21 protein-coding genes (2 of these 21 cut by a window edge) are annotated in these 57,671 nt (G+C 69.3%); 12 read left to right on the top strand and 9 right to left on the bottom strand.

The window, feature by feature from the left end; all coding sequences use genetic code 11:
* Positions 1–12,931: the final stretch of a non-ribosomal peptide synthetase gene (locus tag G4H71_RS21535; RefSeq protein WP_246442712.1), read on the top strand. It extends 16,508 nt beyond the left edge of the window; the window shows 12,931 of its 29,439 coding nt (coding positions 16,509–29,439); its start codon lies off the left edge, out of view; its stop codon occupies positions 12,929–12,931.
* 368 nt (positions 12,932–13,299) lie between these two features.
* Here the strand turns inward: G4H71_RS21535 and G4H71_RS21530 are convergent, their stop codons facing one another.
* Entirely contained in the window at positions 13,300–13,638 is a 339-nt protein-coding gene (locus G4H71_RS21530; protein ID WP_072740049.1) for an RNA polymerase-binding protein RbpA, read from the bottom strand.
* A 244-nt stretch (positions 13,639–13,882) separates the two neighbouring features.
* On the opposite strand from G4H71_RS21530, the gene G4H71_RS21525 reads away from it, so the two are divergent.
* Positions 13,883–14,215 carry a hypothetical protein gene (locus G4H71_RS21525; protein ID WP_072740050.1) on the top strand — a complete coding sequence of 111 codons (333 nt, stop codon included), beginning with the start codon at positions 13,883–13,885 and terminating at the stop codon, positions 14,213–14,215.
* 240 nt (positions 14,216–14,455) lie between these two features.
* Complete coding sequence (locus G4H71_RS21520; RefSeq protein WP_072740051.1) at positions 14,456–41,368, top strand: non-ribosomal peptide synthase/polyketide synthase; 26,913 nt, start codon at positions 14,456–14,458, stop codon at positions 41,366–41,368.
* 30 nt (positions 41,369–41,398) lie between these two features.
* Here G4H71_RS21520 and G4H71_RS21515 read toward each other — a convergent pair whose 3' ends face one another.
* Positions 41,399–45,088, bottom strand: a complete 3,690-nt coding sequence (locus tag G4H71_RS21515; RefSeq protein WP_246442715.1) for an nSTAND1 domain-containing NTPase — start codon at positions 45,086–45,088, stop codon at positions 41,399–41,401.
* A gap of 609 nt (positions 45,089–45,697) precedes the next feature.
* On the opposite strand from G4H71_RS21515, the gene G4H71_RS21510 reads away from it, so the two are divergent.
* From G4H71_RS21510 to G4H71_RS21500, 3 genes are read left to right on the top strand one after another with little or no spacing between them, the layout of a single operon-like run.
* Positions 45,698–46,354, top strand: coding sequence for a UDP binding domain-containing protein (locus G4H71_RS21510; RefSeq protein ID WP_072740053.1), 657 nt, complete (start codon positions 45,698–45,700; stop codon positions 46,352–46,354).
* Positions 46,351–46,797, top strand: coding sequence for a hypothetical protein (locus G4H71_RS21505; RefSeq protein WP_072740054.1), 447 nt, complete (start codon positions 46,351–46,353; stop codon positions 46,795–46,797). Before G4H71_RS21510 ends, G4H71_RS21505 begins: the two co-directional genes overlap by 4 nt.
* Positions 46,797–48,230: a condensation domain-containing protein gene (locus G4H71_RS21500; protein WP_072740055.1), complete on the top strand. Its 1,434-nt coding sequence runs from the start codon at positions 46,797–46,799 to the stop codon at positions 48,228–48,230. Before G4H71_RS21505 ends, G4H71_RS21500 begins: the two co-directional genes overlap by 1 nt.
* A gap of 33 nt (positions 48,231–48,263) precedes the next feature.
* On the opposite strand, the gene G4H71_RS21495 is transcribed toward G4H71_RS21500, so the two are convergent.
* From G4H71_RS21495 to G4H71_RS21480, 4 genes are all read right to left on the bottom strand, one after another.
* Positions 48,264–49,112 (bottom strand): alpha/beta fold hydrolase, encoded by an 849-nt coding sequence (locus tag G4H71_RS21495; protein WP_072740056.1) that lies wholly within the window; start codon positions 49,110–49,112, stop codon positions 48,264–48,266.
* 512 nt (positions 49,113–49,624) lie between these two features.
* Positions 49,625–49,954 carry a type II toxin-antitoxin system PemK/MazF family toxin gene (locus tag G4H71_RS21490; protein WP_072740057.1) on the bottom strand — a complete coding sequence of 110 codons (330 nt, stop codon included), beginning with the start codon at positions 49,952–49,954 and terminating at the stop codon, positions 49,625–49,627.
* Positions 49,951–50,160 (bottom strand): antitoxin MazE-like protein, encoded by a 210-nt coding sequence (locus G4H71_RS21485; RefSeq protein WP_072740058.1) that lies wholly within the window; start codon positions 50,158–50,160, stop codon positions 49,951–49,953. Before G4H71_RS21485 ends, G4H71_RS21490 begins: the two co-directional genes overlap by 4 nt.
* Before the next feature lie 245 nt (positions 50,161–50,405).
* A complete protein-coding gene (locus G4H71_RS21480) occupies positions 50,406–51,422 on the bottom strand; it encodes a quinone oxidoreductase family protein (protein WP_083343102.1) in 1,017 nt (338 codons plus the stop codon).
* A 77-nt stretch (positions 51,423–51,499) separates the two neighbouring features.
* On the opposite strand from G4H71_RS21480, the gene G4H71_RS21475 reads away from it, so the two are divergent.
* Positions 51,500–51,934 carry a MarR family winged helix-turn-helix transcriptional regulator gene (locus G4H71_RS21475; protein ID WP_072740059.1) on the top strand — a complete coding sequence of 145 codons (435 nt, stop codon included), beginning with the start codon at positions 51,500–51,502 and terminating at the stop codon, positions 51,932–51,934.
* Between the two features lie 48 nt (positions 51,935–51,982).
* Here the strand turns inward: G4H71_RS21475 and G4H71_RS21470 are convergent, their stop codons facing one another.
* Genes G4H71_RS21470 through G4H71_RS21460 form a run of 3 tightly spaced genes read right to left on the bottom strand, consistent with a single transcriptional unit; the run spans position 51,983 to position 54,047 of the window.
* On the bottom strand, positions 51,983–52,693 hold the full coding sequence (locus G4H71_RS21470; RefSeq protein ID WP_072740060.1) for an Imm52 family immunity protein: 711 nt from the start codon (positions 52,691–52,693) through the stop codon (positions 51,983–51,985).
* Between the two features lie 35 nt (positions 52,694–52,728).
* Positions 52,729–53,538, bottom strand: a complete 810-nt coding sequence (locus tag G4H71_RS21465) for an aminoglycoside adenylyltransferase family protein (protein ID WP_217631323.1) — start codon at positions 53,536–53,538, stop codon at positions 52,729–52,731.
* A gap of 53 nt (positions 53,539–53,591) precedes the next feature.
* The gene (locus G4H71_RS21460; protein ID WP_139183266.1) at positions 53,592–54,047 is read right to left on the bottom strand and encodes a DUF2628 domain-containing protein; all 456 of its coding nucleotides are present in this window, start codon (positions 54,045–54,047) and stop codon (positions 53,592–53,594) included.
* Between the two features lie 152 nt (positions 54,048–54,199).
* Between G4H71_RS21460 and G4H71_RS21455 the strand changes: the two genes are divergently transcribed.
* From G4H71_RS21455 to G4H71_RS21440, 5 genes are all read left to right on the top strand, one after another.
* On the top strand, positions 54,200–54,778 hold the full coding sequence (locus G4H71_RS21455; RefSeq protein WP_083343121.1) for a nitroreductase/quinone reductase family protein: 579 nt from the start codon (positions 54,200–54,202) through the stop codon (positions 54,776–54,778).
* Between the two features lie 96 nt (positions 54,779–54,874).
* Positions 54,875–55,972 (top strand): NAD(P)H-dependent amine dehydrogenase family protein, encoded by a 1,098-nt coding sequence (locus tag G4H71_RS21450; RefSeq protein ID WP_072740062.1) that lies wholly within the window; start codon positions 54,875–54,877, stop codon positions 55,970–55,972.
* A complete protein-coding gene (locus G4H71_RS21445) occupies positions 55,969–56,442 on the top strand; it encodes a carboxymuconolactone decarboxylase family protein (protein ID WP_072740063.1) in 474 nt (157 codons plus the stop codon). The genes G4H71_RS21450 and G4H71_RS21445 overlap by 4 nt, the downstream gene beginning before the upstream one ends.
* 150 nt (positions 56,443–56,592) lie before the next feature.
* Positions 56,593–56,937: a YciI family protein gene (locus tag G4H71_RS22440; RefSeq protein WP_072740064.1), complete on the top strand. Its 345-nt coding sequence runs from the start codon at positions 56,593–56,595 to the stop codon at positions 56,935–56,937.
* Positions 56,934–57,671: the 5' portion of an RNA polymerase sigma factor gene (locus G4H71_RS21440; protein WP_072740065.1), read on the top strand. The gene runs 543 nt beyond the window's last position; only the first 738 of its 1,281 coding nucleotides appear in the window; it begins with the start codon at positions 56,934–56,936; its stop codon lies beyond the right edge, outside the window. Before G4H71_RS22440 ends, G4H71_RS21440 begins: the two co-directional genes overlap by 4 nt.

Genomic DNA, 57,671 nt, shown 5'->3' with positions numbered 1-57,671 from the left:
GGAGTTGGAGTTGCCGGTGGATCGTCCGCGTCCGGTGACGCAGTCTTTCCGTGGTGGTCGGGTCGATGTGGAGATCGGCGCGGATGTGCATGTGGCGATGGGGGAGTTGGCGCGGTCGTCGGGTGCGTCGGTGTTCATGGTGGCTCATGCGGCGTTGTCGGTGTTGTTGGCGCGGTTGTCGGGGTCGTCGGATATTGCGGTCGGTACGCCGGTGGCGGGTCGTGGTGAGCGTGAGTTGGATGATCTGATCGGTATGTTCGTCAACACGCTGGTACTCCGCACGCAGGTTGACGGTGGCGCCTCGTTCGCGGACCTGTTGGCGCAGGTGCGTGAGACGGATCTGAACGCGTTCGAGCATGCGGATGTGCCGTTCGAGCGGTTGGTGGAGGTCTTGGACCCGCCGCGTTCGACCGGGCGGCACCCGCTGTTCCAGGTCATGATGGGGGTCGACAGCTTCGAACCAACTGGATTCGCGCTGGGCAATCTCGATATCGTCCCGGTGGAGAACCCGCTCCCGATAGCCAAGTTCGATCTGCAACTCGGACTGATCGAACGCTTCGACGACGCCGGAACGCCCGATGGCGTGACCATGCAATGGATCTACGCGGCAGACTTGTTCGACGAGGCCACGGTGGCCGGGTTCGCGACCCGGTTCTGCCGGTTGCTGGAGCAGATGCTCGCCGATACCAGTATCCCGGTCGGAGACGTGGAATGGCTGGACTCATCCGAGTGGGAATCGTTCGCCGATTCGCCTGAGGTGCCGGAGTCGGACGCGACGCTGGTCTCCTTGTTCCGGGATGCCTCCTCGAGATTCTTCCGGGACAACGCTGTCGTGTTCGAGGGCGAAGCTCTCACATACGGCGAGTTGAGCACTCGCGTGAACCAGCTCGCTCACCACTTGGTCGACTCGGGTGTCCAGCCCGGTGCGCTGGTAGCAGTATCAGTTCGTCGATCGGTCGACTTCGTCGTGGCAGTTCATGCCGTGCTCGAGGTCGGCGCCGGCTATGTTCCGGTCGATCCGGACCATCCCGCGGATCGCGTCGCCCATATCTTCGCGGTGACAGAGCCGATGGCAGTAGTGGGCCGATCGGGAGACTTCACGGATGTCGGTGCGCCGTCCGTCGTGATCGATGTCGACACGGTCGATCTGACCGCCTGCCCGTCCACACCGGTGGGGGTCGAGATCTCACCGGCCGACGTCGCCTATGTCATCTTCACTTCGGGGTCGACAGGCCGCCCCAAGGGTGTCGCTGTCACTCACGGGGCAGTAGTCAGCCGCATGCTGTCCGTGCAGGGGTCGTTCCCGATCGGCGTCGACGACACGACTCTGCTGAAAGCGCCGAGCACCTTCGATGTATCCGTATCCGAAGTGTTCTGGCCGCTACAGCACGGCGCCACTGTCGTGATCACCGAACCCGAAGGTCACCGGGACCCGGTCTATCTCGCGCGTTTGATCGACGAGCAGGGCGTCACCGTCGTCGGCTTCGTTCCTTCCATGCTGCCCCTGTTCCTCGCCGCGGCGGCAAACCACCAACTGTCCACGCTGCGGTACATCATCTGCGGTGGTGAAGCGCTCACGCCCGAAAACGTCCGGCATGTACACGAGGAGACGTCGGCAACGCTGGTCAATATGTACGGCCCGACCGAGGCCGCCATCGATGTCACTTCTGCCGAGATCCTCGCCCTGGATTCCCGCGCCGTGACCATCGGAAGACCCCACGAGGGCACGCGAGTCCATGTTCTCGATTCCCGGTTGCGTCCGGTTCCGGTGGGTGTGGTGGGTGAGCTGTATCTTGCGGGTGCCCAGTTGGCGCAGGGGTATGTCTCTCGCCCGGATTTGACGGCGGATCGGTTCGTGGCGAACCCGTATGCCTCGGGGGCACGGATGTATCGGACGGGTGATCTGGTGCGTCGCCGTACTGATGGTGCTCTCGAGTATCTGGGTCGCTCGGATTTCCAGGTGAAGTTGCGGGGTCAGCGGATCGAGCTCGGTGAGATCGAAGCCGCCCTCCTCACCCACGACAACGTGCAGCAGGCTGCGGTCACGGTGCACACCGATGGTCGGGGGGAGCAGTCGCTGGTCGGGTATCTGGTTGGTGATGTCGATACCTCGACGCTGGCTTCTCATCTGGGTCATCGTGTTCCGTCGTACATGATCCCGACCCACTTCGTGGTGCTGGACGGGTTCCCGGTCAACGCGAGCGGCAAACTCGACCGCAAGGCCCTGCCCGAACCCGAGATCGGTTCCAGCACCACCGAATACATCGCACCTCGCACCACGGCGGAGCAGTCGGTGGCGGCCGTGTTCGCCGAGGTCCTCGGTGTCGACCAGGTCGGTGCCGGCGACAGTTTCTTCGATCTGGGCGGTAACTCACTGTCCGCGACCAAGGTGATCGCACGTCTGTCTACCGCGCTCGACACCGATGTCGCGCTGCGGGATCTGTTCGAGTATCCCACCGTCGAAGCCCTCGCCGGACGCCTCCGCGCCGGAGACGGGGCCGGTGCCCGGATACCACTGAGGAAGCAGGAACGCCCGGAGCGGATCCCGTTGTCACCCGCGCAGCAGCGGATGTGGTTCCTCAACCAGTACGACACCACGAGCCCGGCCTACAACCTGCCCGCAGTGGTGGAGTTGACCGGACCACTCGACGTCCTCGCCCTGGAGACAGCGCTGGGTGACGTCCTCGAACGGCACGAGAGTCTGCGCACCGTCTTCCCCGACGACGGCTCCGGCCCACACCAGGTGATCCTCGATACCGAGAGCGCACGGCCGGGCCTTCCGGTCGTCTCCGTCGACGCCGCGGACCTGACCGCGCGCCTGGAGGAGTTCGTGCTCGGCGGCTTCGACGTGTCCGAGACCGTTCCGGTCCGGGCCGCCCTCTACGCGACCGGGGCGGAGAGTTACGTCTTCGCGCTCGTCCTGCACCACATCAGCGGTGACGGCGCGTCCGTTCAGCCGCTGGTGCGAGACATCCTCGCGGCATACGCGGCTCGGGCGCAGGGCACCACGCCGGAGCTCCCCGAACTCGAGATCCAGTATGCCGACTACGCGCTGTGGCAGCGCGAGATGCTCGGCGACGAAGCGAATCCCGAGAGCGCCGCGGCCCGGCAGATCGCGTACTGGACGGACCGGCTCGCCGACGCCCCCGGACAGCTCGAGCTGCCGACCGACCGGCTCCGGCCCGCGACCCCCTCACACCGGGGTGGCTCGGTGCACTTCGCGGTCGGCGCGCCCACCCGCACTCTGCTCGACGAACTCGGCCGCGCGCAGGGTGCCAGCTCGTTCATGACGGTGCACGCGGCGTTGGCGGTGCTCCTCGGCCGGCTGGCGAACAACACCGACGTCACCATCGGCACTGCCATCGCCGGTCGCGGCGACCGAGCCCTCGACGACCTGGTCGGCATGTTCGTCAACACGCTCGCTCTGCGGACGGAGGTAGCGCCGTCGACGACTTTCGCAGACTTGCTCACGCGCACCAGGGACAGCGACCTCGATGCGTTCGCCCACGCGGACATTCCTTTCGAACGCCTCGTCGAGATCCTCGATCCCACCCGGTCGACATCGCACCACCCGATGTTCCAGGTGGCGCTCGGGTTCGGGGCTCCGGCATCGGTCGAGCAGATCCAGCTCGGGGACGTCCGAGCGACGCCGCACGCGGCCGACACCGCGACCGCGAAGTTCGACCTGCATTTCACCCTCACCGAGTCGGCGGAGGGCGGCCTCGACGGCGAACTCGTCTACGCCACGGACCTGTTCGACGCGGACACGGCCCGTTCGCTCGCCGAACGGTTCGTCCGAGTTCTCGACGCCGTCGCCAGCCACCCGGAACGTCCCGTCGGCGACGTCGACCTTCTCGACGCCGACGAGCGGGCCGACCTGACCACCCGGCGCGGAGCGGCCGCCGCGCCCACTCGGATGCTCGCAGACCTCCTCGTCGACGGCGCGAGCGTCGACCCCGACGCCGTCGCGATCCGGTGCGGCGCGGAGAGCATGTCCTACCGCGCGCTCGACCAGCGATCGAACCAGCTCGCACGAATGCTCGTGGACCGTGGTGTCGGCCCGGAATCGCGTGTCGCCCTCGCTCTGCCACGTTCGATCGAATCCGTTCTCGCGCTGTGGTCGGTGGCCAAGACCGGTGCCGCGTTCGTCCCCGTCGATCCCGGTTACCCCGCCGAACGGATCGCGCACATGGTCACCGATTCCCGGGCCGTGGTCGGTATCGCGATGTCCGAGCACGTCGCGTCCCTGCCCGGCGTGATCCGGTGGATCGCGCTGGACGACGCCTCGGTGCGGCAGCACTGGGCGTCCGAGTCCGCCCTCCCGCTCACCGACAGCGACCGGATGGGTCCGACCCATCCCCGGCAGATCGCCTATGTGATCTACACGTCCGGATCCACGGGCGTGCCGAAGGGCGTCGCGGTCACTCACGCCGGTGTGGCGAGCCTCGTCACCGACGAACGCGAAGTGCTCGGAGTGCTCCCCACCTCGCGGACGCTGCACTTCGCGTCCCCGAGTTTCGACGCTTCCGTGTTCGAGATCCTCATGGCCGTCAGTGCCGGGGCGACGATCGTCATCGCACCGCCGACGGTGTACGGCGGCGACGAACTCGCCGAACTCCTGCACAGTGAAGGTGTCACCCACGCGTTCTCGACCCCTGCCGCGCTCGCGTCCGTCGACCACCGCGACCTCGAACAGGTCGCCACGGTCGTCGTTGCCGGCGACGTCTGCCCACCGGAACTGGTGGCCCGGTGGGCTCCCGGACGACGGATGTTCAATGCGTACGGCCCGAGCGAGGCGACGATCATGTCGTCCATCACCGCACCCTTGGTGCCGGGTCTTCCCGTGAGCATCGGCCGCCCCAGCCGTGGCGTGACCGCGCTGGTGCTCGATGCCCGGCTGCACCCCGTCCCGGTCGGCGTTCCCGGCGAGTTGTACGTCGCGGGCGCGGGACTGGCGCGCGGCTACCTCGGCCGCCCGACGCTCACGGCGGGACGGTTCGTCGCCAACCCGTACGGTCCCGGCGGGGAACCGATGTACCGCACCGGCGATCTGGTCCGCTGGCGGACCGACGGCTCCCTCGACTTCGTCGGCCGTACCGATCACCAGGTGAAGATCCGCGGCTTCCGCATCGAGCTCGGTGAGATCGACACCGCGCTCACCGAACACCCCGACGTCGACTTCGCCCTCACGCTCGGACACGACGGCGCCGCCGGGCACACCCAACTCGTGTCCTACGTGCTGCCGCGGCCCGGCACCGAACTCGATCCGACGGACGTCACCGGCTTCCTCGGCCGCCGACTGCCCGGCTACATGGTTCCGGCGTCGGTGACCGTGCTCGACGCCCTCCCGCTGACCCCTGCGGGCAAACTCGACCGCCGGGCACTCCCGGAGCCGCGGTTCACCACTCGCGATTCCGTTCCGCCACGAGATGGAACCGAGCAGGCGATCGCGGACATCTTCGTCGAACTGCTCTCGGTCCCCGAGGTCGGCGTGCACGACAGCTTCTTCGAACTCGGCGGCAACTCCCTCGTCGCCACCCAGGTGGTCTCACGCATCGACGGAGCACTCCACGTGCGGCTCGGCGTCCGCGAGGTGTTCGAGCACCCGACGGTCGCCGAACTCGCCACTCTCGTGTCCACCCGAGGCTCCTCGGCGCGCCGGATCCCGGCACTCGAGCCGCAGCCGCGACCGGACCGGATCCCACTCTCCCTCGCGCAGCAGCGGATGTGGTTCCTCAACCAGTTCGACACGGACTCTCCCGCCTACAACCTGCCGGTGGCGATGCGGATGACCGGGACGGTCGACGTCGATGCGCTGACCGCCGCCGTCGCCGACGTCGTCGACCGTCACGAGTCGCTGCGCACCCTGTTCCCCGACTCGGAGGCGGGGCCCCACCAGGTGATCGTCGACGCCGGTGACGCGGTACCGGATCTGGGCCCGATCGAGGTCGCCGAGGCAGATCTCCTGAGCACCGTCGCGGAGTTCGTGACCGCCGGCTTCGACGTCACCGCCGAGATCCCACTGCGGGTGCGCCTCTTCGCGGTCACCGAGTCCGATGTCACCGAGAGCAGCTACGTGTTCGTCCTGGTGGCCCACCACATCTCGGGCGACGGATGGTCCTTGGCACCGCTCGCCCGCGACGTGATGCTGGCCTATGCGGCGCGGCGCGAAGGGACGGCACCTGCGTGGGAGCCGTTGCCGGTCCAGTACGCCGACTACAGCCTCTGGCAACGCTCGGCGCTCGGCGAGGAAGACGACCCGGAGTCGCTGGTCGCCGCGCAGATCGAGCACTGGACCAGGACACTCGCCGGGCTCCCCGAGCAGTTGTCACTCCCGGCCGATCGCCCCCGGCCGCCCGTCACCAGCGGACGCGGTGGGCACGTCGACTTCACGATCGACGCGCGCACACACCGCCGACTGCTCGAGATCTCCCGGGAGCACCAGGCCTCGCTGTTCATGGTCATGCACTCGGCGTTCGCCGTGCTTCTCGCTCGTCTCAGCGGCGAACGGGACATCGCGATCGGTGCGCCCATCGCCGGCCGCGGTGAGCGGCAACTCGACGACCTCGTCGGCATGTTCGTCAACACCCTCGCGCTACGCACCGACGTCGACGCAGCGGCATCGTTCACCGAGCTTCTCGCGCAGGCCCGCTCGGTATCCCTCGACGCCTTCGCCCATGCGGAACTTCCGTTCGAACGGCTCGTGGAGATTCTCAACCCCACCCGGTCCAGCGCCTACCATCCGCTCTTCCAGGTCGCCCTGTCGTTCCAGAACCTGGGCGAGACACGGTTCGAGCTCCCCGACCTCGCGGTCGAGGGACTGGACCTCGACGCGGATGTGTCGAACTTCGACCTGCACCTGACGCTCACGGAGCGGACCACGGACAGTGGCGAGCCGGACGTCATCGCCGCGCAGCTGACGTACGCGCGAGATCTCTTCGACGAGCGCACGGTGCGCGAGTTCGTCGCGCGGTTCGAGCGGATCCTGGCGTCGGTGGTCACCGATCCCGCGGTCACGATCGGTGAGATCGAGCTGCTGTCCCCGAACGAACACCGCGCCCTGCTCACCGAGGTCAACGAGACCGCGCATCCGCTACCCGACGCCACCCTCTCCGATCTGGTCCGAGAGGCCGCCGCCCGGTACCCCGACGCTGTCGCCCTCTCCTTCGAAGGCATCGAACTGACCTATGCGCAGTTCGACCGGTCCGTCGAGGACCTCGCGGCACGACTGCGCGGAATCGGAGTGGGACCCGAGGTACTGGTGGCCCTCGCGATGCACCGGTCGCTCGACCTGATGATCTCGATGCATGCCGTCCTGCGCGCCGGAGGCGGGTATCTGCCGATCGACCTCGATCACCCGGCGGAGCGCACCGACTACGTGCTGGACGCCGCTCGTCCGCTCTGTGTCCTCACCACCACCCGGGACGAGTTCGTCCACCCGTCCCTGCCGGTGCTCCACGTCGACGATGCCGGCACGCTCCCCGAACCGGCACCGAAACACACGACCGCTGCGGCACCGGACAATGTCGCCTACGTCATCTTCACGTCCGGATCGACCGGCCGCCCCAAGGGCGTCGCCGTCTCGCACGCGGCCGTCGCCAACCAGATGCGGTGGAAGCAGCACCGGTACCCGCTGGCCCCGGGCGACGCCCTGGTGCAGAAGACTCCGATCACCTTCGACCTGTCGGTGTGGGAACTCTTCTGGCCGTTGATCTCCGGCGCCCGCCTGGTGATCGCCCGCCCCGACGGACATCGCGACCCGGGATACCTCGGTCAGCTCATGCGTGACGAGCACGTCACGACCGCGCACTTCGTGCCGTCGCTGCTCGATACCTTCCTGGCGACCCCGGCCGCCGCCGAACAGCCGTCGCTTCGGCGGGTCCTGTGCATCGGCGAGAATCTGCCGTCCGACACCGTGCAACGGTTCCACCGCGCGATGGGCGACACCGGAGTGGAACTGCACAACCTGTACGGACCGACCGAGGCTGCCGTGTCCGTCACGTACTGGGAGACCAGTGCAGCGGACGTGGGGCCCGTTCCCATCGGCGTGCCGGAGTGGAACACCCGGACGTTCGTGCTCGACAGCAGGCTGCGCCCGGTCCCGGTCGGCGTCGCCGGGGAGCTCTATCTGGGTGGCGACCAACTCGCCCGCGGATACCTCGCGCGCACGGACCTCACCGCCGAGCGTTTCGTCGCGGACCCGTACGGCCCCGCGGGTGGCCGCCTCTACCGCACCGGAGACCTGGTGCGGTGGCGGTACACGGCCACCGGCACCCTCGTCCTCGAATATCTCGAGCGCGCGGACTTCCAGGTCAAGGTGCGTGGCTTCCGGATCGAACTCGGCGAGATCGAGGCGGCGCTGCTGTCTCACCACGCCGTCGATCAGGCCGCCGTCACCGTCCACACGGATCCGCACGGACACCAGTCGCTCGTCGCCTACGTTTCCGGAGCGGGTGTGTCCGGCGATGCCGGCGAGGTCTCCGCCGACATTCGGGCGCATCTCGCCGAGTCGGTCCCCGCCTACATGGTGCCGCAGCATGTCGTCGCTCTCGAGTCGATGCCGCTGTCCGCCAACGGGAAGCTGGACCGCCGCGCCCTTCCGGCACCGGAACTCGATGGTGGCGGCGACTATCGTGCCCCGGCCACTCACACCGAGCTCGTCGTGGCCACCACCTTCGCGGAGGTTCTCGGTCGCGATCGCGTCGGCGCGGACAGTGGATTCTTCGACCTCGGCGGGAACTCGCTCGTCGCCACCCGCGTCATCGCACGGCTGACCCAGGAACTCGGGAAGCCCGTCGAACTGCGCACCCTGTTCGAGTCACCGACCGTCGCGGAACTCGCAACGAGGATCGACGCGTTGTCGGACGGCGCGGTACGGCCACGCCTACGCGCCGGAGACCGGCCGGAGCGGCTGCCACTCTCCCTTGCCCAGCAACGGATGTGGTTCCTCAACCGGCTCGATCCGACGTCAGCCGCCGACAACATCCCGGTCGCCGTCCGGTTGACCGGCGATCTCGACACGGCGGCGCTGCGCGCCGCTCTCGTCGACGTGCTCGACCGGCACGAATCCCTCCGTACCGTGTACCCCGACGACGTCGACGGACCGCAACAGATCATCCTCCCGGCCTCGCACGTGCGCGTGGACGATGCCGACGTCACCGAGTCGGAGCTGTCGTCGGCTCTGGTGGGGTTGTTCTCGGTGGGCTTCGATGTGACGTCGGAGGTTCCGGTGCGGGTGCGGGTGTTTCGGGTGGTGGATGCGCCGGGTGTGGTGCATGTGTTGGCGGTGGTGGTGCATCACATTTCGGGTGATGGTTGGTCGGTGGGTCCGATGGTGCGTGATGTGATGTCGGCGTATGGGGCTCGGGTGTCGGGTGGGGTTCCGTCGTGGGTTCCGTTGTCGGTGCAGTATGCGGATTATGCGTTGTGGCAGCGGGAGTTGTTGGGGGAGGAGTCGGATCCGGGGTCGTTGGTGTCTCGTCAGATCGGGTTCTGGCGGGGTGTGCTCGAGGGTGTGCCGGTGGAGTTGGAGTTGCCGGTGGATCGTCCTCGGCCGGTGACGCAGTCTTTCCGTGGTGGTCGGGTCGATGTGGAGATCGGCGCGGATGTGCATGTGGCGATGGGGGAGTTGGCGCGGTCGTCGGGTGCGTCGGTGTTCATGGTGGCTCATGCGGCGTTGTCGGTGTTGTTGGCGCGGTTGTCGGGGTCGTCGGATATTGCGGTCGGTACGCCGGTGGCGGGTCGTGGTGAGCGTGAGTTGGATGATCTGATCGGTATGTTCGTCAACACGCTGGTATTGCGAACGCAGGTCGATTCCTCGGCGTCGTTCGCGCAGATCCTCGAGCGTGTCCGAGGAGCCGATCTCGGTGCGTTCTCCCATGCGGATGTGCCGTTCGAGCGGTTGGTGGAGGTCTTGGACCCGCCGCGTTCGACCGGGCGGCACCCGCTGTTCCAGGTCATGCTCACCTTCCAGAACCACGAGCAGCCCACACTCACGCTCGGCGAGCTCGAAGTGGCCGGTGTCGACTTCGACGTGCCCCTCGCGAAGTTCGATCTGCAATTGACGCTGGTGGAGAAGTTCTCCGACAGTGGTGTCCCGCAGGGCATGACCGCGCAGTGGACGTATGCGACGGATCTGTTCGACGAGGACACGGTCGCGAGGTTCGCCGGCCGGTTCGCCACGATTCTCGACACAGCGCTTGCCGATACTCGTCTCCCGGTGGGTGACATCGACCTCGTGGCCGCCGATGAACATGCCGTGTTGTCCGCTGAGAATGCGACCGATGTCGCGCTTCCGGACGCGACCCTGGTGTCGTTGTTCTCGGATGCGGTGTCGCGTTTTCCGGGTGGTGTTGCGGTGACGTTCGAGGGTGTGTCGCTGTCGTATGGGGAGTTCGATGCGCGGGTGGATGCGCTTGCTCGGTTCCTGGTGGGGTCGGGTGTGACGGTGGGCTCTCTGGTGGCTGTGGCGATGCGTCGGTCGGTGGAGATGTTGGTGGCGTTGTATGCGGTTCAGCGTGCGGGTGCGGGGTATGTGCCGGTGGATCCGGATCATCCGGTCGAGCGGATCGGTCATATTGTCGAGACCGCGGATCCGGTGTTGGTGCTTATTCGGGGTGCCGATGGTGTGCGTGTCGACACTGATGTTCCGGTGGTCGATGTCGACAGTGATGCGGTGTTGTCGGCGCCTCTGACGGATGTCGAGTTGCCGTGGGTGTCGTCGTCGGATGTGGCGTATGTGATTTTCACGTCGGGGTCGACGGGTCGTCCGAAGGGTGTGGCGGTGTCGCACGGGGCGATTGTGAATCGGTTGTTGTGGATGCAGTCGGAGTATGGGTTGTCTTCTGGTGATGTGGTGGTGCAGAAGACGCCGGTGACGTTCGATGTGTCGGTGTGGGAGTTGTTCTGGCCGTTGTTGTTCGGTGCGCGGTTGGTGGTGGCGTCACCGGATGTGCATCGGGATCCGGTGGCGTTGGCTGCTCTGATTCGTGGTGAGGGTGTGACGACGGCGCATTTCGTGCCGTCGATGTTGGCGGTGTTCACTGCAGAATCCACCGCAGGGGAGTGTTCGTCGTTGCGGCGGGTGTTCGCTTCGGGTGAGGCGTTGTCGGTCGATCATGCGCGCCGGTTCGGTGAGGTTCTTCCCTCGGCCGAGTTGCATAATTTGTATGGTCCGACCGAGGCCGCGGTGGATGTGACGTATTGGCCGGTCGCTGGTGATGAGATGCATACGGTGCCGATCGGGCGTCCGGTGTGGAATACGCAGTTGCATGTGTTGGATGCGCGGTTGCGTCCGGTTCCGGTGGGTGTGGTCGGTGAGCTGTATCTTGCGGGTGCCCAGTTGGCGCAGGGGTATGTCTCTCGCCCGGATTTGACGGCGGATCGGTTCGTGGCGAACCCGTATGCCTCGGGGGCTCGCATGTATCGGACGGGAGATTTGGTCAAGCGGCGGGCTGATGGTGCTCTCGAGTATCTGGGTCGTAGTGATTTCCAGGTGAAGTTGCGGGGTCAGCGGATCGAGCTCGGTGAGATCGAAGCCGCCCTCCTCGTCCACGACGACATTTCGCAGGCCGCGGTCACGGTGCACACGGACGCTCGGGGGGAGCAGTCGCTGGTCGGGTATGTGGTTGGTGATGTCGATACCTCGACGCTGGCTTCTCATCTGGGTCATCGTGTTCCGTCGTACATGATCCCCACCCACTTCGTGGTGCTGGACGGGTTCCCGGTCAACGCGAGCGGCAAGCTCGACCGCAAGGCCCTGCCCGAACCCGAGATCGGTTCCAGCACCACCGAATACATCGCACCCCGAACGGCAGCCGAATACGCCGTAGCGACTGCTTTCGCGGAAGTGATCGGTGTCGAGCGTGTGGGCATCCTGGACAACTTCTTCGACCTGGGCGGCAACTCGCTGTTGGCGACCCGCGTCGTCAACGTCGTCGGTGCCACGCTCGGAACAGCTTTCCCGCTGCAGTGGATGTTCACAGACCCCACCCCGCAGTCGCTGGGGCAACGCGTGCAGCAGTCGATGACGGACGGTGCCCTCGACAACGGTGCCGCGCTCGAGGTGCTCCTGCCCATCCGCCCCAGAGGCGAAGAGGCGCCGCTGTTCTGCGTGCACCCCTTCCTCGGACTGGCGTGGAGCTATGCCGGGCTCGGCCACGAACTGCGCAGTAGCCGCCCGCTGTACGGGCTCCAGTCGCCCGTGCTGACCGGTGAAGCGGCCCCGGCGAGCATCGCGGAGTACGCCGCCCGCTACATCCGGGAGATCCGGGCCATCCAGCCACACGGCCCGTATCACCTCGCGGGTTGGTCGCTGGGCGGTGTCATCGCGCACGAGATGGCAGTGCAGTTCCAGGAAGTGGGGGAGGACGTCGCGATCCTGGGCATCCTCGACAGCTACGTGGACGTGGACGAGTCCCGGTACGGGGCACCGACCGTGAGTGCCGCCGACATGCTCGCCGGATTCGGCGTGGACCTGTCCTCCGTGGACGAGGTGGACCCGGACGTGGCCGCCACGGTCGCCGGTGCCGAGGCACGCGGGGAGAGTGAGGCGTTCGATCCGGTACAGGCCGCTCGTCTACTGGCGCGGCTCGGTGGACCGCTGGCCGGGCTCACCGCCGATCAGCTGTCACGGATCCACGCGGCAGCGACGAGCACCACGGGCCTGCTGCTGGACCACCGGCCCGGCATCTTCGAGGGCGACGTCGTGTTCTTCGAGGCGGCAACCGACGGCGAGGAACATCCCGACCCGGAAGCGACGTGGTCCGGCTACGTCGGCGGCGACCTCGCAGTGCATCGCGTGGCGGCCACGCACTGGACGATGACGGCGCCCGAACCCCTGGCGGCGATCGCACCGAACCTCGACCCGGAACCACCCTCCCGCGAACCGGGGCCGGACGACTCGAGCTTTCGTGTTTCGTCTCTCGGGTAACACCCGTTACCACGTAGTTGCGGCAAGAAAGCAAACGAGCCCTGACCTGCGGTGAGATCCGTGTGCTCGGGATAGCGCGAAACCGCTTGACGATGTGACCGGTCCTAGTAGCCTGAGACAGGTCATGTGATCCACGTCTCAATCTTTGTGATGCCGGACGGGATCATGCGCGGTTCTTCGGCCGCGTGCTCGGGGCGTGACGTACTCGAATTTCACGATGAGTGTGTGACGTGTGAGCGCCCAGCGGATCGGAGTTGTGGATGTTGTGTGCAACGAGTGGAGCGCTCGAAGAACGACAAATGCCGCCCCGGTTGTTCCGGGACGGCACGGGCCGGGGGGCAGCACCCCCGAAAACGGAATTCCTGGCGTCAGGCCCCGCGGCGCTTCGCCTTGATGAGGTCTAGGCGCTCCTTGAGCAACTCGTCCAGTTCCTCCGTGCTGCGGCGTTCGAGCAGCATGTCCCAGTGGGTACGCGGAGGCTTGACCTTCTTGGCCTCCGGGGCGGTGCCTTCGATGAGGGTTCCTTCGAGGCCGTTACGGCACATCCAGGTACCGGGGATCTCGGCATCGTCGGCAAACGGGATGTCGAAGACCTCACCGTTCTCGCACCGATACTTCGCCATCCGGCGGGGCGCGAGATCATGGTCGCGGTCGGTCTCGTAGCTCACCGCTCCGAGCCGGCTACCTCGAAGTACGCGATCTGCCATGGTGGTGTCCTCTCTTCGATCGTCTCAGCGCAAGCACGTTCTCTTCAGGGGATCACGCGTTCACACACGGATACAACGCAGCGGACCCCGCAAAGGTTCCCGCAGGCTCCTGTGGGGGCTCAGGAGGGAACGCAACCACCCCATCTTACCGGTGCCGGGCCGCGTGCCTCGCACGCCCACTCCCGGTCGAGCGGGCCGCAGGGGACGTTCACCGGGAACGGCGACGCCAGTAGGGTGATCCGACATGGCCTCCGTGTCCCGCCGCCCCGAGTCCTGCCTGTGGTGCGGCCGAGAGGTCGCCGGTTCCGGGGTCGGGCGGCGCCGTCGCTATTGCCGGCAGTCGTGCCGTCAGCGTGCGTACGAGCAGCGGAGCCTGGTCCGGCGGTCCGACCTTCCCGCCGACTCGGTGGTCCTCACCGCCGACGAGGCCACGGCGCTGGCCGATCGAGCGTTCGAAGTCCGGGCGGCGGCGGAAGATGTCGCCACCGCGGTGGCAGAAGGTGCCGGCCGTGACGAACTCGCCGAACTCTGCGCGGACCTGGTTCAGCGTGCCCGTGAGGCCGAACGCCTGCGCTGACGGGCGGACGCACGCCACGATTCCGGACGGCTGACCCATCCCCGAGACCGTCCGCGACGAACTGCTCCACGTGGTGAGACCAATGGCGAGACCCATGGTGGTACCGGTGCCGTCGGCGGACAGAGGGCCGAAACGCACCCGCCACCTCGGACGCCGCACACGAGAACCCGACCGATCTTCGTCCTGTGCTTCTCGATTCTTCCGTTTCGATCCCGTCTCGACCCTTCAGGGGACCTCACGATGACTGATCACAACACCGCTCCATCCCGCCACGGCGACAGCGACGGTGCCGAGGCGCCGCACATACCCGAGGGGGCCTTCCCGCTCACCGCGACCCAGCGGAGCATGTGGTTCGCCCAACAGCTCAGTCCGGACGTTCCGAAGTTCATCGCCCAGTACGTCGAACTCCGAGGCGACGTGGACCTGGATCTGTTGGCCGACGCCGCCGTCGCCGCGGGAGACGAGTACCAGTCTCCGTTCCTGGCCGTGGTGGACGTCGACGGCGAGCCGTACCAGATGGTCAATCCGGAGGCCGACAAGTCGATCGACTACCTCGATCTCCGGGACGAGGCCGATCCTCGTGCAACAGCCGAACGATGGATGCACCGCGACATCGAAGTTCCCGTGCGCCTCACCGAAGATCGGCTCGTCGCCATGACGATCCTGCACATCGGCGAACGGCACTACCTGTGGTACACCCGAATTCACCACGTCGCCCTCGACGGCTACAGCGGGATGACGATGCTCAATCGGGTGGCCGAGCTGTACACGGCCGCCGCGGAGGGCGTCGAACCACAGCCGAGCCGTGCCCTGGACCTGCAGGAGATGTATCGCCTGGACCAGAAGTACCGGGAGTCCAGCCGATTCGCCGGCGACCGTGAGTACTGGGCCGAGCACATCCGCGGGATCGAGCACGGTTCGACTCTCGCGCGGACCGAGGGTCCGTCCGCCGCGCACAGCCTGCTCGAGAGCGCCAGCCTGTCGCCGGAAGCGCTCGCGGCCGTCGACTCCGCCGACGAACGATGGGGCGCCACCGCGGCGGCGGCCCTGGTCGCCGCGTTCGCCTGCTACCTGTCCCGGATGACCGGGAGCACCGATGTTCTCGTCAATCTGCCGGTGTCGGCGAGAACGACGGCACCGTTGCAACACTCGGGCGGGATGCTGGTGAACGTCGCTCCGCTCCACATCACCGTTCACGGCACGGACACCGTTGCCGACCTGGTGCAGCGCGTGCAGCTGGAGCTGATGGGCGCACTGCGGCACCAACGCTGCAGCCTCGAGGACATCCGGCGGGACGCGGGGCTCACCGGTGCGGGAGACCTGTCCGGGCCGTTGGTCAACGTGATGCTCTTCCGGCGGGAGATCACTCTCGGATCGGTCGTGGGCGAGTACCACATCGTCACGTCCGGCCCGGTCGACGATCTCCTCGTCAACATCTACCAGGGTGGCGCCGACGACACCGGCCGGCCGACGACGATGCTCGACTTCCGCGGCAACCCGAACCGATACGACGCGGTCGAACTCCGCGAACACCATCGGCGGTGTGCGGAACTGACCGAGGAACTCGTCACCACCGACCCGCAGACTCCGATCGAGCGCGTCCACCCGGACAGTGCGCGCACCGGGGCCCGGCGACTCGCGGCGGCGGCGCACCGACGATTCTGGCGCGAATCACTCGCCGGGGCGGCCGACGTCACGCCGCTGCCTCTGGATCGTCCCCGCCCGTCCCACCGGTCCGGTGCCACGGCGCGGGTCACCGCTCCGGTCCGCCCCGACACCGTCCGGAAGATCCACCGGCTGGCCGCGGAGGCAGGCACCTGCGCGTTCACGGTGGTCCACGCGGCGCTGGCGGTCACCGTCGCCCGGGTGGCCGACATCGACGAGGTCGTGCTCGGAACTCCGGTGTCGCTGGTGGAGCCGGAGCCGGTGGACAACGTGCTCGCGCTCCGCACCGTCGTCGACCGGTCGGCGACGTTCGCCGATCACCTCACGGCGGTGCTCGCCACGGAGGCCCATGCCTTCGACCACGCCGCGACGCCCTGGGCGGAGCTGCTGCAGGACCTCGCGCCGTCACCCCCGACCTCGTACGCGCCGCTGTTCCAGGTGGCATTCGAGATGCCCGGCGTCACCGCGGGGACGACCGGGGAACACGAGGTGCTCTCCCGGGCCGCCGGACCGGCCGACCGCGGGGCGGTGCCGCCGGACCTGCGTGTGAGCCTCGATCGAGCCGCCACTGGGGCAGGGACCGACACCGACGAGTGGATGGTCGCCGTCGAGTACGCGACCGACGTCCTGGATCCAGCGGGTGCCGAACGGTTCGCCGACCGCTTCCTGCGCGTACTGGACCAGATCGACCACGGCACGGTGACCGGCGACGTGGCCCTGCTCGACGAGCGGGAACTGGACGAGCTGGCCCCCGCGTCCGGTTCCCCGGCGCTGCCACCGCAGACGCTGCCCTCCCTGCTCGAATCGGTGGCCCGCGCCCACCCCGACGCGGACGCCGTAGTCGTCGACGGCACGCACCTCACCTACCGGGAACTGGACGAGGAGTCGACGCGGCTCGCCCGGGTCCTGATCGATCGGGGTGCCGGCCCCGAGTCCGTCGTCGCGCTCGCGCTCCCACGGTCCCTGCACTCGGTGATCGCACTGTGGGCCGTGGCCAAGTCGGGCGCCGCCTTCCTGCCGGTCGATCCCCGGTACCCCCGCGACCGGATCGAACACATGCTCGTCGACTCCGGTGCGGCGCTGGGAATCACGACCGAGTCCCGCGTGGCCGAGCTGCCCGAGGGTGTCGAATGGATCGCGATCGACGCCGAGCCGGTGCGGGGGGAGGTCGCGAGGCGCGCCGCGACGACTCTCGACGATGCCGACCGCGCACGTCCGCTGCGGGTGGCCGACACCGCCTACCTGATCTACACCTCCGGCTCCACCGGACGACCCAAGGGAGTGCTGGTCACGCACATCGCGCTGGTGAATCTGGCGGCCGACGTGCGCGAGGAACTCGGTCTCGGCACCGAGGCACGGACGCTGCACTTCTCCTCACCGAGCTTCGACGCCTCCGTTCTGGAAGCCGTCATGGCCTTCGGTGCGGGCGCCACGATGATCGTCGCCCCGCCCACGGTGTTCGGTGGCGAGGAACTCGCCCACCTGCTCCACACCGAACGCGTCAGCCACGCCTTCATCTCGCCGGCGGCGCTCGGGTCGCTCGCGCCGGACGGGCTCGACCACCTGCGCGTGGTCGTCACCGGCGGTGAGGCGTGCCCGCCGGCGCTGGTGGACCGGTGGGCGTCGGGACGGGCCATGTTCAACGGATACGGCCCGACCGAGGTCACCATCGTCGCGGCCCTCGCGGGCCTGCATCCGGGGACGCCGGTGACGATCGGCCGCCCTTTGCGTGGGGTCGCCCTCACGGTGCTCGACAGCCGGCTGCATCCGGTGCCGCCCGGGGTGCCGGGCGAGCTCTACATCAGCGGCTCCGGGCTCGCTCGCGGCTATCACGGGCTGCCCCGGCCGACGGCGGAACGTTTCGTCGCCGATCCCTTCGGCGCACCGGGCGAGCTGATGTACCGAACCGGCGATCTCACCCGCTGGACCGTACGCGACGGCCACCCGGAACTCGAGTTCCTGGGTCGCACCGACTTCCAGATCAAGATCCGCGGATTCCGGATCGAACCGGGCGAGATCGATGCGGCGCTGCGCTCGCATCCCGAGGTGGAGTTCGCGGCCACCGTCGGCCACACCGCGCCGTCCGGAGAGACCGTCCTCGTGAGCTACGTGCTCCCCGAACCCGGCACCGATCCCGCACCGTCCGTACTCGCCGCCCACGCGTCGACGATCCTGCCCCCGCACATGGTCCCGGGACTGATCGTGCCGATCACGGAGATCCCCCTCACTCCCGCAGGCAAGTTCGACAGGAAGGCCCTGCCTGATCCGGACTTCGACGACACGCGGGTGCCCTACCGGGCGCCCGTCATCGATACCGAGCAACGGATCGTGGAGGTGTTCGCGGCACTGCTCGGCCGGGACCGGGTGGGGATCGACGACAGTTTCTTCGACATGGGCGGGAACTCGCTGGTCGCGACGAGACTGGTCTCCCGGCTCAACCGGGCACTCGGTTCCTCGCTGGGTGTCCTCGACCTGTTCGAGGCACCGACCGTGGCACAGTTGGCGGCCCGGGCGGATCGTCCCGGCGCGCATCCGCCTCGCCCGGAGTTGGTACGGCTCCCACACGACGGCCCGGTGCCGGTGTCCCTCGCCCAACAGCGGATGTGGTTCGTCAACCAGTGGGATCCCGCCTCACCCGCATACAACATCGCGGCGGCCGTCCGGCTCGACGGCGACCTCGACGTGGGTGCGCTGACCGCTGCCCTGGCCGATGTGATCGACCGGCATCGCTCGCTGCGCACCGTCTTCCCCAACACGCCGGACGGACCCGTACAGTCCGTCCGACCGACCGAGGACGCGGCCCCGCATCCGGAGGTCGAGGAGGTGTCCGACACCGACCTGGCCGCACACCTACGTGCCGTCGCCACGGCCGGCTTCGACGTGACCAGCGAATCCCCGGTCCGGGCACGACTGTTCCGGAGCAGAGCCGACCGACACGTGCTCGCCGTCGTCGTCCACCACATCGCCGCCGATGGACTGTCGGTCGCCGTCGCCACCCGGGACCTGATGACTGCCTACTCCGCCCGGCTCGCCGGGCACGGCCCGCGCTGGGATCCGCCGGCGGTGGAGTACGCCGACTTCGCGCAGTGGCAGCGAGCCCTGCTCGGCTCCGAGGACGATCCGGACAGTGTCGTGTCCCGGCAACTCGGGTACTGGGCCGACACCCTCGCCGACATACCCGAACTGCTCCCGCTTCCCACGGACCGCCCCCGGCCCCCGCGCCAGTCCCTGCACGGGGATTCGGTCCCCTTCACCGTGCCCGCGCGGATCCATGCCGGTCTTCTCGACACGGCCACCGCCGCCGACGCGACCCTGTTCATGGCGGTGCACGCGGCGCTCGCCTTCCTGCTCTCCCGCACGGGCGACTGCACCGACGTGACGATCGGCACACCCGTGTCCGGACGTGGCGCCGCGGAACTCGACGACGTCGTGGGCATGTTCGTCAACACCCTGGTGCTGCGTACCCGAGTGGATCCCGACCGTTCGGTGGCGGATCTGCTCCGGCAGACCAGGAGGGCCGACCTCGCAGCCTTCGACCACACCGACATTCCGTTCGAGCGGCTGGTCGAGGCACTCGATCCGGTGCGCACCGAGGCCCAGTCGCCCCTGTTCCAGGTCATGCTCGTGCTCCAGGGATTCGCCGACGCCCACCTCGAGTTGCCGGGACTGCTCGTCGACGTCGACGAGATCGACACCCAGACCGCGAAATTCGACCTCCAGGTCATCCTCACCCGCACCACCGCGCCGGACGGGTCACCGGGCCCGATCGCCGGTACGCTCTCGTTCGCCACCGATCTGTTCGACCCGGAGACGATGACGGAGTTCGCGGACCGGTTCCTGCGGGTCCTCGAGGTCGTCGGTGCCGATCCCGAACGCCGACTGTCCGAGATCCCGGTCGCGCCCGACACCGAGATCGAGCACACCGTCGGAGAACTCAACTCCACCGAGCACCCACTGCCGGCCGGGACGCTCGTCGACCTGTTCGAGGCGCAGGTCGCCCGCACACCGGACGCGATCGCGCTCGAATGGGCGGCCGACGGCACCGCACCCGGAGCACCGCCCCGGCAGTCGAGCTACCGCGAGTTCGCCTCGGCGCGCGACCGGCTGGCCCGGGAACTGTTGCGGCGCGGCGCCGGACCGGAGACGCGGGTGGGTGTGGCACTCGATCGGTCCGCGGACATGATGGTGGCGATCTACGCGGTACTCGCCACCGGTGCCGCCTACGTTCCCCTCGACCCCGCCCATCCGGCGGAGCGGCTCGCCTACGTGCTGGGCAGCGCGGAGCCGGCGTGCGTGCTCACCTCGGAGCGGTACGCCGAGCGCCTGCGGGACGCGGCCCCCGACATTCCGGTACTCGTTCCCGGCGAGATCGTCACCAGTGGTGAGCCGGACAGCAGTGGTGAGACCGACAGCGGCGGCCCGTCGACACCGATCACCGACGACGAACGCGGGGGGCCGATCCGCCCGGACTCCCTGGCCTACGTGATCTTCACGTCCGGCTCGACCGGACGCCCCAAGGGCGTCGGGGTGTCCCATCGCGCGATCGTCAACCGGTTGCTCTGGATGCAGGACCGCTACCGGATCGACGACTCCGACGCGGTGGCACAGAAGACGCCGGTGACCTTCGACGTGTCGGTGTGGGAGTTGTTCTGGCCGCTGCAGGTCGGGGCGCGGCTCGTACTCGCGGAACCGGGAGGCCACCGGGACCCCCGCTACCTCGCCACATTCTTCACCGAACACGCGATCACGGTCGCCCACTTCGTGCCCTCGATGCTGTCGGCATTCGTCGCCGAGCTCACCTCCCCGGTCACGGAATCCGTCTCCGTTGCCGACTCACCCCGCTGCGACAGCCTGCGCCTGCTGTTCTGCAGCGGTGAGGCGCTTCCCGCCGAGACCGCGGCCGCGTTCGCCGCCCTGTCCACTGCCGAGATCCACAACCTGTACGGGCCGACCGAGGCCGCGGTGGACGTCACCCACCATCGGTTCCGGCCCGGCGAGACGGGCCCGGTGCCCATCGGACTGCCGGTGTGGAACACCCGGGTGTACGTCCTGGACTCCCGGCTGCATCCGGCTCCGATCGGTGTGCCGGGCGAGCTGTACCTCGCGGGAGTCCAGCTCGCCCGCGGCTATACGGGACGGCCGGATCTGACCGCGGACCGGTTCGTCGCCGATCCGCTGGCCGCCGACGGCGGGCGGATGTATCGCACCGGTGACGTCGTGCGCTGGTCGCGTTCCGGTGAACTCGAGTACCTCGGCCGCAGAGACTTCCAGGTGAAGCTACGCGGACAGCGCATCGAACTCGGCGAGATCGAGACCGCGCTCCTCACCGTCGCAGGCATCGACCAGGCCGCCGTCACCGTCCACTCGGACCGACGCGGCGAGCAGGCGCTCGTCGCCTATGTCCGCTGCGTCGGAGACTGCCCGTCGGCGCAGATCGTGCAGCACCTCTCGTCGCTGGTGCCGTCGTACATGATCCCGGCGCAGATCGTCCGGCTCGACGAGTTCCCGGTCTCCGGCAGCGGCAAGCTCGACCGAAAGGCGCTGCCGGAACCGGACTTCGCCCCCTCCGCTGCGGAATTCGTGGCGCCTCGGACACCGTCGGAGCAGATCGTGGCCGCCGTGTACGCCGACCTGCTCGGTACGGGAAGGGTCGGGGCCGACGACGACTTCTTCGCGCTGGGCGGGAACTCCCTCACCGCCACCCGCCTGGCGGCGCGGGTGGATGCGGCGCTCGGCACCACGGTGTCGGTGCGGGACGTGTTCGCCGCTCCGACCGTGGCGGCCCTGGCGCGTCACGCCGACACCTCCCGTGCCTCGACTCGTCCCGTGCCCGAGCCGGTTCCACGTGAGCAGTTCATGCCCGTCTCGGCGGCCCAGCGACGTATGTGGTTCGCCAACAAGTTCGCTCCCGATTCGGCGGCCTACAACATCGCGCTCGCCGTGAGGTTGACCGGCCGACTGGACGTGGATGCCCTGCGCGCCGCCGTCGCCGACGTCCTCGACCGGCACGAGTCGCTGCGGACGGTGTTCCCGCTGCACGGTCGGGACCCTGTCCAGCAGATCGTGCCTGCCGAGCGCGCGGTCCCCGACCTCGAACCCCTGCCGGTCCCGGAGCCGGACCTGGACGCGCACATCGCCGAGTGGGCATCCGCCGGATTCGATGTCGCCGCGGCACCCCCGGTGCGGGTGCGGTTGCTCCGGCTCGCTTCCGAGCATCACGTGCTGGTGGTCATCGTCCATCACATCGCGGCCGACGGCTTCTCCATGGCGCCCCTCGCCCGAGACCTCATGGCCGCCTACGTCGCCAGGAGCCGGGGTGAGACGCCGGGATGGACACCGCTGCCCGTGCAGTACGCCGACTACGCGGTGTGGCAACGCCGGCTCCTGGGCGACGGCGACGATCCCGGCTCCCTCCTGAGCGACCAACTCCGGTACTGGACGGACGTGCTCGCGGAACTGCCCGAGCTGCTGCCGCTGCCGACCGACCGGCCGCGCCCCGCCACACAGGAACTCGCCGGTGCCGTACACGAGTTCCAGCTCGACGAGAACACCCATCGCCGGATGGTCGCCGTCGCCCGTGAGCACGACGCGACCGTGTTCATGGCGGCCCACGCCGTGTTCGCCGTCCTGCTCGCCCGGCTCAGCGGCACCACCGACATCGCCGTCGGCACGCCCGTCGCCGGGCGCGGGCACGCCGCACTGGACGACCTCGTCGGTATGTTCGTCAACACGCTCGTCCTGCGCGCCGACATCGCACCGCACCGGACGTTCGCCGAGTTGCTCGAGCACACCCGGGAACGCGATCTCGACGCCTTCCAGCATGCGGACCTGCCGTTCGAGCAGCTGGTCGACTCGCTCGCCCCCGAGCGATCCACCGCGCACTCGCCGCTCTTCCAGGCGATGCTCGAGTTCCGCAACAACGAACAGCCGCATCTGGATCTGCCCGGTCTCGCGGTGACCGGTGTGGAGTTGCCCGTCGAGATCGCCAACTTCGACCTCCAGCTGACTCTCACCGAACGCTTCGCCGAGGACGGTACCCCGACCGGGATCGATGCAGCCTTCACGTATCCCACGTCGCTGTTCGACGACGACACGGTGGCCCGGTTCGCCGGATATCTGCGGCGGATCGCCGACACCGCGACCGCCCGCCCTGACCGCGCGGTCGGTGACATCGCGCTGCTGACCGCCGACGCGAGCGCCGGTCTCACTCCGGTGCTCGGGCCACCCACGGTCGCGCCGGCGACCCTTGCCGAACTGCTGGGCCACGCCGCATCCGTCGAGCCGTCCCGGACCGCGGTCGTCCTGGCCGACGCCGGGGGAGCGGCACCGACACTGACCTACCGGGAACTCGACGAACGGTCGAATCAGCTCGCGCGGGCGCTGATCGATGCAGGCGCCGGACCGGAATCGGTCGTGGCGCTCGCACTGCCGCGTTCCCTACACTCCGTCGTCGCCGTGTGGGCGGTGGCGAAGTCCGGCGCAGCCTTCGTCCCCGTCGATCCCGGGTACCCGCCGGAGCGTATCGAACACATGCTGACCGACTCACAGGCGCGCACGATCCTGACCACCCGCGAGGATCGGCCGCACCTGCCGGCCGCCACGGAGTGCCTGCTGCTCGGCGAACCGGAGATCGAGCGAGGTCTCGACGCCCTCCCCGCCGGGCCGGTCACCGACGACGAGCGGACACACCCGCTGCGGCTCGACCACCCCGCATACGTCATCTACACCTCCGGTTCCACCGGGACACCGAAGGGTGTCGTCGTCCCGCACCGGGGCCTGGCCGGGCTCGCCGCCGAGGAGCGCCTCCGATTCGACGTGGGACCGAACTCGCGGACACTGCACTTCTCCTCGCCGAGCTTCGACGCCTCGATACTCGAACTGCTCCTCGCCGTGGGTGCGGGCGCCACCATGGTGATCGCCCCTCCCGGAACGATCGGCGGCAGTGAGCTCGCGGATCTGATGAGGGTCCACCGGGTCACCCACGCGTTCATCACACCCGCCGCGCTCGCCTCCGTGAACCCCGCAGGCCTGAGCCACTTACGTTGCGTCGCGACCGGGGGAGACGTGTGCCCGCCGGAACTGGTGCGGCAGTGGGTCGGACCGGGCCGGGCGATGTTCAACGCCTACGGGCCCACCGAGGCCACCGTCGTCGCGAGTGTCACCGGGCCCCTCACCCCGGACGAACCGGTGACCATCGGCACACCGCCCATCGGTTGCGGCGACATGGTTCTCGACACGCGGCTGCAGCCGGTGCCGATCGGTGTCCCCGGGGAGCTCTACGTCACCGGTGCCGGACTCGCCAGAGGCTATCGGGACAGGCCCGCGACCACCGCGGAGCGATTCGTCCCGAATCCTTTCGGGGACACCGGAGACCGGATGTACCGGACGGGCGACCTGGCCCGGTGGAATCGCGACGGAAACCTCGAGTACCTGGGGCGCAGCGACTTCCAGGTGAAGATCCGCGGCTTCCGCATCGAACTCGGCGAAATCGAGTCCACCCTCACCGCCGACCCGTCGATCGCGCGGGCGGTGGTCACCGACCATCGCCCGGAGACGGGGCCGACCCGGCTGGTCGGCTACGTCGTACCCGAGGACGGCGCCACCGTCGACACCGCACAGGTCCTCGCTCGTGCCGGCCGCACTCTCGCCCCGTACATGGTCCCGGCGACCCTCGTCGTGCTCGATACGCTCCCGCTCACCCCGGTCGGCAAGCTCGACCGGCGAGCCCTGCCCGCCCCCGACTTCGCAGCCGCGGGACCGGACCGGACCCGCGCACCCGAGACCGACACGGAGTGGCTGCTGGCGGGCCTGTTCGCGGATGTCCTCGGCCTCGACACCGTCGGCACCGACGACTCGTTCTTCGCGCTCGGCGGCGACTCGATCATGTCGATCCAGCTGGTCTCCCGCGCCCAGGCCGCCGGTGTCGCCTTCACGCCCCGAGACGTGTTCGAGCACAAGACCGTCGCTGCGCTGGCGCGCATCGCCACCGCCGTCTCGCCGGAAGAACGCGAGTTGCTCGAGGAGTTGCCCGGTGGGGGAGTCGGTGACATGCCGGTCACCCCCGTCATCGCGTGGATGCTGGACCGGGGCGGTGAGTTCCGTCGGCTGTCGCAGCCGGCACTGCTGGTCGCCCCGAACGACCTCACTCGACTCGACGACCTGACCGCGACCGTCCAGGCGGTCCTCGACCATCACGACATCCTGCGCGCACGGGTGGAACTGTCCCCGGAGGGCGACCGCCTCGTCGTCGCCGCACCGGGCACGTGCGCCGCCGCGACGATGATCCGCAGGGTCGCGGTGTCACACCCACCGGGCAGCGCCGAGTTCGCGCGATGCGCCGTCGACCAACTCGACGACGCGCAGGATCGGCTCGACCCGGAGAACGGCACCGTCCTCCAGGTCGTCTGGCTCGACGCGGGGGCGCACGGTGGCCGTCTTCTGCTCGTGCTGCATCATCTGGTCGTCGACGGGGTGTCCTGGCGCATCCTCGTCCCGGACCTCGCCGCAGCCTGGCATCAGGTACGGTCCGGCGTCGACCCCGTCGTCCTCGCGCCGGTGGGGACCTCGGTGCGGCGCTGGGCGCACGGCCTGGTCGACGAGGCACCCGAACGTACCGGGGAGCTGCCGCTGTGGCGGGGCGTGCTCGAGGGCCCGGACCCGATCCTCGGCTCCCGCCCCCTCGACCCCGACACGGACGTGAACCGGAGCACCGGCCGAGTCAACGTCACGGTGTCCCCCGACGTCAGCGAGGCGCTCCTCACGGCCGTACCGGCGGCCTATCACGGCACCGTCGCCGACAGCCTGCTCACCGCCCTGGCGATGGCCATGGCCCAATGGCGGCACGCCCGTGGCATCGACGGCACCGACACCCTCGTCGGCCTCGAAGGCCACGGCCGCGAGGATCACGTGATGGGTGGCGCCGACCTGAACCGCACGGTCGGCTGGTTCACCGCGCTCTACCCGGCCCGCCTGGATCTCACCGGAATCGACATCGCGGAGGCGTTCGCCTCGGGCCCCGCGGCCGGACGGGCGCTCAAGGCGGTCAAGGAGCAGATGCTCGCGATCCCGGACCGGGGGATCGGCTACGGCATCCTGCGCCACCTGTCGCCGACGACGCGGGAGGTGCTGCGCGGGCTTCCGTCGCCCCAGATCAGCTTCAACTATCTCGGCCGCTTCGCGGCGGACTTCGGCGGCGCCGTGGGCGAGGTCGGCTGGGCGCCCAGCGGCGAGGTCGACCTGGACTACGCGCAGGACCTCGACACCCCGGTCACCTCCGCTCTGGACGTCAACGCGGTCGTCAGCGACGTCGACGGTCGCAGGCAACTGCGGGCCACCTGGATCTACGCGTCGGGTGTCCTCGCCGAGCACGAGGTCACCGAACTGGCCGGGTTGTGGACGGCCGCGCTCGAGGCCCTGTGCCGGCATGTCGAGGCACCCGGCTCCGGCGGGCTCACGCCGTCCGATCTCGATCTGGTCGGTCTCGGTCAGGGCGACATCGACCGGATCGAGGGGCGCTTCCCCGAGGTGGAGGACATCTGGTCGCTGGCCCCGCTGCAGTCGGGTCTGCTGTTCCACGCCCTGCTCGCCGAGCAATCGATCGACGCCTACACGGTGCAGCTGACACTCGAGCTGCGGGGCACCGATCCTCGCCGGATGCGCGCGGCCGCACAGCAACTGATCGACCGGCACCAGAGCCTGCGGGCCTCCTTCGTCTACGACGAGTCGGGTTCCCCCGTCCAGGTGGTGCACCGGAACGTTGAGGTGCCGTGGCTGGAGGTGGACCTGTCCCGACTGTCCGAACGTGAGGGCGAAGACGAGATCGCGCGGCTCGTGACGGCGGACCGGGACCGCGGATTCGACATGGCGACACCGCCACTGGTCCGGTTCCTGCTGATCCGGCTCGCCGGGCAGGAGCGCCTGATCGTCACCAACCACCACATTCTCCTCGACGGGTGGTCCATGCCCCTCGTCATCCGGGACCTGCTGACCCTCTACGCCGGCGGAGCGTCCGGCCTCGCCGCGGCCCCGCCCTACCGCGACTATCTCGACTGGATCCACCGGTACGCCTCCGGGGTGGACGCCTCGCTCGAGGCGTGGCGCACCGCCCTGGCCGGGGTGGAGGACTCGACGCTGGTGGGCTCCGGGGACGCCGGTGTGCCCGCACACGCCGATCCGGCACAGATCCTCGTCGAGCTGTCCGCGGAGGACACCGAGGTACTGCGCCGATTCGCCCGCGACCGGGGTCTGACCCTGAGCACGATGATCCGTACCGCGTGGGGCATCGTGCTCGCCCAGTACGTAGGCCGCGACGACGTGGTGTTCGGCGGCACCGTGTCCGGCCGTCCGCCCCAGGTCCCCGGTGTCGAATCGATGGTGGGTCTGTTCATCAACACCGTTCCGGTCCGGGTCCGGCTGTCCGCGCGCGAGAGCATCGACGGACTCCTCACCCGGATCCAGGACGAACAGGCAGATCTGCTGGATCACCATTTCGTCGAACTCCCGCGTATCCAGTCGGCGGTGGGCGAGGCCGCCACCTTCGACACCCTCACCGTGTTCGAGTCGTACCCGGTCGACCGCGCGGGGCTGACCGAGGCCACCGACATCGCCGGAATGAACGTGCTCGGTATCCACGACAGCGCGAACGCCGCCCACTACCCGCTCACGCTCATCGCGTCCGCGGACGGCGCCCTGCGTTTCAAGATCGAGTACTACCCGTCCCTGTTCGACGGGACGACGGTGCAGGGCATCGGCGACCGGGTGCGGCGAGCCCTCGAAGCATTCGCCCGCGATCCGGAGCTGCCGGTGGGGCGGCTCGCGTTGCTGGGCGACGCCGAGTACGCGACCTGGGTACCGGTGCGCGGCGGTCGGGGCCGCGCACCGCGTACCCTCCCGGAGCTGCTCACCTCGGGCGTCGACCTCGCGCCGGAAGGGCAGGCGGTGGTGGACCGCGACGTCTCGCTCACCTACCGGGAACTCGACGAGCGCTCGAACCGGCTGGCCCGTCTGCTCGTCTCCCGCGGCATCGGCCCGGAGGACGTCGTGGCGCTGGCGATCACCCGATCCGTCGACTCCGTCACCGCGATCTGGGCGATCGCCAAGTCCGGCGCCGCCTACGTGCCGGTGGACCCGAACTACCCGAGCGACCGGGTCGAACACATGCTCACCGACTCCGGCGCGACCGTGGGGCTGACGCTGCGCGTCCACCGGGCCGAGTTGCCGGACACGACCCGGTGGTGGGCGGTGGACGACCCCCGGATCATTGCCGCCGCAGGAACATTCGATGCGGACCCGGTCACCGACCTCGACCGGATCCGTCCCTTGCGGGCGGAGAACCCGGCATACGTCATCTACACCTCCGGCTCCACCGGGCGTCCCAAGGGGGTCGTGGTCTCGCACACCGGTCTGGCGAACTTCACCGCGGACCTGCACCGGCACTTCGCCCCGACGACGACGAGCCGAACCCTGCACTTCTCCTCGCCGAGCTTCGACGCGTCCGTGTTCGACTACCTCATGGCGTTCAGCGTGGGTGGCACACTGGTCGTGGTCCCGCCCGCCACCTACGGCGGTGCCGAACTGGCCGCCCTCATCCGGGACCAGCACGTCACCCACACGTTCATCACCCCCGCGGCGCTCGCCACCGTCGATCCCACCGGCCTGGACGAGTTCACCGAGGTCGTGGCCGGCGGCGAGGCGGTGCCCGCCGAACTGGTCGCCCGCTGGGCGCCCGGACGGCACCTCTCCAACGGATACGGGCCCACGGAGGCGACCATCCTCGCCAACATCAGCAGCCCCCTCGAGGTCGGCGAGCCGGTGACCATCGGTGCCCCGGTACTCGGCAGCGCCGAGGTGATCCTCGACTCCCGGCTGCAACCCGTCCCGCTCGGCGTCACGGGCGAGCTGTACCTGAGCGGTCCCGGCCTCGCCCGCGGGTATCACCGTCGCCCCGGGCTCACCGCCGACCGCTTCGTGGCCGCCCCTCACGGCGCGCCGGGAACACGCATGTACCGCACCGGTGACCTGGCGCGGTGGCGGTCCGACGGGACCGTGGAGTATCTCGGCCGCAGTGACTTCCAGGTGAAGATCCGCGGGTTCCGCATCGAACTCGGCGACATCGACAGCGCCCTGTCCACCCACCCGGACGTCGCCTTCGCGGTCACCCTGGGACGCCCCGGCCCCGCAGGCGACACCCAACTCGCCTCCTACGTCCTGCCACACGCCGGCGCCACCCCGGCACCGGCGGTCCTGAAGGCACACGCCCGAGACATCCTGCCGCCGCACATGGTCCCGTCGAGCATCATGATCCTCGACGAGATCCCCCGGACACCGGTCGGAAAACTGGACCGCCGGGCCCTGCCGGAACCGCAGTTCCTGCCCGGCACGGACGAGTACGAGGCGCCGTCGACGCCCACCGAGGAGTCCGTCGCGTCGGTGTTCTCCACGGTGCTCGGCACCGAACGAATCGGCGTGGACGACAACTTCTTCGACATCGGCGGCAACTCCCTGATCGCGACGCGGGTCGCCGCCCGGCTGAGCTCCGAGCACGGGATCGATCTCGGTGTCCGCGCCCTCTTCGAGGCGCCGACCGTCCGCGCACTCGCCCGCGCACTCGACGGTGCCGGCTCCGGCGGGGAGCGCCCCCCGCTGCGTCCCGAGGAACGACCGGACCGTGTCCCCGCCTCCCTGGCACAGAAGCGGATGTGGTTCATCAACCAGTTCGACACCGGCTCCCCGGCCTACAACATCCCGCTCGCGATCCGACTCACCGGCCCGCTGGACGTGGCCGCGATGCGCGCCGCCGTCGCCGACGTGCTCGAGCGTCACGAATCCCTACGGACCGTCTTCGCGGCCCCCGAGGGAGAACCGATCCAGATCGTCCTGCCCACCCTCGACGTCTGCCCCGACATGGCCGCCGTCCCGGTCACGACGGACGAGGCGCCCGAACGGATTCGCGATCTCGCTGCGACCGGCTTCGACGTCGAGGCCACCGCGCCCGTCCGGGCCGGTCTGTTCGCGTTCGCGCCGGACGAGCACATCCTCGTCTTCGTCGCCCACCACATCGTCGCCGACGGCTTCTCCATGGCGCCACTCGCGCGGGACCTGGTCACCGCCTACGTCGCGCACGCCGCGGGCGTCCGCCCCCAGTGGGAGGATCTGCCGGTCCAGTACGCCGATTACAGCCTCTGGCAGCGCCGCCTCCTCGGCGACGCCGAGGACCCCGAATCTCTGATGTCCGCCCAGTTGGCCTATTGGATCGACCGCCTCGCCGATCTGCCGGAGGTTCTCGCGCTGCCCGCGGACCGGCCGCGACCCGCGCGCCGGACCCTGCACGGCGACCGCGTCTCGTTCACCGTCGGTGCGCCGTTGCACCGGGCCCTCACGGCCCTCGCCCGTGCGCAGGGCGCGACGATGTTCATGACCGTGCACGCCGCGCTCGCACTGATGCTCGCCGAGTTGTCGGCGAGCGACGACATCGCGATCGGCACCCCGATCGCCGGCCGCGGCGACGCCGCTCTCGACGACCTCGTGGGGATGTTCGTCAACACGCTGGTGCTGCGTACCGCTGTCCGGCCCGACGAGTCGTTCGAGGAACTCCTCGCCCGCACGCGCAGTGCCGACCTGGAGGCATTCGCCCACTCGGACATCCCCTTCGAGCAACTGGTCGACGTCCTCGCTCCGGAACGGTCCACCGCGCACTCGCCGCTGTTCCAGGTCGTGCTCGAGTTCCGCAACAACGAGATCCCGCGGCTCGATCTGCCCGGGCTCGCGATCACCCCGCTCGACCCGGACCTGGACGTGGCGAAGTTCGACCTGCAACTGAGCGTCGAGGAACAGTTCGACGACGACGGCGGGCCCGCCGGCATGACCGCCGCGCTCACGTACGCGACCGACCTGTTCGACGCGTCCACCGTCCGCGACTTCGCCGATCGCTTCGTCCGGCTCCTCGACACCGTCACCGTCGACCCGAAGGCTCCGCTCGGATCCCACCCGCTGGTCACCCCGGACGAGCTCCACCGGATGCTCACCGAGTGGAATCCTCCGGCGTGGAATCCTCCGGCGACCGGCCGGGACACCGCGCCGGACCGGGACACCCTCGCCGACCGCTTCGCGGCCACGGTCGCGGAGTTCCCGAACCGCGTCGCCGTCACCTTCGAGGACACCGCACTGACGTACGCCGCTCTCGACGCCCGCTCCGCGCAACTGGCCCGGCTGCTCGTCGCGCGCGGTGCGCGGCCGGGAGTGCTCGTCGGTGTCGCCCTCGCCCGCACCCACGACCTGGTCACCGCACTGCTCGCCGTCGTCCGGTCCGGGGCCGGGTATCTGCCGATCGACCTCACCTCGCCCGCCGATCGACTCGAGTTCGTGCTCGACGACGCCGGACCGCTGTGCATCGTCACCACCGTCGCCGACGCGGAATCGCTCCCCCCGAGCGGAGTCCCGCTGCTGGCGCTCGACGAGGACGAGACCCGCGCGGACCTGGAGGCCCGGGAGACCGGCCCGGTCACCGACTCCGACCGAACCGCGCCGCTACGCCCGGGCGACACGGCCTACGTCATCTACACGTCCGGGTCGACCGGTCGTCCCAAGGGCGTCGTCGTCACCCACCGCAACGTCCTCACCCTGTTCGAGGCGACCCGCACCCTGTTCGACTTCGACCACACCGACGTGTGGACCATGTTCCACTCCTACGCGTTCGACTTCTCCGTCTGGGAATTGTGGGGTCCGTTGCTGTACGGCGGCCGGCTCGTGGTGGTCGACCACTACACCGCACGCTCGCCGGAGATCTTCCACAGCCTGCTCCGCAACGAGCAGGTCACCGTCCTCAACCAGACCCCGACCGCCTTCTACCAACTCGCCGAAACGGATCGCATCGTCGCCGAGAGCGACGTCGACACCGCACGCCTGGCGCTGCGCTACATCGTGTTCGGCGGCGAGGCACTCGATTTCGGACAGCTGGGGCGCTGGTACGGACGCCACGGCGACTCCGCACCGACCCTGGTCAACATGTACGGGATCACCGAGACCACCGTGCACGTGAGCTATCTGCCACTGGACCGGGAGTATGCGCGGTCGGCGTCCGCGAGTGTCCTCGGCCGGGCCCTGCCCGGGCTGCGGGTCCATGTTCTCGACACCCGGCTGCGCCCCGTTCCGCCCGGAGTCACCGGCGAGATGTACGTCTCCGGCACGCAGGTCTCCCGCGGGTACCTCGGGCGCCTGCCCCTGACCGCGACCCGCTTCGTCGCCGACCCCTTCGGCGCACCGGTCGATCGGATGTACCGGACGGGAGATCTGGCCCGCTGGAATCGGGACGGCGCACTCGAGTATCTGGGCCGCAGCGATTTCCAGGTGAAGATCCGTGGGTTCCGTATCGAACTCGGCGAGATCGAGACGGCGCTGTCGAGCTGCCCGGGTGTCGCACAGTCGGTGGTCGTCGTCCGCGACGAGGGAGCAGGCGGACGTCGCCTCGTCGGCTACGTGGTCCCGGAGGAGGGCGCGGTAGTCGATTCCCCGACCGTCCTGGACCACGTGTCGGCCCGGCTCACCTCGTACATGGTGCCCGCCGCGCTGATCGTCCTGGGCGCACTCCCACTGACGGGCAACGGAAAACTCGACCGCCGGGCACTCCCGGCCCCCGACTTCGGGACGGCGGGGACCGGCGGCCGGGCCCCGTCCGGCGCGATCGAACGGACACTCGCCGACCTGTACACGGAGGTGCTCGGCGTGAGCTCGGTGGGCGTGGACGATTCCTTCTTCGCCCTCGGCGGCGACTCGATCATGTCCATCCAGCTCGTCTCCCGAGCCAAGAGCGCCGGACTCGTCCTCACTCCGCGTGACGTCTTCGAGCACAAGACCGTGGCGGGGCTCGCGGTCGTCGCCGCACGAGCCGGGACCACGGGCGCCGAGCAGCTTGCGGAACTCCCGGGCGGGGGTGTGGGGGAGATGCCGGCGACGCCGATCGTCGAATGGATGCTGGGCCGGGGCGGCGATCACCACCGCTACACCCAGTCGGTGCTGCTCGAACTCCCCGACGACGTCGACCTGGACCGCCTGCACCGCACCGTCCAGGCCGTGCTCGACCACCACGACATGTTGCGGGCGCGCATCGACCGCGACCCCGACTCCGGCCGCACCCGTGTGGTCACACGTCCCGCACGTGCCGTGCACGCGGCGGCCGTCGTGCACGTCGTCCCCGTTCCCGGTCCCGCTCCGGACAGTGGCACCGACAGTGAGAGCCCCGAGTTCGAGCGCCCGGATTTCGAACGCATTGCGAGCGCCGCCCTCGCCGACGCCACCGCACGGCTGGATCCGGAGTCCGGGGACATCGTGCAGGTGGTCTGGTTCGCCGCGCCGGACGGTGCCGGCGACCGTCTGCTCGTCGTCGCCCATCACCTCGCGGTGGACGGGGTGTCCTGGCGGATCCTCGTGCCGGATCTCGCGTCCGCGTGGTCGCAGACCGCCGACCCCGAGCACGCCGTCGTCCTCGAACCGGTGGGAACGTCCATGCGGCGGTGGGCACATGCGCTGGCCGAGGCGGCTCCGCACCGGGAAGCCGAACTGCCCCGGTGGCAGGCGATGACGGACGGGCCGGACCCGCTGATCGGCTCGCGCCCGATGGATCCGACGATCGACCTCGGTTCCACCGTGTCGAAGGTCTCGGTGGACGTGCCCCCCGACCTGAGCGCCGCAGTACTCGAACGCCTTCCGCAGCTGTTCCACAGCGGCCCCGATGCCGCACTCCTCACCGGCCTAGCGCTGGCGGTCGCCGCCTGGCGCGCCGAACGCGGCACTCCCTCCACCCACACGCTGATCGCACTCGAAGGACACGGTCGCGAGGAGCAGGTCGTCCCGGGAGCCGACCTGTCACGGACCGTCGGCTGGTTCACCTCCCTGTTCCCCCTCGGCCTCGACCTCACCGGGATCGACCTCGATGCGGCACTGCGCGGTGGGCCGGCCACGGCGGCGGCCGTGAAACGGGTGAAGGAGGCGCTGCATTCGATACCGGACCACGGGATCGGGTACGGCATGCTCCGCTACCTCACCGAATCCGGTGCAGGACCGGCAGACTCCGCGGTACCCCAGATCACCTTCAACTACCTCGGCCGGCTCGCCGGAGGATCGGGAACCGGCCACGCCTGGCTTCCCGTCACCGACGTCGACCTCGACGACCCGAGTGGGGCGGACCTTCCTGCCCCGTCGGCCCTCGACGTCACCGCCGTCGCCAGGGCGACACCGTCCGGAACCGTGCTCACCAGCGCGTGGCGCTTCCCCCGCGGCGTGCTCGCCGAGCGTGAGGTCCGCCGCCTCACCGGGACGTGGCTGCGTGCCATGCGAGCCCTCGCCGAGCTCGCCGCCGACCCGGACGCCGGCGGGCACACGCCGTCCGACCTCGACCTGGTCGACCTCGATCAGCGGGCCGTCGACCGACTCGAGACGTCCTACCCCGGTCTCGAGGAAGTCTGGTCGCTCGCCCCGCTGCAACAGGGCATGTTCTTCCACGCCCAGTTCGCCGACTCGTCGGTCGACCCGTACACGGTGCAGGTCCAGTTGTCGCTGCGCGGCGCGGACTCCGAACGCATGCACCGCGCCGGCACCGCACTGCTGGCCAGGCATGCCACACTGCGTGCCGCCTTCGTCCAGGACCACGCGGGGCACTCCGTCCAGGTGATCCCCGCGGAGGTGGAACTGCCCTGGCGGGTGGTCGATCTCGGCTCCCGGGACGAACCCGAGCGCGAACGCGAACTCGCCGCGATGCTCGAGCGAGACCGGAGCGAGCCGTTCGACACCGCCGTCCCCCCGCTACTTCGGATGACCCTGGTCCATCTCGGCGACGGACGGTCCCAGCTGATCGTCACCAACCACCACATACTGCTCGACGGCTGGTCCATGCCGATCCTGCTGCGCGACCTGCTGACCCTGTACGCGACCGGCGGCGACCGCACCGGCCTGGCGCCGGTGCCGTCCTACCGCGAGTACCTGACGTGGCTCGCCGGCCGCGACACCGGAACGGCACTGGAGGCGTGGACCGAGGCGCTGACCGGGCTCGACGAGCCGACCCTGATCGCACCCACCGAGCGTGGCCACGGCACGACCACCGTCGCCGCCGAGCACGCGGTCACCCTCACCGCCGCATACACCGATGCGCTGCGCGAACTCTCGCGCACCCGCGGCGTCACCGTGAACACGCTCGTCCAGGCGGCGTGGGCGATCGTGCTCGGACAACTCACCGGCCGTGACGACCTCGTGTTCGGTGGCACCGTCTCCGGCCGCCCGCCGCAGGTGGCCGGCATCGAGTCGATGGTCGGCTTGTTCATCAACACGCTTCCCGTGCGGGTGCGGTTGCGGCCGGAGGAGACACTCGGGTCTTTGCTCCGACGCATCCAGGACGAACAGACCCGGCTCCTCGACCACCACCACGTCGGCCTGCCCACCATCCAGAGTGCGATCGGCCCGGCCGCGATGTTCGACACCCTCACCGTGTTCGAGTCCTATCCGGTCGACCGCGGAGGGATGGACACCACCAGCGACATCGCCGGAATGAACGTGCTCGACGTGGTCGCCCGGGATTCCGCGCACTATCCGCTCGCGCTGGTCGCCTCGGGCGACGAACAACTCCATCTCAAACTCGAATACCTGCCCGACGTGTTCGACGAGCCGGATGTCGACTTCATCGGCGATCAGGTACGCCGGGTGCTCGAGATCCTCACCACCCACCCCGACGAGCCACTCGCCCGGGTGCAGTTCCTCACCGACGAGGAACGCGCCGCGCTCGCCCCGGTGCGCGGCCGCACCGGGTTCTCCGTACGCACCCTGCCCCAGATCTTCGAGGACGCCGCGGCACTGGACCCGTCCCGGACCGCACTGGTGTACCGCGGCCGCGCGGTCTCGTATCGTGAACTCGACGAGCGTTCGAACCAACTCGCCCGGGTCCTGATCGCACGCGGCGCCGGACCGGAAACGTTCGTGGCCGTCGGAATCACCCGTTCCATCGAATCGGTGCTCGCCATCTGGGCGGTGGCCAAGACCGGCGCGGCCTTCGTGCCGGTGGACCCGAACTACCCGATCGAGCGTGTCGAGCACATGCTCGCCGACTCCGGTGCCGAGTTCGGGCTCACTCTCGCCGGCCACGCCGACCGGCTGCCCGACACCGTGCCGTGGCTGCGGTTGGACAGCCCGTCGTTCGAGAAGTCCTGGCAGGCACAGCCGGCGCTCCCGGTGGCGGACATCGACCGACGCTCGCCGATCAGCCTCGACAACGCCGCCTACGTCGTCTACACCTCCGGATCGACCGGGACCCCCAAGGGCGTGGTCGTCACCCACGAGGGCCTCGACAACTTCGCCGAGGACCAGCGGCAACGGTTCGGCGCCACCGCGCACTCCCGGACCCTGCACTTCTCCACGCCGAGTTTCGACGGGTCGATCTTCGAGTACCTGCAGGCGTTCGGAGCCGGCGCGACGATGGTCATCGCCCCACCGCAGGTGTTCGGCGGCGACGACCTCGCCCGCCTGATCGCGGACGAGAAGGTCACCCACGCCTTCGTCACCACGGCGGCCCTCGCCACGGTCGATCCCACCGGACTGGACGAGTTCCGGCACGTCGCGTTCGGCGGCGAGGCCTGCCCACCGGATCTCGTCGCCCGCTGGGCGCCGGGCCGCTCGCTCACCAACGCCTACGGCCCCACCGAGACCACCGTCATGTCGAACATCGCCGATCCGATGACAGTGGGGGAACCCATCACCATCGGTGGGCCGATCCGCGGAGTCAGCGAACTCGTGCTCGACGCCCGCCTGCAGCCGGTGCCCGTCGGGGCGCCCGGCGAGCTCTACATCGCGGGTGCCGGACTCGCCCGCGGCTACCACGACCGACCCGCGCTGACCGGGCATCGTTTCCTCGCCAACCCCTTCGGCGAGCCGGGGGAGCGGATGTACCGCACCGGCGACATCGTGCGCTGGCGTTCCGACCACACCGTCGAGTACATCGGCCGCAGCGACTTCCAGGTGAAGATCCGCGGCTTCCGGATCGAACTCGGCGAGATCGACGCCGAGATCCAGGCACATCCGACCGTCGGCTTCTCCGCCACACTCGGGGTGACCGGCCCCTCCGGAGACACCGTCCTGGCGTCCTACGTCACGCCGGCCGCGGGCGCCGTCGTCGAATCGGCCACGCTCACCGAGTATCTCGCGGCACGGCTCCCCGCCCACATGGTCCCGGCCGCGATCGTCGTGCTCGACCGGATCCCGCTCACGCCGGTCGGCAAACTCGACCGGAAGGCACTCCCGGCACCCTCCTTCGGCAGCGCCACCGCGTACCGTGCCCCGAGCGACCGTCTCGAGCGCGCCGTCGTCACCGTGTTCGCCGAGGTCCTCGGTATCGAGCAGGTCGGTGTGGACGACGACTTCTTCGACCTCGGCGGCAACTCGCTGATCGCGACCCGCGTCACCGCCCGCCTCGGGACCGCCCTCGACGTGGACGTGCCGGTCCGGACCCTCTTCGAGACACCGACCGCCGCAGGCCTGGCCGCGCGCCTGCGCACCACCGGGGGAGGCACCCGCACGCCGCTGCGCCCGATGCCGCGCCCCGACCGGCTCCCGGTATCGCTGGCGCAGAAGCGGATGTGGTTCCTCAACCGTTACGACACGACGTCGGCGGCCTACAACATCCCCCTGGTGGTCCGGCTCGACGGCCGGCTCGACGTGGATGCGCTCCGGGCCGCGGCGCTCGACGTCGTCCGTCGCCACGACACCCTGCACACCGTGTATCCGACCGTGGACGGTCAGCCGTCCCAGCTCGTGCTTCCCGTCGAACACAGCCATCTCGATCTACCACTCGTCCGCACCACGGCGGCCGATCTGGCCGGGCGAATCTCCGACCTGGTCAGCCGCGGATTCGACGTCGCGACGTCGGTGCCGGTGCGGGCCGCACTGTTCGCACTCGACGACGGCACCCACGTCCTCGCCGTCGTCGTGCATCACATCAGCGCGGACGGATCGTCCCTCGCCCCGCTCGCCCGGGATCTCGTGCACGCCTACGCGGATCGAGCCGAGGGCAGAGTCCCCGGGTGGGAGCCCCTGCCCGTCCAGTACGCCGACTTCACCCTCTGGCAGCACGACACCCTCGGCGCCGAGGACGACCCCGACTCGGCTCTCGCGCAACAGCTCCGGTACTGGACCGACACCCTCGACGGACTACCCGACGTGATGTCGCTGCCCACCGACCGGCCCCGCCCGACCCAGCAGTCCTTCGTCGGGGACCGAGTCGAGTTCGACATCGACGCCGCACTGCACGCCCGCATCGTCGCGCTCGGCCGCGCGCAGGGGTCGAGCATGTTCATGACCGTGCACGCGGCCCTCGCCGTGCTGCTGGCGCGGCTGGCCGACTCCGACGACATCGTCATCGGCACCCCTGTCGCCGGACGAGGCGACGCCGCACTCGACGACATGGTGGGGATGTTCGTCAACACGCTCGTCCTGCGGACCCCCGTCGACACCGCGGCCGGGTTCGCCGACACCCTCGCCGCGGTCCGGGACCGGGACCTGTCCGCCTTCGCCCACGCCGAGCTGCCGTTCGAGCGTCTCGTCGAGGCCCTCAACCCCACCCGTTCCACGTCCTACTCGCCGCTGTTCCAGGTCGCGCTCGAGTTCCAGAACACCGAGATCCCCGAACTCGAGTTGCCCGACCTCACCGTCTCGGGATTGGACCTCGACGTCCGCGTCGTCAAGGAAGACCTCGAGGTACTGCTCCGGGAAACCTTCGACGAGGCCGGTGCACCGGCCGGTATCCGGGGGGCACTCGACTTCGCCACGGCGCTGTTCGACCGCGACACCGTCGCCGGACTGGCAGCGCGATTCGTCCGGCTGCTCGAGGCCGCCACCGCGGATCCGGGCCGTGCCGTCGGGGATCTCGACCTCCTCGACGACGACGAGCGTTCCACACTCGTCCCCGCCCGCGGCCGGACCGAATCGGCGCCCGCCCTGTGGCCGGACCTGCTGTCCACGGCCGCCTCCGTGGCCCCCGACCGGGGCGCACTCACCTGCGGCGACCACACGTTGACCTACCGGGAACTCGACGAATGGTCCAACCGCCTCGCGCGGATACTCGTCCGCCGCGGCGTCGGGCCCGAGACGTTCGTGGCCCTCGGCCTGCCGAGGTCGCTCGAGGAGGTCGTCGGTATCTGGGCCGTCGCGAAGTCCGGGGCCGCGTTCGTGCCCGTCGACCCGCAGTACCCGGCCGAGCGGATCGCCTACATGCTCGACGACTGCGGCGCACCCGTCGGCCTCACCGTCGCCGACCGGCGCGCGAACCTCCCCGACACCGTGCCCTGGCTGATCGTCGACGACCCCGCATTCCGAGCCGAACTCGACGCCGTCCCGGCCACACCGATCGACGACCGGGAACGAACGACACCGCTGCACCTGGCGCACCCGGCCTACCTGATCTACACCTCCGGATCGACCGGTCGACCCAAGGGGGTCGTCATCACCCACCGGGGAATGACCAACCTCACCGAGGAGGAACACACCCGATTCGGTGTCACCGCCACGTCCCGAGTGTCGCACCTCGCGTCTCCGAGCTTCGACGCCTCGCTGTTCGAACTGATCATGGCGTTCGGTGCCGCGGCGGAGGTCGTCATCGTGCCGCCGACGGTGTTCGGCGGCCACGAACTCGCCGAGTTGCTGAGCGCCGAACGCGTCACCCACTCGTTCATCACCCCGACCGCCCTCGCCTCCATGGACGACACCGGACTCGACGCACTGGAGGTCCTCGTCGTGGCCGGCGAGGCCTGCCCACCCGAACTGGTCGACGTGTGGGCACCCGGGCGGAGGATGTTCAACGGCTACGGGCCCACCGAGACCAGCATCCAGGCGGCCGTGAGCACGCCCATGCAACCCGGCACACCCGTGACCATCGGCCGGCCGGCGATCGGGTTCGCCGAGATGATTCTCGACGCCCGACTGCAGCCCGTCCCCGTCGGTGTCCCCGGCGAGCTGTACATCAGCGGCCCCGGAGTGGCTCGCGGCTATCACGAGCGTCGCGGCCTCACCGCGGACCACTTCGTCGCCGATCCGTTCGGCCCACCCGGCACCCGGATGTACCGCACCGGGGACGTGGTCCGCTGGAGCCGCGACCACACCCTCGAATACCTGGGCCGCACCGACTTCCAGGTCAAGGTCCGTGGGTTCCGGATCGAACTCGGCGAGATCGACGCCGTGCTCGCCCGGCACCCGGACGTCGCCTTCGCCGCCACCATCGGGCATGCCGGGCCCGCCGGCGCGACCGTACTCGTCTCCTACGTCCGCGCCGCCGACGGCCGATCGCTCGACCCGGGGGAGTTGCGGTCCCATGCCGCCGGGCACCTGCCGACCCACATGGTGCCCACCGCGGTCACCGTGCTCGACGAGATTCCGATCACGCCGGTCGGCAAGCTGGACCGCAAGGCCCTGCCCGCGCCGGAGTTCACCGCGGGTCTCGCCGAGTTCCAGCCGCCCACCACCGACGAGGAACGCACCGTCGTCACCCTGTTCGAAGAACTGCTCGGCGTGGACCGGGTCGGTGTCACGGACAGCTTCTTCGACCTCGGCGGCAACTCGATCATCGCGACACGGCTGGTCACCGAGCTCCGGGAACGGCACGGATCGGCGCTGCAACTCCAGTCGATCTTCCTCGACCCGACGCCCGCCGGCATCGCCCGCAACCTCGACACGATCACCGGAGCGCCCACCATCGACCAGGTCCTCGACGTGGTCGTCCCGCTCCGGGAGCGTGGCGTGAAGGAACCACTGTTCTGTGTCCATCCCGGCATCGGATTGTCCTGGGGATACGCCGGGCTCCTCCGCCACCTCGCGCCGGACCGGCCCGCATACGGCCTGCAATTGCCGGCCATCAGCGGCGGCCCGACGTTCGAATCCATCCAGGCACTCGCGCACCGCTACGTGGAGGAGATCCGCCGCGTCCAACCATCGGGTCCGTACCACCTGCTCGGCTGGTCGCTCGGCGGCGTCATCGCCCACGCCATCGCCGTCGACCTGCGCGCCGCCGGGGACGAGGTCGCCACGCTCGCGGTCATGGACAGCTACCCGACCAACGGCGCGGACGACACGCCGGACCACCTCACCGTCTCGGAACTGGTGCACGGCCTCGGTCTGGACATCGGCGACCGCGTCCGCGACGACGATCTCACCTACGAACGCGCGGTGGAACTCATCGACGACGCAATCGGGCAACGGACCGGGCTCGCCGCCGAACATCTGGCCCAGATCAGCGCCGGGTTCGACAACTCGGCCCGGTTGATGCGGCAGTTCCGGCCCGGAATCTTCGACGGCGAGATGCTCTTCTTCCGCGCCGACGGAGACGACCATTCGCCCCACGAGTGGGACGCCGCGGTGACCGGCGGGATCCGCGAGGTCGCGGTGCCCTACGCGCACAACCAGATGATCGAACCCGAGCCGCTGCGACTGGTCGGTCACGCCCTCGAGGAGTACCTCGGCGGTTGACCGGGAGCCGGCCGACCGGTAGTCGAGGTCTCACGCACAGGGCGACCGGTAGCGCAGGTCGGTCAGGTACTGCGGCCAGATCTCGCGGGTGAGGATCCCGCCGGTCGCCGCACACACCCGCTCCCGGGAATGCTCGACATCGAGGTCCAGCGCGCGTACCGCGCCGCCCTCACCCGCGGCCAGGAGCACGTCCGGACTGGCGCCGTACACGACCCGCCACCGCACCGTCCCGTCCGGAACCACCGAGCCGCCCACCGCATGCGCCTGCTCCGGGTCGTCGACGTTCCACAGCCGCACGCTCTGATCGTCGCTGCCGCTGGCCAGCATCCGGCCGTCGGGGGCAAACGAGACCGAACGGATCGTGCTCGAGTGACCGGTCAGCACGGCCGCCTCGGCCCGTGAACCCTCCTGCCACTCCCACACCCGGATGGTCTGGTCGTCGCTGCCACTGGCCAGCACCTGCCCGTCCGCGCTGAAGGCCACCGTGTTCACCGCGCCGTCGTGCCCGACCAGCGGCGGGCCGGCGGTCCGGGGAGCGGACGGCTCGGACACGTCCCACAGGTGCACCGTCTTGTCGCTGCTCGCGGCGGCCAGGACCGACCCGTCGGGGCTGAACTGGACGGCGTTGATCCAGCCGGCCGCCCCGGTGAGCGGAGGCGCCACCGCCGTCGGCGGGCCGTGACGGTGCAACTGCCACAACTGGACCGACTGGTCACCCGCCGCGGTGGCGAGCAGGCTGCCGTCCGGGCTGAACGCCAGGCCGTGCGTGTAGCGTGCGGCCACCTCGAGGGGCGGACCGGCAGGCACCGGATCCGGTCGATCGATGTCCCACAACTGGATCCGGCCGGTGCCCAGGCTCGCCGACGCGAGGAGCGTGCCGTCCGCGGACATCGCGATCGCCTCGATCCCGAGCCCGTCCGGAGGCGTCACCCGCGCCCGGGCCACCGGAGTGTGCCCGTCCGCGACATCCCACACCAGTGCCGTGCCGTCCCGCGAGCCGGTTGCCATCACCCGGCCGTCGGCACTGACCGCGGGGGTGGCCACCCGGAGCGTGTGCCCTGCCAGCACCGCGTCGGACAGGGTCCACATCCGCACCACACCGTCCTGGCCGCCGGTCACCACCGTGTGCCCGTCGCGGGTGAACACGGCAGTGGTCAGTCCACCGCTGCTGCCCGCCAACGGCTGACCGAGCACGGTCGGTCGATTCGGGTCCTTCAGCGACCAGATCCGCGCCGTACCGTCCCAACTCGCCGACACGAGCGCCGACCCGTCCGGGCTGAAGCCGATGGACCAGATCGCGGCGTCGTGACCGGTGAGCGACTCCCGCGCCGGGACGGGCGTCCGCATGTCGTCCACGAACCACAGCCGCACGCTCTGATCGTCGCTGCCGGTCGCCAGCAGGCTGCCGTCCGGGCTGAACGCCACCGAGTGCACCGTGTCCGAGTGCCCGACCAGAGGCGGGCCCCACGGTTCGGGCGCAGCCGGGTCGGACAGGTTCCACAATCGCGCCGTGAGGTCGTCGCTCCCCGACACCAGGGTCCGGCCGTCCGGGCTGAACGCCACCGACCGAACCGCCGCCGTGTGACCCCGCAGTGGGGGAGACCGGTCCACCACCGCCTCGGGATCCTCCACGTTCCACAGCCGGACGGTGCCGTCGTCGCCGGCACTCGCCACCGTGCGCCCGTCCGGACTGAACGCCACCATGTAGATCGCGCCGTCGTGCCCCTCCAGCGGGCCACCGATCGGCCGGGGATGTTCCGGGTCCCGGACATCCCACAACCGCACGGTGTGATCGCCGCTGCCGCTCGCGAGCAGTGCGCCGTCCGGAGAGAACGCCACACTGGTCACCCAGCTGGTGTGCCCGACCAGGGGCGGACCCACCTGGGCGCGGGGACCGTCCACGTTCCACAGCCTGATCGTGCGGTCGTAGCTGGCCGACGCCGCGATCCCGTTCGGGCCGACGGCCGTGTGATAGACCGCGCCGTCGTGTCCGCTGAGGGGACTCGCCAAGGGCGAGTTCTGCGTCGCGACCGTCATCGTGAACGCCGTGTCGTCCTCCGGTCGGGTGTCCCGCGCGACCAGGGACAACTGCGCGGACAACGACGGGTCCGAGTTCTGGGTGCGGGCCGCCTGTGCCAGCACCTCCGCGAACTGTGCCGCGTTCCGTTCGTCGTCGGCAGCGAGACGCTGCACCTGCGCGGTGACCGCCGCCACCGAGGCGACCAGCGCGAGCACCGTCAGCGCCGCCACCAGGACGCGACGGCGCACCCGCGCCGAACGATCCTGCCGGCGACCCGCCTCGATGAACGCGGCCGTCGTCGACCCGACCCGCTCGCCGCGGCCCTCCGCCCACGTGAGCGCGGACTCGAGCCTCAGCCCGCGGTACAGCAACGACCCGTCCCGGTCGTGTGCCTCCCACTCGTGCGCGTCCTTGTCGATCCGCTGCCGCAACACCGCGTCCGCGCGGTCCTCGCTCAGCCAGCCCGCGAGACGGGGCCAGGCCTCGAACACCGCCTCGTGGGTGAGCTCGACACCGGTGGCGTCACCGGTGACCAGTCGGGCGTCGGTGAGACGCTGCAGGGCAGCAGCGGCCGCGGCGGGGTCGGCGCAGGCACCGAGCAGCCGGGGCCTGGACACTCTCCTCCGGGTATCGGGGCCGTCCTCGGCCACCGTCACCAATTCCATCAGCAACTGGCGCGCGGCGAACTGCTGCGGTGCGGTGAGCTTCGACCAGACTTCCTCCGCGGTGCGGGCCACCGCACCGCGGACCCCGCCCACCGACTTGTACGCGGCGATGGACAGCCGGTCCCCGGTGCGCTCCTGCCACGTGGCCAGCAGCGCATGGCCCAGCAGGGGGAGGGCGCCGGCGTTGTACCGCCCGGGAGCGGACTCCTCGTTCCCGTCGGTACCGGCACCCAGGTCCCGGAGCATGACGTCCACCAGGCCCGGCTCCACACCGACCCCCACCAGTTCGGCAGGGCCGTCGACGGCGGACGCGATCTCCTCCTGGGTCATCGGGCCGAGGACCATCTGTCCGTACTCGAGCCGTTCGGCCAGCTCGGGATACCGCAGGCACTGCTCGTAGAAGTCGGCGCGCACCGCGACGACGACGGCATCCACCGTGGCCGAGCCGCCGCGTCGGTCCCGGGCGAGTTCGATCAGCCGGTCCACGAACCGGGTCCGGCGCCGTTCGTCGGTGGTCTGGGTGAAGAGCTCCTCGAACTGGTCGACGATCAGGACCACGCGGCTGCCGCGCGGTGCCGACTCCAGGGCCGCGTCGAGTCCTTCCCCCGGATCGCGGCCGGGCGTCATCTCGACAGCCGTTCGGTCCGGGGCCAGTGCGGGGGCAAGTCCCGCGTGGAGCAGTGACGACTTGCCGGAACCGGACGCGCCCACCAGCACCGTGAGCGCGACCCCGTCCGAATTGGCCAACACCAGGGCCAGCAGCGCCGCCGTGGCGCGGTTGCGGCCGAAGAAGAATCTGCTGTCGTCGGCGGTGAACGCGGCGAGCCCGCGGTACGGCGGCTCGGTGGACACGACCGGACGCGGCGCCTCGCCGCCGCGCGTGCCGGCAGCGTCGCTGCGACCGGCCTGCTCCCACAGCTGCTGCCAGTTGCGCACCGAGTAGAGCCCCTCGACGGGAGGCTCCGGATGACGGGCACGCGCGGCACCCACGAGCACCCGCAGGGTGGCGGCGAGGCCGTCGAAGCGAGCGGGCACATTTCTCCCGGATCGCCAGTCCGAGAGGCGCTGCGCCGAGACGAACGAGGTCCGCCGCGAATCCGTCACCACAATCGTCGAATTGGCGCGATCGGCGAGCCGCTTGAGAACGGGGCGGCCCGCCAGGTCGTACAGAAGGGAAAATCGCGCAGCAAATTGGATACGCGGGTGATCTGATTCACCAGGACGGTCCATCAATTCTCCGACTCTCGGGATCGTACCGAATTCAACGGTTCGGCAGCCTCGCCGTAATTACCACAGAAATCGACGAGAACTCCACGAGTTTGAGATACAGATCATAGAGGGCACTGCGTCACACCGCCCGGGATTCGCCGGGCCGGATCCGGACCGGACGCAACTTCGTACGCCTCGAGCTGGGATGTTACAGCCGGACGCGATCGACGGCTCCGCGTTCGGAACCGCCACCCCGGACACTTGTTCAATCACCTCCGGCTTCACTCGGCTCCGGCTGGGCGCACTCGCGGGAGAGACACCCGAATCATGCCCTACCACGCATGATTCCCCACCCGGAAAAGCTGCGACCACCCACCCCTCGATCGGCGAAATCACTTTCCGCTGACGCTCTCGATATCGGAAAGGGCTTCGACAATGACGAAAAATGGTGGCTACTCGACCGCGACGACGTTGTCGAATTATCGCACCGATCGCGACGGCGGAATCGCAGACCATGGAATCGGAGACCATGGAATCGGGGAACGCGGAAGGCCGGGAAAACTCCCGGTTCTCGCCGTCGAATATTCGCCCGACGCGGAAACCGACCGGACCGAACGTCGGATTCTCTCGCTCGTCCGGCAGTCCTGCGGACCTCTCACCGGTGCCCGTATCGCCGTCCTCGGCAGCCTCGCTCCCGCTCCGGACCGAGGACGCCATCGTGCACACGACGTGGTCGAGCAACTCGGCCGGGAGGGTGCGCTCGTCACCGCCTTCGCCCCCGAGGCCCCGTTCCGGCTGCGCCCCGTGCACACCCCGGCGTACGCGTCGACCCCGCTCGACGCCTGCCGTGGAGCCGACGCGGTCCTGGTCCTGGGGGATCGACCCGAACTCACCGCACTCGACCCGGCCGCGGTCCGGGCGATGGCCCGGGGGCGGGTCGTCGTCGACGGTGGCCACTGTCTTCCGCGGCGCCGCTGGGTCGACACCGGCTGGTCCTTCCTCACCCCGCTCCACCCCGGGCCGCCGTACTCCACATCGACTCTTTCCGCCTCTCTCCACTCCACCTCCTCGACAGAAGGAACACTCCCGTGAAGCGCATCGTCCTGGTTCTCGCCGCCCTGATCGCCACCGTCTGCCTGGGCTCGGCCACCGTGCAGGCCGCGCCGTTCGTTCCCGCCCCGGCGCCCGCCGCCGCGGCCACCGACATCACCGACGACCTCGCCGGAGATGCCATCGGTGAGACGGCCGACGACGCCGGCGTGGTCGGCACGGCGGGCCCCATCGAGAAGGCGACCGCCGTGGCCACCGCAGCCGGTGCGGTGGTCGTCAAGACTCTGCGCGCATGCGGCCTCGGCGCCCTCGTGGGAAAGACCTCCGCGGACTTCAACCTGCAGAACGTCATCGTGTTCGTGAACGCGATGGGGCAACGCCTCGCCGCGGTCGCCGCAGGCCCGGTCGCGATCATCACCGTCGCCGCCTACGGCTGCGTCGAGCGCGTCCTCGCCGGCCTGGGTGCCGAGTCCGGAGGCCGCTGATGCGCGTCACCGCAATCGACCGATACGAGATCGACCCGGGCACCGTCACCGAATGGACCCTCGCGGCTCCTGAGAGGCTGCGCAGATCCTCGGTGCCGCCGAGCTACAACCAGCGGTTCCACCTCGATACCGCCCGGACGCAGGGCGTGGGCAGAAGTGTCTGGATGGCGGGGAGCTTCGACGTCCCGGGTCAGCCCGACCCGGACACCCTCCGCCGTACGTTCGACACCTTCATCCGTCGCCACGATGCACTCTGGACCGGATTCGACGTCCACCCGGACCGGATCGAACGACACATCGTGTCGCCGGACGCCCTCGGACTCGAGAGGTCGGCACCGCGCGAGTTCACCGACACCACCGCCCTGCGCAACCACCTCCGGGACCGGTTCACCCGGGTGTGTGACCCGCTGACCTTCCCGGCATTCCTCTTCGCCACCGTCGAGCGAGACACCCGCACCACGATCATCGCCGCGTTCGACCACACCATCGTCGACGGATACTCGCTGGCGATCGCCGTTCGCGAACTCTCCACGATCCACGAGATCCTCGCGTTCGATCCGGAGGCGACCGCGGCGGAAGTCGACGCCCTGCTCGGACCCGCAGGCAGCTTCATGGCCTTCTGCGAGACCGAGCACCAGGCCGGCCGCGAAGCCACCGTCACCACGGGCGATCCCCGCGTGCGGGCCTGGGCCAAGTTCTACGACGACTGCGGGGGAACGGCACCGAGCTTCCCCCTCGACCTCGGGGTGGAGGCGGGCAGACCGGTCGCCCAGGCCTCCGACGTCCAGACCGTCCTCGGCGGCGCCGAGTCGGACCGGTTCGAGGAGCACTGCCTGCGGGCAGGCGGCACGATGTTCACGGGCATCCTCGCCGCACTGGCGATGGCGTTGCGTCTCGAGGGCGGCCCGGATCGGCTCCCGCTCCAGTTCCCACTCCACACTCGTCGAGATCCGCGCTGGGAGAACGCCGTCGGGTGGCTGACCACCAGCGCGCCACTGACGGTACCGATCACGGAAGGCGACTTCGCGACCACGCTCGTCGACACCCACGCCGCGTTCCGGTCCGCGCTGACCCTCGGCGGGCTCTCGATGGGGCAGATCCACGCCGGGGTCGGCGAGCGGTACCGACGCACGCGAACCGATCTGTTCATGGCGTCGTACATCGACTACCGGCGCCTCGCCGGATCGGAACGACACGGCGAACTGAATGCCCACCACATCAGCAACGTCACCGTCTGCGACGACGCCCAGTTCTGGGTGTCCCGTACCGGGGGCGGGCTGTCCCTACGGTCGCGCTTCCCGAACACCGCCACGGGCCACACGACGATCGGGCGGTTCGTGGCCCGACTCTCGGCAGTCCTCGGTGCCGTTGCGCAGCAAGGCATCGCGGCACCCGCACGTCCGTCGGTGGCAGTGCGGGTGCGCGAGGCATAGGGGAGCGGCGGGGAAGTGGTGGGAGGGGCGGGATCAGCCCGCCGTGATCACCCGATCCAGCCAGCCCGTCAGGTCCTCGAGTACCTCCGCGCGGTTCGTCTCGTTGAGGATCTCGTGGCGGGCGCCCGGGTAGACCTGATACGTCACGTCGGTGATCCCGGCCGCGCGATACCGGTCCACGAGAAGGTCGCTGCGGGTGAGCTTGGCGTTGAGCGGATCTCGGTCGCCGACGAACACGTACACCGGGAGGTTCTTGCGCACGGTGGACACGTCGGCGAACCGGGTACCGGCGGCGATGAGGTCGCCCATGCCGGATGCGTCGAGGCTGAATCCACAGAGCGGATCGGACAGATACAGGTCGACCTGGTGCTCGTCGCGACTGAGCCAGTCGTAGCCCGTTCGCGCAGGCTCGAACTCGGCGTTGAACTGGGCGAGCACGTCGGGACCGTCGTTGACCAGACTGTCGATCAGCTGGTCGACGGCGGTGGTACCGGACAGCGCCACCGCATCGACCAGATCGGAATGGTCGAGGAGATACTGCTGAGTGGCGAAGGACCCGAGGCTGTGCGCCAGCAACACCACCGGCAGGCCGGGATGCCGCTCACGGAGAATTCCGGTGAGGGCCACCATGTCCTGCACGAGGTGGTTCCAGCCGTCCTTGCCGATGGCTCCGGGCTCGGCATGCATGCTCGTGCCGTGGCCGCGATGATCCGCGGCGTACACGTGGAAACCCTCCGCGTTGAGCGACTCCGCGATCGGCGCGTAACGCGCAGCATGCTCACCCATGCCGTGGGCGAGTTGGACGATGCCGCGGGCTCGACCGTCGGTGAGCCATTCGTGGACGTGGATGACGATCCCGTCGTCGCTGGTGTAGGTGAACACGACGCTGTCCGCCCTTCTGGTCGAAGACGTTCCGCACGGTGCGGAACATGTGATCCCACCCTCGTCCATCCGGTGACGCCTGTCACCATCGATCGTTCGACAATGCCGAACCAGCTCGGACTTGCCCAGGTCAATACGTCACAGTGACGTATTGACCTGGGGTAGGCCCGGAAGCTCGAACGAGGGGCAGAGGGCGGACCCGGAAGGGGTTCGGCCGACCATGTCGACATATCGGCACGGGACGCCGAACCCCCGACCGCCGATTCGACCGGCTGCATATTATTCACCGGATATCCGCGCGGCGAATCGTGCCGACATCCACACATCCCGCACGAGCGGCACGACACACGGGGCGGCGAACGAGCCGGCGTCGGACGAGGCTCCGGGAAACCGGGTCCACGGGTAGACCTGCGGACCACGATCAGCTGACATATCACCAGGTCGCCGTTTGCCGATAATCTACATTATGTCAAGTAATCCTCGGGAGGGTTCTCCCCGTCGCACCATGTCGATCATCGTGCGAGGCCGAGGAACGCCATCAACGACCGTTCGACCTCGACGAGTTGCTCGGAGGTCAGGCGCCCCACACGTGTCAGGACATTCGACCGCCGTACCGCTGTCATCTTGTCGACCATCACGTCACTGTCGCGATCCAGTCCGGACAGCTCGCCACCTGCCGGAATTCGTATCCGCATCAAGGGAGCTTCGATGAGATTGCTGGTCATAGGCGCAACTACAACAGACAGGGTCGCATCGAAGAGATCATCTTGGATGATGACCGCTGGACGTGGCTTCGATGCGTACACATCACCGGTGACCGTCCAGACCTCGCCGCGGATCACTCCTCGTCGTCCCAGGACGTCGCAATCGAGTCCACGAAGTCCTGCTCGTCACCGTGGCTGTCCGTCGCCGCAACAAGGGCGGACTGCCTATGCGCTTCTGCCGCGAACGTCGCCGTCCGCACATCCGGAACCCAGACCTGCAGCGGGCGCAGACCGCGCTCGCGCATCCGTCGCCGATAGTCTCCGACCCTGTCCCTCACTGCCACCCCCCGATGTTACATGTAACGCCCCCGTATCACCGAGTTCGTGCACCTCTCACCGCGGATCACGGATGCCCCCGATGATGCGCGGCCAGTTGTCCCGCCCGTACCCCCGGCTCGATCATGCGACGGTGATGCCCCGGAACCGCCCAGGGAGACACTCGCTTTCGCATCACCCGTGGTCGTGGCCATATCGGTCCTTCCCTGCGCTCGTGCGCTGGCTCTCGATGATGTGTGGTCGACGTCGCGGGTCAGGAACTCCCCTCGTCCGACGCAATCCGGAGCGTCAGCTTTCCCACATAGTGATCGCGAAGCGCCAGGTGAGCGTCCTGGGCCTGACCCAAAGGGAAAGTCTGCGCGATGTGCGGCCGAAAGGCGCCCGCCTCGATGACAGCGTTGAGACGGTCGGTGGCAGCACGACTTCGGTCCCCGTCGTAGTACGAGACCGCTGCAGCCGGCGACGTCGCCAGGGCGGGGTACACGCCGTTGGGCCACGCGATCCCGCCCGAGGCCTTGACCGCGCCGAGCGCGCGTTCCGTGACGTCCCCGCCCACCGTGACCAGAGCTGCATCGAGTCCGTTCGGGGCGAACTCCGACGTTGCGGCCGGCACGTCGTCTCTGCGTCCGTCGACGACGGCATCGGCGCCGAGACGTTCGGCCAGCGCGACACCGTCGTCGCCGGACGCCACGGCGAGAACTCGCACTCCCCTGTGCCGCGCCAGCTGCACGGCCATGTGCCCGATACCCCCGCTGGCACCGAACACCATGAGCGTCTGCCCCGGTCGCAGGTCCAGCAGATCGAGACCGCTCTGCGCGGTCAGCGCATCCCAGGCCATCGCCCCTGCCTGCTCGATCGGCAGCCGATCGGGCAGGTGCGCAACATACTCCGCCTCGACCACACCGTACTCGGCATAGAAGCCACCTCGCGGGACCGGCGTCGTCGCGGCGTACACGCGGTCCCCGATCTCGAATCGGGTGACGTTGCGCCCCACGGCGGCCACCGTGCCGGCCGCATCCCACCCGAGCACGTACGGAAAGGTAGACGCGATACCGAAGGCGCCTTCGTACTCCCCGTTGCGTTCCTCCGCGTCCCAGGAGCCGACCCCGGCCACTTCCACCCGGATGAGGACGTCGTCCTCGCCGACCTCCGGGACCGGTATCGACCGCTGCGAGAGTTCCTCGACTCCCCCGAACCGGTCGAGGACGACCGCATTCATCTGCGACCGTGTGATCGCACCGCCTGGTGCGCGCTCCGGTGTCGTGTGCATCTGCGCTCCTCATTTGCTTGATTGGATCAAGCATCAGTGAAACACGATTGGTTGAGTGGATCAAGTAAGATGGCGTCATGGCACTGCCGAGCGGACCCACAGCCACCTCGTCCGAGGCCGAGGCCGCCCTGTTCGATCTGGTCGACGAGTACGACCGCGCCTTCGAGACCGCTGCGGCCCAGCTGTCGCTCAGCGCGGCACAGGCGTGCGTCCTCGGGCGCCTCGGTGAGCGCCGCGGCATGGGTGCGTTGGCCGACGAACTCGGCTGCGACGCCTCGAACATCACCCAGATCGTCGCCCGCCTCGAAGCTCTCGGACTCGTGATGAGGGAGCCGAATCCCGACGACCGTCGGTCCCGGCTGGTCGCACGAACCCGGCAGGGAGAGGAGCTCAACCGACGCTTCGAGGAAGCGTTCACCTTCGCGCGGACAGCAGTCGGACACCTGTCCCCCGACGAGAGAGATCAGCTGACCGCACTGCTGCGCAAAGCACTCGGGCAGCCTCTACCGTAGACCGGGTTCCCGCACTGTCCCGGATGTGAAAGGGCGACGCGCCGCCGTTCACCACACCGCCCGGTCCATCGGTCGCGGTAGTGGGGCGAGTGCTCCCGCCTCTCTCAATCGACGGTAGGCGGCGACGGCCGAGGGCGCCTCGCCAGGATCCGCGAGGTGGAGGACGGTTCCTCCTCGCGGATGCCCCGTTCGAGCGATACCGAGCCCCGCGGGGACCACGGCAGCGCGACGTGCCGAGAGATAGCCGAGGCGTCCGATCACCGGATCGCCGACGATGTGACCGGCCTCGTCCTCGAGCGCGTCGAGGACGTCGTCGTCGGTGACGTCAGCGAAGTCCGGCTCCCAGATGTCCACGAGCGTCGCGAGCAACGCCTGCTCGGACACCGGAGGCTCGTTCGGTCCGTGAACGGTGACGACCAGCGACTGGAGAAGGTACTCCGGACGCCCACCTCCGATTCCGCTGACCTCCACGCTCCGGCCGGCCGGGTCCACGGACACCAACCGCAATCCCGTTCCGATGATGTCCGACCAATCCTGCTCCGCCCGGCTCGCACGCAGCTCGGCGAGGATCCCTTCCCCCGGTTCCACGGGTGTGGGAGGCCCGTCGGAGTGCACTCGCCGCCACTCGAATTCACCCCCGCTGTGCCTCATGGGGGCCAGCTGCGCCTCGAGGGATTCCAGCGTGCGTGCCCATCGATCCGCCAACGCCTCGAGGGATTCGGGACGCGGCCCCCAGAAGCAGCCCACCACACATCTCATCGATACCCCTCCCCGGCCGGACGTCTTCGCGCAGGTTACTGCGTCGCCAGGCGCTCGATCGCCCGGGTGACGTGTTCGGCATACGGCGCGAGAGCTTCTGCCAGGTCGGCCCAACGTTCCTCCTCCTCGCCGAGGTAGATTGCCCGGGCCCGTCTCGGTACCGGTCGGTGCTGCTCGGGAAGCCGGTCGAGCGCCCACGTCGCGGCAGCGTCCTTTGACCTGATCTCGCCCGTCGCCAGTGTCGTCCAGATCCGCGCCAGCGTCAGCACGACGTTGCGGGTGTCTGTGTGCAGTTCCGCCAGCAGTGCGGGGAGTGTCGCGGCGGATGCGCGGCCCAGATCGCTTCGGGGAACCGGTGCCAGCAACTCCCCCGGCGGAAGCCCGGACAGCGCCGTATCGGCGTGCAGCACCATCGTCGTCAGCACCGCCAGATCGGGGTCGAGGGCTGGATCCGGCGTGTGGCCGCGCTCGAACTCGTCGCGCAGCCATTCCCCGTACTGGAAGTCGCGTCTCGGCGGGTATCGCCACGGGCGGATCTCGTCCAGCACGGCGACGGTCAACTCGACGGGCCGCCCCGGCGCGTCGCCGGTGCCGCTGCCGGACAGGGTCATCAGTCCGTGGACGAGGCTGTGCCGCTCGCGTCGAGTCGTCGGTCGGCGCGAGACGACGAAGACGTCCACGTCGCTGTGCGGACCAAGTCCGCCGTGCACCGCAGACCCGTAGAGGTATGTGCCCGCGACGTCGTCCGAACCGAGCAGGCCCCTGACGAGCTCGAGAACCTGCCGCGCAATACTTTTCGCCTCGGCGCTGATGCCCGGTCCATCCCGGTCGGAGGTGTCGCTCACGCGTGCATGGTGGCACGCCCGGCCCCGTGTGGGCGAGCTGATTCCGGTAGGCCCTACAGCGACCAGGTTTCCTTACCCGTCGTGACGAGCCGGTAGTAGTGGACGTTCACCCGCGACGCAAACAGAACCGCGATACCGGTGCCCGCTCCCGTCGCAGCGGAGCTGGGCAGGCCCACGAATACCTCGACGAGCGCCAGCGCGGAGACCGCCGCGAGATAGAGGACCGCCTGGCGCCACAGGCGCAGGAACATCAGGTAGAACACCCCGAATACGACGCACCAGATGTTGAACACCATCCGGCTGCGTGCCCAGAACCCCAGCTTCTTCAGTGCGGCCTGGAACCGCGGGTCGGGACGCCCGAGGCCGGGCACCCCGAATTCGTCGAAGAACTGGAACCGCCACTTCCACACCGGTCGGAACCCCTCGTACCGTTCGCCGGTCCCGACAGACACGTCATGCACCGCGCCGACCGAGTCGCCGTCGTCCGAGTACCGCTGCATCCTGGGCATCGCCCGCTCCCCCCGCTTCACGCAACCGGCGACCGGTTCGTCCGATCGTGCGATTGCCGACAATTTGCCGTGCGGCGTGTCAGATTATCGCACCCTGGCCGATCCGGCGCACGGGGTTGGCACCGGCACTCGCGGGCGAGACGATGGTCGGCATGGTCGAGTATCCCGACGAGGCGCGCGACACCGGAGATTCCGAGGTGACCCTCCGGTGGCGCGAGGCCGCCGCACGGGAGGCGCCCAAGCACCGACGGCTGCTCCGCACACCGCGCCACGGCCGGATCCTCAGCGCCCTGATGCTCCCCGGCTTCGCCGTGCATCCCCCGCAGGGATTCGGAATTCTCACGACCACCGGACGCAGGACCGGACGGCGACGCCGCAAGTGCATGCGGATCGTCCGGCAGGGCAATCGCGCCTACCTCGTCTCGCTCCGTCTTCCCGACTCCACGAACACACATCCCGGATTCGTGGCCGGGTGGGTGTGGAACATTCGCTCGAACCCGCGCGTGCGGGTGCGTCTTCCCGGCGGGTCCGTGTCGGGGACAGCTCGGGAGATCAGCGATCCGGGCGAACTCGCGTCGGCACGCACGGCACTGTGCGAGACCGTGCATCGGTTCGACTACGCCGAATGCCGGATACACCTCCGTGGACGCCCCGACCGCGCCAAGGTCGTCGCGCTGCACGAATACTGGTTCGACACCGGCACTCCCCTGGTCGTCGACCTCGACGCGTGACCGTTCGCCCCCTTCATCCCCCGGATCCCGGGCGCCGTTCCTACCGTGTCCGGCCGAAACCTGTGCAAAATAGAACCTGTTCTATAACGTGAGTGTATGGGCACTCAGTCACCGACAAGGACCGTCGTCTGGGGAACCGGAAACATGGGCAGGGCGGCGATCCGCGCGGTCGACGCACACCCCGGCCTGGATCTGGCCGCCGTTCTGGTGCACGACCCCGCGAAGGTGGGCAGGGACGCCGGCGAACTCGCGGAACTCGGCCACTCCCTGGGCGTCCCGGCAACCGACGACATCGAAACCGCGCTCGCCGACGCCGACGCCGTCGTCTACATGGTCTCGGGAGATCTGCGGCCGGACGACGCACTCGCCGACGTCCTGCGGGCGCTACGAGCGGGCACCCGCGTCGTCACCCCGTCGCTGTTCGCGCTCTACGACCCACCGTCTGCTCCGCCGGAGGTTCTGGATCCGGTGCGGGCCGCAATCACCGAGGGCGGCGGGGCGCTGTTCGTGTCCGGAATCGATCCCGGGTGGGGAAACGACATCCTGCCCGCACTGGCGACCGGTCTCGCCTCGACGGTGGATCAGGTGCGCTGCCAGGAGATCTTCGACTACACCACCTACGACCAACCCGACGCGGTCCGCTTCCTCGTGGGCATGGGGCAGCCGATGGCGGACACACCTCCGATGGCGGCTCCCGGCGTGCCGACGATGGTGTGGGGCGGTCAGGTCCGGCTCATGGCGAGGGCTCTCGGCGTCGAACTGGACGACGTCCGCGAGACGGTCGAACGCCGCCACCTCGAATCCGACGTCGAGACCTCGCGGATGGGGACGTTCGTCGCGGGATCACAGGGTGCCCTGCGATTCGAGATCCAGGGCATCGTCGACGACGAACGGGTGATCGTCGTCGAACACGTCACCCGCATCCATCCGTCCTGCGCGCCGGACTGGCCCGTCGCCCCGGACGGCGGGGACGGGGCGCACAAGGTGATCATCGAGGGCCGCCCCCGGATCGAGATCTCCGTCGAGGCCACCGACGAGGGCGGAAACCGCGCGGCCGGCGGAAACGCCACGGCAGCGGGGCGGCTGGTCAATGCGCTCCCCTGGTTGAGCGCGGCCGAACCCGGCCTGTACGACGCGCTCGACGTACCGCTGACCCCGGCCGTCGGCAAGCTCACGAGGAAGGCACCCGCATGATCGTCGACGTCCCCGACGGCAAAGACCCCATCGCGTACGTCTGGGGCGAGATGGTGCCCGAGATCGGGCTCGCGGCCGCGACGTTCTCGGCGAAGGTCTACTCCGACACCACGCTCGGCCTCCGCGAGTTCGAGGCGGCGCGGCTGCGCATCGCCCAGATCAACGGATGCGTCTTCTGCCAGGACTGGCGCACCGACCGTGACGGCGAGAAGGTCGAGGAATCCTTCGACCGGTCGGTGCGGAACTGGCGCACCACCGAGGACTTCGACGTACGGACCCGGCTCGCGGCCGAGTACGCCGAGCGGTACGCCCTCGACCATCACGGCCTCGACGACGAGTTCTGGTCCCGGATGACGGCGGCCTACTCGCAGGCCGAGATCGTCGAACTCGGCATGTGTCTGGGTTCGTGGCTCGCATTCGGCCGTCTCAACCGCGTGCTCGGACTCGACACCGCCTGCACGCTCCCCTGACTCGCCGGGGCTTCTCGGCAGGACCTAGGGAATTCTCGGCGGTCCTGTCGATCTGCCGCTCCTCGTTCGTCGTCATCGTGTACGGCAACCGCCGACACTCGACACACGAATCGTCGATACTCGACGTCACCCTTCCCGAGGAGCCTCACCATGAAGTACATGCTGCTGATCAACGCTGCGTCGGCCGACGCCTCCGACCAGTGCGATCCCGCCGAATGGATGGTGTACGACAAGCAGGTCCGCGAGGCCGGGATCCACGCCGGTGGGGAGTCGCTCGCGGATCTCGTCACCTCCACCACCGTCCGGGTCGACTCGGACGGTCGGCGCACCATCGCCACGGACGGGCCGTACGCGGAGACCCGGGAGGTCCTCGGCGGGTTCTACGTCATCGATGTTCCCGACCTCGACGCCGCCCTGGACTGGGCCGCACGCTGCCCGGGTGCTCGCGGCGGCGGATCGGTGGTGGTGCGACCGATCGCCGATTTCGGGGAGTGACACCCGTGGAAGGCGGCGAGGGGCGGGGACTCGCCGTCGAAGCGGTCTTCCGGGAGGAGCGGGGCCGCCTGCTGGCCTCGCTCGTCCACCGCTATCGCGATCTCGACCTCGCCGAGGACGTGACCTCCGACGCCGTGGAAGCGGCCCTGGTGCACTGGCCCGTCGACGGGGTCCCGGCGAATCCGGGCGCCTGGCTGCTCACCACGGCGCGGCGGAAGGCAGTCGACCGGCTCCGCCGGGATCGCACGTACGCGGATCGGCTGGCCGTGCTCGGCGTCGATCGCGACCGCACCGACCCCGCCCCGGCGTTCACCGGGACGGAGCTGCCGGACGAACGGCTGCAGCTGTTCTTCACCTGTGCGCACCCGGCCCTGCCGGAGGAGGACCGCGTCGCGCTCACCCTGCGGTGTCTGGCAGGCCTGTCCACCCCGGAGGTCGCACGGGCGTTCCTCGTTCCGACGGCGACCATGGCCCAGCGCATCGTGCGGGCGAAGAAGAAGATCCGAGTCGCCCGCATCCCGTTCCGAGCGCCGCGCCCCGAGGAGCTCCCGGCACGTCTCCCCGGCGTGCTTCAGGCCGTGTACTCGATCTTCACCGAGGGCTACGCCGCCACCACCGGACCGCAGCTGCAGCGGATCGATCTCGCCGAGGAGGCGATACGTCTCGCGCGAATTCTGTATCGCCTCCTGCCCGACGAGCAGGAAGTCGCGGGACTGCTCGCGTTGATGCTGCTC

The sequence above is a fragment of the Rhodococcus triatomae genome (assembly GCF_014217785.1).
Lineage (GTDB): Bacteria > Actinomycetota > Actinomycetes > Mycobacteriales > Mycobacteriaceae > Rhodococcus_F > Rhodococcus_F triatomae.
Note: the sequence above shows the minus strand (reverse complement) of the source record. Positions and strands in the feature narration are given on the sequence as shown.

Bases quoted from the DNA above. Each gene is read 5' to 3' on its own strand.
- G4H71_RS21445 (WP_072740063.1), top strand. From the start codon at position 55,969: ATGATCGTCGACGTCCCCGACGGCAAAGACCCCATCGCGTACGTCTGG.
- G4H71_RS21475 (WP_072740059.1), top strand. From the start codon at position 51,500: ATGGCACTGCCGAGCGGACCCACAGCCACCTCGTCCGAGGCCGAGGCC.
- G4H71_RS21480 (WP_083343102.1), bottom strand. From the start codon at position 51,422: ATGCACACGACACCGGAGCGCGCACCAGGCGGTGCGATCACACGGTCG.
- G4H71_RS21455 (WP_083343121.1), top strand. From the start codon at position 54,200: ATGGTCGAGTATCCCGACGAGGCGCGCGACACCGGAGATTCCGAGGTG.
- G4H71_RS21470 (WP_072740060.1), bottom strand. From the start codon at position 52,693: ATGAGATGTGTGGTGGGCTGCTTCTGGGGGCCGCGTCCCGAATCCCTC.
- G4H71_RS21520 (WP_072740051.1), top strand. From the start codon at position 14,456: ATGACTGATCACAACACCGCTCCATCCCGCCACGGCGACAGCGACGGT.
- G4H71_RS22440 (WP_072740064.1), top strand. From the start codon at position 56,593: ATGAAGTACATGCTGCTGATCAACGCTGCGTCGGCCGACGCCTCCGAC.
- G4H71_RS21460 (WP_139183266.1), bottom strand. From the start codon at position 54,047: ATGCCCAGGATGCAGCGGTACTCGGACGACGGCGACTCGGTCGGCGCG.
- G4H71_RS21450 (WP_072740062.1), top strand. From the start codon at position 54,875: ATGGGCACTCAGTCACCGACAAGGACCGTCGTCTGGGGAACCGGAAAC.
- G4H71_RS21510 (WP_072740053.1), top strand. From the start codon at position 45,698: ATGACGAAAAATGGTGGCTACTCGACCGCGACGACGTTGTCGAATTAT.
- G4H71_RS21525 (WP_072740050.1), top strand. From the start codon at position 13,883: ATGGCCTCCGTGTCCCGCCGCCCCGAGTCCTGCCTGTGGTGCGGCCGA.
- G4H71_RS21500 (WP_072740055.1), top strand. From the start codon at position 46,797: ATGCGCGTCACCGCAATCGACCGATACGAGATCGACCCGGGCACCGTC.
- G4H71_RS21530 (WP_072740049.1), bottom strand. From the start codon at position 13,638: ATGGCAGATCGCGTACTTCGAGGTAGCCGGCTCGGAGCGGTGAGCTAC.